This window comes from Pseudomonas sp. GD04015 (assembly GCF_029837675.1).
Taxonomy (GTDB): domain Bacteria; phylum Pseudomonadota; class Gammaproteobacteria; order Pseudomonadales; family Pseudomonadaceae; genus Aquipseudomonas; species Aquipseudomonas paralcaligenes.
Genome location: NZ_JAOEEE010000034.1, coordinates 1 through 53,162, shown reverse-complemented (window position 1 = coordinate 53,162; position 53,162 = coordinate 1). Strand labels below are relative to the sequence as shown.

Here is a 53,162-nt window from a genome sequence, read left to right as displayed (position 1 = left end):
CGGCTCGAAATACGAGCCGGCCTATAGATCACCCCAGGGAGTCAGCGACAGGAACTAGCGCCCCGCCCCCAGCACACCCTTGTCATCGGAAATCAGGATTTCCACCCGGCGATTCTGCGCGCGCCCCTTGGCCGAGGCGTTTTCCGCCAGCGGGTGGGCCTCGCCGTAACCCTTGACCTCCATGCGCGCACTATCGATACCCAGGTCGGCCAGAAGATCCGCCACGGCCTGGGCCCGAGTACGAGACAGCTCCAGGTTCTCCGCCGACTTGCCGCGATTGTCGGTGTAGCCCTCGATGCGGATGGTGCGGCGCGGGTTGATCTGGAGGAACTGCACCAGCTTCAGGATGGTGCGGTTGGCCGAGGCCTTGAGCTCGCTGCGTCCGGCGTCGAACAGCACGTCGCCGAGCGTCATCACCAGTCCGCGATCGGTTTCGCTGGCGGCCAGGCTGACCATCTGCTCCCCCAGGAACTGCCCCTGCTGGACGCTGAGCAACTTGGCCTCGCGCAATGCCAGCTGCAGGCGATCGCGCTCCAGCTCCAGCTTCGCCAGACGCTCCTGGTTGAGGTTGAGATCGGCGTGTTCACGGGCAATCTGGCTGTAGCGCTGACTCAGGTAGGCGTAATGCTCGACGTCATCGCCACTGCCCCAGTAGCTCGCCAGGCGCTCCGCGCGCGCCAGCGACTCGCTGGCGCGGATCACGTCCTTAGGCGCGCTGCGCAACACATCCGGGTCTTCCTTCACTTTCTGGAAGCTGGCCTCGGCCTTGCCGAGCACCTGCTGGCTCTGCTGGCTGGCACAACCGGCGAGCAGCGCCAGCGGCAGCAACAGGCAACTGCCCAGAGCGGTCTTCAAGGTCATGGAAGCTCCCCCAGTTGCTTGCGCAGGCGAGCGATACGCGCATTCAGCTCGTCGAGCTGCTTCTGGCTCTTGTGATTGAGCACCTTGGCTTCGGCGAGCCGGGCATCGAGCTCCGCCTGCTCGGCGAACACCCTGGCACGCTTGTAATCCTCTTCGCCCATATTCTTCTCGGCGCGAGCCAGCTTCTGCTCGGCCAAGCGCATTTCTTCGATTTCCTGATCGGCGCCCACGGCGCGTGCCTGCTCTACCGCCTGGGTAGTCAGGCGCATCTGCTCGTTCGGCGCGGGATCGTTGGCGCAACCGGCCAGCGCCAGCACTGCCAGGGCAAGGGTGAAACGTCGATTCACTGGGATTTTTCCTGCACTTGCGGGGGAACGTCGGCGGCCTGCAGCTGCTGGGTCTTCCAACGCTCGAGATTGCGCTGCAGAAGGGTTTCCGGCAGGCCGGCGGCGGTCAATTCTGTCATTTTTTTCGCCAGCTGTCCGCGCAACCAGGGATCGTTGCAGGCCGAATCATGGGAAAGGGTCAGGTAGAGGCCCTCGCTGGAAATCGGCGGCTCCAGTGTCTCCAGGCTATCCACCATACCCTGGGTGCCGGCGAGCGCCATGCCCGGATAGCGCTCGTTGATGACGTAGTCGGTACGCCCCAGCAGCAGCTTCTGGAAGGCCTGTACCAGGCTCGGCACCTGCTCCAGATCGAGATTGGCCTTGGCGAAGCTGTCGAACTGCTGGCCGAAGCTGTTGTTCACCAGGATGCCGCCAGTGCGCCCGCGCAGGTCCTCCCAGCCACTGTAGGGAAAGCCTTCGCCCTTGCGCACCCAGACCACGCTGGGGGTATTGAAGAAGGCCGGATGCACGTAGTCCATGATCTCCAGGCGCGGCAGCGTGAGGAAGGCGCCCGCCAGCATATCGACGCGACCGGTGCGCACCTCGTCCTGGGCGCGGGACCAGGGGCCGGTATAGATGATGTCGATCTTCACCCCCAGCTGCTCGCCGATCAGCGCCAGCAGGTCGGCGTTGGCGCCGATCAGGTGCTGCGGGCTCTGCGGATCGCGCCACAGGTAGGGTGGATACTCGGGATTGCCGGTGGCCACCAGGCGCTCGCACTTGCCCAGCCCCCAGGTCATTCCCGGCAGGGCGACGAGGGCAAGCGCTCCGATGGCTTTCAATGACAGCATCATTCGCATTGGCAACACCGCTGATATTCGTGGCAACGTCGGGTCTTTACCAGGCCCGCTCTCTTCATGCTAGCGTAGCCGACGTCCTAATAATAATTAGCGATAAGGATTCGCCATGAAAAAACTCATACTGGGTATCGTCCTCGTGCTGGCCTGTGCGGCCGGTGCACTCTACTTCTCCCCCTCCCTGCTGATCGCCAGCGTGCAGTTCGCCGAGCGACAGCTGGCCGGCCTTTCCGCCCGGACGGCGACCGTCGACGGATTGACCCTACATTACTACGAAGGCGGGCCGGCAGACGGCGACACCCTGGTCATGATCCACGGGTTCGGCGCCAACCGCGACAACTGGCTGCGCATGACCCGCCACTTCACCGAGCGCTATCGCGTCATCGCCCTCGACCTGCCCGGTTTCGGAGAAAGCAGCAAACCGGATGCCAGTTACGACGTCGCCAGCCAGACGGAACGGCTGCACGCCTTCATCACTGCGCTGAACATCGAGAAGCCGCACCTGATCGGCAACTCCATGGGCGGGCACATCGCCGCGCTCTATGCGGCACGCTACCCGGACCAGGTCTCGAGCATCGCACTGCTGGACAACGCCGGCATTACCTCTCCCCGCATGAGCGAGATGTTCCAGATGATCGAACGCGGCCAGCCCAACCCGCTTGTGGTGCGCAAGGCAGAGGACTTCGGCACGCTGATGGATTTCGTCTTCGTCAATCCGCCACCGCTGCCCGATTCGCTAAAGCGCCACTTCGCCGCGCAGTCCATGGCAAACCAGGCGCACTACGACATGATATTCACCCAGCTCCGCGAACAGTATGTACCGCTTGAGCCGGAGCTGCCGAAGATCCAGGTGCCCGTCCTGGTGCTATGGGGCGACCGGGACCGGGTGCTGGATGTCTCCAGCATCGAGGTGATGAAGCCACTCCTGCAGAAGCCGACCGTGGTCGTGATGAAGGACTGCGGTCATGCCCCCATGATCGAGCGCCCCGAGGAAACCGCACAGCACTACCAGGCATTCCTCGACAGCTTATAAGCATCCAGAAACAAGAAACCCGCTCGATGAGCGGGTTTCCTGCTGGAACGGGAAGCGGGATCAGACCAGCTTCTCGAGCTCCGGTACAGCTTCGAACAGGTCAGCCACCAGGCCGTAGTCAGCCACCTGGAAGATCGGGGCTTCTTCGTCCTTGTTGATAGCGACGATGACCTTGGAGTCCTTCATACCCGCCAGGTGCTGGATGGCACCGGAGATGCCGACCGCGATGTACAGCTGCGGCGCGACGATCTTGCCGGTCTGGCCAACCTGCATGTCGTTCGGCACGAAGCCGGCGTCGACGGCGGCGCGCGAAGCACCGACGGCGGCGCCCAGCTTGTCGGCCAGGGCATACAGGTGCTTGAAGTTGTCACCGTTCTGCATGCCACGACCGCCGGAAACGACGATCTTGGCAGCGGTCAGCTCCGGACGGTCGGACTTGGCCAGCTCTTCGCCGACGAAGGACGACTTGCCGGCGTCGCCGCCAGCGGCAACGGCCTCGATGGCAGCGGAGCCGCCTTCGGCAGCAGCGGCGTCGAAGCCGGTGCCACGCACGGTGATCACTTTCACGGCAGCCGAGGACTGCACAGTAGCGATGGCGTTACCGGCATAGATCGGACGCTTGAAGGTATCGGCGCTCTCGACGGAGACGATCTCGGAGATCTGGTCGACATCCAGCTGAGCGGCAACGCGCGGCAGGATGTTCTTACCATTGCTGGTGGCGGCAGCCAGGATGTGGCTGTAGCCCTTGCCCAGCTCGGCAACCAGCGGAGCGACGTTTTCCGGCAGCTGATTGGCGAAGGCAGCGTTATCAGCAACCAGTACCTTGCTCACGCCAGCGATTTTGGCAGCGGCTTCGGCAGCGGCACCGGCATTGGAACCGGCGACCAGCACGTGAATGTCGCCACCGATCTTCTGAGCGGCGGCAACGGTGTTCAGAGTGGCAGCGGCCAGAGCGGCGTTAGTGTGTTCAGCAACAACCAAGATAGCCATTTAGATTACCTTCGCCTCGTTCTTCAGTTTCTCTACCAGTTCGGCCACGGACTTGACCTTGATGCCAGCGCTGCGGGCAGCAGGCGCTTCGACTTTCAGGGTCTTGACGGTGGAAGCGGTGGAAACGCCCAGGGCGTCCGGGGTGACCACGTCCAGCGGCTTCTTCTTGGCCTTCATGATGTTCGGCAGCGACGCGTAGCGCGGCTCGTTCAGGCGCAGGTCGGTGGTGACGATCGCCGGCAGGGCCAGGGCGACGGTCTGCAGGCCGCCATCGATTTCACGGGTGACGTTGACCTTGTCGCCAGCCACTTCGACCTTGGAGGCGAAGGTGCCCTGGGCATAGCCGGTCAGGGCGCCCAGCATCTGGCCGGTCTGGTTGTTGTCACTGTCGATGGCCTGCTTGCCGAGGATGACCAGTTGCGGCTGCTCCTTGTCGATCACGGCCTTGAGCAACTTGGCCACGGCCAGGGAGTTCAGTTCTTCGTTGGTCTCGACCAGGATGGAGCGGTCGGCCCCCAGGGCCAGCGCGGTGCGCAGTTGCTCCTGAGCGGCGTTCGGGCCGATGGTGACGACCACGATCTCGCTGGCAACGCCCTTTTCCTTCAGGCGCACGGCTTCTTCCACGGCGATTTCGCAGAAGGGGTTCATCGACATCTTGACGTTGGCGAGGTCGACGCCGGAGTTGTCCGCCTTGACGCGAACCTTGACGTTGTAGTCGACCACTCGTTTGACAGCTACAAGAACCTTCATGGATTCCTCGTTACTCTCCGGTGAATAAGAATGTCGCCAAGGCAAGCCTGGCCAGTGATGCAGGTCGGCCGGAACCGACGGTCAGCCCATACGGCGAGCGCAAAACCGCCCGTATCTTGACTGGAACACCTTTTTCGGTCAACACGAAAAACCGCCCATCCATCCGCCGCCAACCCTTGCGCTATCAGGGTTTGACAAAATTCAAACAAACGTTTGTATTGGACGAGCGAGGGGCTGTATATATAATGCCCAGCGCGCAGGCCAGAGAAAGCCTAGCCAAGCAGATCAAAACAACACCGAAGAAGCCTTGAGTAGGAGATTCTCTGTGGAACGCGAATTTATGGAGTTCGACGTCGTCATCGTCGGCGCCGGCCCCTCCGGCCTTTCCGCCGCCTGCCGATTGAAGCAGAAGGCCGCCGACGCCGGCAAAGAGATCAGCGTCTGCGTGGTCGAGAAGGGTTCCGAAGTCGGCGCCCACATCCTCTCCGGTGCGGTCTTCGAACCCCGTGCCCTGAACGAACTGTTCCCCGACTGGAAGGAACTGGGCGCCCCGCTGAACACCGAAGTGAAGCGTGACGACATCTACCTGCTGCAGAGCGCCGACAAGGCTGCCAAGGTACCGAACTTCTTTGTGCCCAAGACCATGCACAACGAAGGCAACTACATCATCTCCCTGGGCAACCTGTGCCGCTGGCTGGCCCAGCAGGCCGAAGCCCTGGGCGTCGAGATCTACCCGGGCTTCGCCGCCCAAGAAGCGCTGATCGACGAGAACGGCGTGGTACGCGGCATCGTCACCGGCGACCTCGGCGTGGATCGCGAAGGCCATCCGAAAGAGGGTTACTACACCCCGGGCATGGAACTACGCGCCAAATACACCCTGTTCGCCGAAGGCTGCCGTGGCCATATCGGCAAGCAGCTGATCAAGAAGTACGATCTGGCCAGCGAAGCCGACGCCCAGCACTACGGCATCGGCATCAAGGAAATCTGGGACATCGACCCGGCCAAGCACGAGCAGGGCCTGGTGGTGCATACCGCAGGCTGGCCGCTGAACGATGAGAACCCGGGCGGCTCCTTCCTCTATCACCTGGAGAACAACCAGGTGGTGGTCGGCCTGATCATCGACCTGTCCTACTCCAACCCGTTCCTGTCGCCGTTCGACGAGTTCCAGCGCTACAAGCACCATCCGGTGATCGCCCAGTACCTGGAAGGCGGCAAGCGCGTCTCCTACGGCGCCCGCGCCATCTGCAAGGGCGGCCTGAACTCCCTGCCGAAGATGGTCTTCCCGGGCGGCGCGCTGATCGGCTGCGACCTGGGCACCCTGAACTTCGCCAAGATCAAGGGCAGCCACACCGCCATGAAATCCGGCATGCTGGCCGCCGAAGCAGTGGCCGACGCCCTGCTGGCTGACGGCCAGGGCGGCGACCTGCTCAACGGCTACGTGGACGGCTTCAAGGCCAGCTGGCTGTACGATGAGCTGTTCCGCAGCCGCAACTTCGGCGCGGCGATCCACAAGTTCGGCGCACTGGCCGGTGGCGCCTTCAACTTCATCGACCAGAACATCTTCGGCGGCAAGATCCCGGTCACCCTGCACGACAACAAGCCGGACCACGCCTGCCTGAAGACCGCCGCAGAGTCCAAGCGCATCGACTATCCGAAGCCGGACGGCAAGCTGAGCTTCGACAAGCTCTCCTCGGTGTTCCTCTCCAACACCAACCACGAGGAAGAGCAGCCCTGCCACCTGAAGCTGGCCGACGCCAGCATCCCGATCAGCGTCAACCTGCCGAAGTACGACGAACCGGCGCAGCGCTACTGCCCGGCCGGCGTATACGAGGTGGTGACCCAGGAAGACGGCGAGAAGCGCTTCCAGATCAACGCGCAGAACTGCGTGCACTGCAAGACCTGCGACATCAAGGACCCGTCGCAGAACATCACCTGGGTAGCCCCGGAAGGCACCGGCGGCCCGAACTACCCCAACATGTGATGCAGACAGAAAGGCTCCCTCGGGAGTCTTTCTTCTTTGTGCACGTCGGGTGCTCCACGCCAAAGTCGGTATCTACGAAGCAACACGTAGCCAGCACGCGTCCAAAAAGAAGCCCTCTCGCGAGGGCTCCTTCATCCTTCACACCACATCCCCCACCATCAGAAGTTGTACGTCGCCTGCAACCCATAGGTCCGCGGCGCGACGTAGCCGGTCGGGTACACCCCGCGCTGGTTGACGATCTGCGACAGCACCTTGTTCGACTGATCGGTGACGTTCCTCACGAACGCCGTCAGCTGCAGCTTGCTGTCCGGGGTGAAATAGCTCACCCGCGCATTGCCGTTCCAGTACGACGGCGTCTCCTGCACCGGATCACCCTGCACCGTGGCGTTGTGGTAGATGTGGCTGCGGTAGGACCAGTCGGTGCCGACCAGCAGCGAGCCCACGTCGCCCAGGCGGATGCGGTAGTCGGTGTCCAGGCGGAACGAGGTCTCCGGTGTGCGGTAGAACTGGTTGCCGCTGGCGTCCAGGGTGGTCGGCCCGACGGTGTAGACGAAGTCGGTGTACTCGCTCTTGAGCAGGCCGAGGCTCGCCGCCACGCGCCAGTTCTCCAGGGGCAGGGCCTGCACTTCCAGCTCCACGCCCTTGACGTTGCCGTCCGAGGAGCCGGCGGTGCTGGTGATGGTGGTGCCCGGCACCTGCTGCTGGATGTTCAGCTGCAGGTCCTTGATGTCGTAGTAGAAGGCCGACAGGTTGGCGGTCAGGCGACCGTCGAGCCAGCTGGTCTTCAGGCCGACCTCGTAGTCGATCAGCGTCTCCGGGTCGGTCTCGATGATGTCGTTCCGGACGATCGACTGGTTGAAGCCGCCGGAGCGGAAGCCGGTGGCGATGCGCACGTAGCCGAGGATGTCGTCGGTGAAGCGGTATTCCGGGGTGATGTCCCAAGTGGTCTTGGTCCAGCTCGCGTCCTTGCTCAGCTCCAGCGGCGGCACCACGCCCGAACCACTGATCGCGCCGAAGCCGCCCGGGCCGATGATGACGATGTCCTGATTGGCGGCGGTGTCGGTGGCGGTCAAGGTGGTTTCGGTGATGTCCTTCGACTCCCAGGTCTGGCGCAGTCCGAAGGTGACCGAGGCGCGGTCGGTGAAGCGGTATTTCAGGTTGCCGAACAGCGCCCAGCTGGTGGCGTCCTGGTCCCAGGAGGTGATGCCGTACTGCTCCGGCGTGGTGCCGGCGCGGTAGCGCAGGGTGTGGGTCTCCGAGTCGGCCTGCAGGTTGTAGTAGTAGCCGCCGAGGATCCAGCTCAGGGCGCGGTCGGTCGGCGAGGCCAGGCGGATTTCCTGGGTGAACTGGTCGGACGAGGTGGTGCCGCGCGAGGCGGTGCGGTCCAGGGTGGTGCCCGGCAGGATCAGCGGGTTGAGCCAGGTGTCGCCGTCGCCGGTGTTGACCCCGGTGATCGAGGTCAGGGTGTTCTCGCCGAGGTACCAGTTCAGCTTGAGGGTCGCGCCGTACCAGGTGTTCGAGCCGTTGGCCAGGGTGCTGAAGAAGTCGCTCTTGTTGTCCGGGTCGTCGCCGTAGGGCGGGAAGTAGGTGCTGCCACCCTGGTTGATGCCGCCGCCGGGGTTCGGCGTGGTGACGTTGTTGGTGCTGGTGGCGCCGACGATGTAGTTCGGCGAGTTGCCGGTGTTGAGCTTGCGCAGGTTGAGGATGAGCAGCGCGTCGAGGTCGTCGGTGAGGTTGCCGAGCAACTGGAAGCGGCCGTTGAAGTCCTCGAAGCGCGGGCCGTTGTTGCCGGTGACGACGTTCTCCGCCCAGCCCTCGCCCTTCTCGTAGTAGATCGCCGCGCGGCCGGCCAGCTTGTCCGGCAGCAGCTCGCCGCCGATCGCCGCCTCGCTCAGCCGACTGCCGTAGTTGCCGATGCCGGCCTTGGCATAGCCGCTGGTGTCGAAGGTTGGCTTGCGCGAGACGAAGTGGATCGCGCCGCCGGTGTTGTTCTTGCCCCACAGGGTGCCCTGTGGGCCGCGCAGCACCTCGACCCGGTCCAGGTCGAACAGCGGGAAGCTCTGGTCACCCTGCAGGCCGACCACCACCTCGTCGACGTAGATCGCCAGCGGGCCTTCCTGGTTGGCGTTCGGGTCGTTGGTACCGATGCCGCGCAGGAACCAGCGCGGCTTGCCGGAGCGGCCGCCGGTGTTGCCGCTGGACTGGCCGGAGAGGTTCGGCGCCAGGCGCTCGATGTCCGCCGAGGTGGTGATGTTCTTGTCGCGGATGGCATCGCCGGTGACCGCCGTGATCGGGATCGGCACGTCCTGGATCTTCTCCGCGCGCTTGGAGGCGGTGACCACCACGGTCTCCAGCTGGCCCTCCTTCTCGCCTTCGGTGCGCGGGGCGTTGGCGTCCGGCTCGGCGGCCCAGGCCGCGCCCGCCATCAGGCCGGCGGCGAGGCCGCCGAGGCAGACCCGGGAAATCGCCACGGCCAACGGAGTGATCGGTGATACGGAAAAAGAAGCACGCTGCAACATCGTTAGTTCCTTTTATAGGAGGCCAGATCTCTGCGCGAAGTGGTACGCGAAGTTCGGCCAGCGCAGCGCAACAACTATGCCACCCCATTCAAAACATAATTAATTCAAGGAACTAAGGCGCAACTTGCCACTCAACTTATCTGCCTTCAAAACAGCAAGTTGCTGGAACAAGAGCAATCGGTTGCTGGGCGATGGCTTCCCTGGCAACACACGCCCTGCGCGCCGCCCCAGAGCTGGTCAGGCGCGCACTGCTGGATAATCAGCAAGTCGCCAGCAAAGCTGCTTCTCTGCCAGCAGAAAACAACATCCCGGCAACTTCTCAAGTTCATCACGACAACTTGCAAACCGCTGCAATATCAATGACCTCGCCTATTCCAAGGAAACTTTCAAAAACTTTTAAAGTTGCTGGCACGGAAGCTGCTCAAGCCCCCGGACCGAACCGTCCACCCAACCCGAGGGGTCACCTCATGTCCACGCCGGCACAACCCGTTGAGCTCTGGTACACCCGCTGCGGCGCCGCCACCGCCTCCGCCCTGGCGATCCGCAAGCACTGGCTGCAGGAAGAATTCGCCCAGCCCGGCACCGTGCTGCACTCGCTGCGCGATTCCGACAGCCTGGAAGTGCGCAACTCGCACTACCACCACGGCCAGAGCGGCATGTTCCGCGAAGGCGGCAACATCCCGCCGATCTGGGCCAAGGGCTCCGGCCAGGACACCGTGGTGCTCGGCATCACCTGGCTGGACGAGTACCAGGGCATCCTGGTGCGCGCCGACAGCGCCATCCACGACCTCGCCGACCTCAAGGGCAAGCGCCTGGGCATCCCGCGCCACCAGGGCGCGCTGATCGACTTCCAGCGCGGCGCCGCCCAGCACGGCTTCGCCACCGCCCTGTCGCTGGTCGACCTGAGCCCGGCCGACGCCACCCTTGTGGACCTCGACGCGCCTAGCTACGACCGTGTGGACGGCCCCCGTATGGACGGCCCCCGCGAGGTGCCCGCCGAGCGCCCGGACGTGGCCCTGGAAGCGCTGGAGCGCGGCGAGGTGGACGCCATCTTCATCCGCTTCGCCCGTGGCTACCGAGTCGCCCAGCAGCCGCACCTGCGCCAGCTGGTCAACCTCAACGACCTGTCCGACCCACTGCTGCACGTGGGCAACGGCACGCCGCGGCCGATCACCGTCGACCGCGCCTTCCTCGACCGCCACCCGGAAGTGGTGGTGCGCTACCTCGCCGTGCTGCTGCGCACCGCCGAGTGGGCCGCGCGCAACCGCAACGAGGTAGCAGAACTGCTGCTGCCGGAGAGCCGTGGCGGCTCGCGCGCCGACGTGTTCGCCGCCCACGGCGCCGACGTGCACCTGTCGTTCACCCCCAAGCTGACCCCGACCTACATCGAGGGCCTGACCGTGCAGAAGAACTTCCTGCGCGACTGGGGCTACCTCAAGCACGACTTCGACGTGAACGACTGGGTCGTCCACGAACCGCTCGAACAGGCCCGCCGGCTCGTCGAGCAGCAGCGCGCCCAGGCCGCCGCGGCCTGAACACCTTCCCTTTGGCCATGTCCCCGTTACCTGTTGTTGCACCGATCCTGCTTTGCGGGAGCGGCCGGGCGGCATTCCGATTGGCCGCGAATTTCGCGGATGAATCCGCTAGCAACATTGAACGGGGACATGGCCTTCCACTTCCCCAGGAGCATTTCCCATGACCGACCTCACCCTCGACGCCGACCTGGTCGCCTACGTCGACCAGGCCCGTGCCGACGCCGTCCACGCCTTCGAGACGCTGCGCGCCAACGGCACCCTGTCCGCTAGCCTGACCTTCCACATCAGCCATCGCATCCCCGGCACCGACCACCTGCTGGCGATCCGCTTCCCCGGCGGCCTGGCCCGCGACCAGTCGCCGAAGGTCAGCCTGTCCTCGTTCGCCGAGAACAGCGGCTCGATCCTCAACGAGTCGCGCCTGGAGGCGGACACCGCCATCCACGTGCACACCACCTGGCTGTCGGCCTGGTCGCTGGCGCACAAGGACTTCCCGATCCTCTACGTGGCCGCCGCCCGCCACCTGCTGGCGCGCACCATCCCCAACCACCTGGAGCGCACCCGCAGCGTGCTCGAAGTGATCCGCGAGCGCCTCGACACCCGCCCCGAGCTGGCCCCGCCGCCGGCCCTGCTGGAATCCAACGGCGGCGCCAACTTCTGGGGCAAGGGCATCCTCAAGACCGCCGAGACCATCCTCTTCGTCGAGGAAGCGGCGCGCTTCCAGGCCATCGCCGAGCAGATCGGCGGCGCCCAGGTGTACACGCCCGGCGCGCTGGAGCTGCAGTGGAAGCGCACCGGCCTGCTGGAAAAGGCCAAGCACTACGAGGGCTGAAGCCTTCCCCGGGCGGCGGCCGCCGTGGCCGCCGCCGTCACCTGACGAGGACACCCACCCGTGAGCGCACGACAACGCCAGCTGGTGCTGAACATCTTTCTCCACCGCTTCGGCCACCATCCCGAGGCGTGGCGCCATCCCAGCTCCACCGACGACGGCCGGCCGAACCTGCAGTGGTACATCGACGCCGCCAGGCTGGCCGAAGAGGCCAGGTTCCACACCTTCTTCATGGCCGACTTCATCGGCCGCTCCGGCGAGATCAACGCCCAGACCGGCCGCTCGGCGCCGAACTACCAGTTCGAGCCGTTCACCCTGCTCTCGGCGCTGGCCGCCGTCACCCGCCACATCGGCCTGGTGGCGACGGTCAACACCAACTTCGACCACCCCTACCACGTGGCCCGCAAGTTCGCTTCGCTGGACCACCTCTCCGGCGGCCGCGCCGGCTGGAACGTGGTGTCGTCGTTCGGCGCGCACACCGCGAAGAACTTCGGCTACGGCCACGAGCCGAGCCACGAGGAGCGCTATGCGCGCGCCGCCGAGTTCATCGATCTGACCAAACAGCTGTGGGACAGCTGGGACGACGACGCCTTCGACCACCCGCGCCGCGACCAAGGCCTGTTCTACGACCCGGCCGCGTCGCACCCGGTGCATCACCACGGCGAGCACTTCGACTCCGACGGCCTGCTCGACTTCCCGCGCCCCATCCAAGGCTACCCGGTGTTCGTCCAGGCCGGCAATTCCGACACGGGCCGCGAGTTCGCCGCGCGGGTCGCCGAGATGACCTACTGCTCGGCCCAGTCCCTCGACGTAGCCCAGGCCTTCTACCGCGACGTGAAGGGGCGCATGGCCAAGTACGGCCGCGCCGAGGACCAGCTGAAGATCACCCCCGGCCTGTCGGTGGTGGTCGGCGAATCCGACCAGCAGGCCCAGGACCGCTTCGGCGAGCTGCAGGAGCTGGTCGACGTCAGCAACGTGTCGTTCGGCGGCTTCGACCTCTCCGGCTACCCGGTGGACGGCCCGCTGCCCGACCTGCCCTACCAGGAAGACGCCAACGGCAAGGGCCGCTTCCGCCAGCAGCTGGAACTGGCGCGCCGCGAGAACCTGAGCATCCGCGAACTGGTGCTGCGCTTCCGCGTCTCGCGCGGGCACCTGCAGGCCATCGGCTCGGTGAAGACCGTCGCCGACCTGATCGAACAGTGGTTCGTCGAACGCGGCGCGGACGGCTTCAACGTGGTGCCGCCATACCTGCCACAGGGCTTCGAGGACTTCGCCCGCCTGGTGGTGCCCGAACTGCAGCGGCGCGGCATCTTCCGTACCGAGTACAGCCCCGGCACCTATCGCGACAACCTCGGCCTAGACCGCCCGGCCAACCCGCGCGATACTCGCAGCGCCTGAGCCGCCAATAACGGAGCGGCGCTCGCCGCTCCGCCCTCCGCACTGCCGCTCGACGGACTCGCCTGCCAGAACCTTGCGTGCGAACGGCAGGAGTCCTTCAACGCCTCATTGGCCGTACGCCCCGGATACAGGTGCACCTACGCACGCGGCCAACTGAGCAGGTATCCTCGACCAGCGTCCGATCGGTCACGTCAGCGGCCTGTGTACGCGCTACTTCCTGAGCGACTCATTGCATTGAAACTGAGCAAGAGCTGGGTGTTGAGAAGCTTCTGCTTTCGGCCAGAAGCGGACGGTCACCCAGTAAATAAATCTGCCCCCTTTTCCACCTACCTGATTTCGTGATGGGGCTGGGTTCACCCGTCCTGACGAGGAGAGAGCCTGGCTAATAGCCGATGAGACGGAGTACTCGCCATATGGTGAACGCCCGTCTCATGTCGGATTTACTTATTCATCGCCTGGTAGTGCTCTCCATACCCTGACTCCTCGAAAATCAACCTCAAACCGTCCTTGAATACTTGATGGTCAAATTCCTTGATATCAAAAATATTTTGTCCCAACGAATGGGATTCTCGATTCATGTATCTGTAGAACGCCACGAATTTATCACCGGACAGGGCTGGTTTTTGGAAAACATTATTAAAGTCTTTCTTTTGAACAAAATTAAAGAAGTACTCGACTATGTTGCGCATGCAGTTAGCAATTAGCGCAGGCGGTGAGGCTTGGTCATTTATAACTGACCAGTAAGACTGGTAATCATTCTGGATTTCCTCATAGCTCATTGAAATTACAGAGCTTCCATTTGCATTTTTGATAACCCTGAAAAGATGCTGCGTCTCGGCCCGCTTCTCTTTATTAGTGTGCGTTAGCTCATAGAAAAAATACAGACTATGAGTCAGGACAAACACTTGGGCATAGCTTTTATCATTGATGAAATATCTCTTGATCAACTGCCCGATATTGAACACATAAAGGTGGGAAAGGCTTGAGATCGGGTCATCAATCACCACTACTTTCGTCTGCGGAACAGCATTGGCCGTCTTCTGTCCTTTACAAAGCTCAATGAAGTACAGAAAGCTAATGACTGTTTTCTCGCCCTCACTCAGCGAGTGAAATGCATTCCCTTGATCACTGGCCCTTGAAACACGATAAAAATCCTCACCATGTGATATCACAGAAAAGCCATCGATGCCGATCTCTACCAGTCCGCGATTTATATTTTCAATGGATTCTTCGATATTAACAGTTTGCTTTCTAAGATTAGAGATTTTGAGATTAGAGGCCTCGATAGCGTTATTTATTTTGCTGGCGTCTTGACTGATTTGGCTGGCCTCATCTTTAATGCCAGTGGCCGATTGTGAGTAGGCAGAAATGGTTTGGTCGTAGTCCCAACGCATCAAAGCCCAAAAACGAGCCTTTATATCGTCCCGAGTTTTTTTCTTGTTCGTGAGTTTGTCATTATGCGATTCGATCAATGTGTTCAGGTCGTTGACCAAACCGTTAAGCACATCAACAGTTGCCTTGGTGTCGGTAAGACTAACTGCCGCGCTCGGGCTCTTGATCTTGTTGCCAATAAGCAGGACGTTCTCACGTATTGACGCTTTCAAAGCCTCAAATGCGATATTCCATGCTTCTGCTAGTTCTTTACTCGCAAGCGCAGAGTTTGAGATGTCCTGGAGGCTCAGGCTAGAGGTCAGTGTTTCATAGGTACTTTTCATTGACTCCAGCGAGTTAACATCATCCTTGTAAGCCTCATCGAAGACTGAACTTATGGAGTCAATAAAGCTTTTGGTGATCGTTTCTTGCTGGCAAAAGGGGCATTCCTGTTGATCTTTTTCATTTGAAACGAACTGGAGCCCCTCCTTCACCCAATCAAAATTCCCTGCCTTGGCTATGAACTCGGCGACTGAACCCTCTTGGCTGCCAACAATGATCTTCGACCAGAGCGAATTGCCCTCAATACTTAGCCAACCAGCAGAAATGTTTGGAATTTTATTATACGTGACAGCGCCTTCACCTTCGATTGATGAGGCCTCTGTCTTTAAATCATCTGCCGTGTAGTCCGGTGCAGCTTCTGGCAAGGGAAGCCCAAGAACATACTGAAAAAGAAGATCTGTCTTTTTCAAGCCATCCAGGCAGAACTCCAATACACGATCCCCACCAGCATACTTCGTCTTTATTTCCCAAATCTTTGTGCTCGCTTTCGATTTCTCTTGGTCTAATTTGGCAGAGTTTGCTGAAGAAGCTGCGGAGTTTTCCTGTTGCGCAGCACGATGTTTGTCCAACTCTTTCGTTTCTGCTTCAATTTGCTGGAGTGCCACCTTGTTCTCTTTCGAAAGAGTAAAAATTCCTTTTAAATTATCTTCTTCGTAAAAGTAGTCGTTGAGGAAGCTTTGGTTATAGACTAGAAAGTCACACGGCTGACTTAATTTTACACTGCATTTAGCAAACCGCGGTTCACTCTGGTTATATAGAAACTCGGAAATAGTGCTTTTCCCGGCTCCATTAAGCCCATAAATTAGCGATGTCTTTTTGGTTGGGGAGAGAATAGATTTGGACTTGTAGCTAGCGACGCCATTTATGTTCAATTCCGTGATCACAGCCTGACTCCTAGTTGCTAAGTGGCTTTTGGCCATCATTATTGGCAGCAAGGAGCATAGGTGACGACGGAAACACCTTCCACACCTACTTTAGGCGAGGACAAAGAATTTTGGGCGTGTACAAACCTGGTTTGAGGCCGAGGTAGAGCCTCTGCGGGGCGTATCAGCCCCGTTTTTTCTAGTAGATCATATGCCTAGGCGCTGAATGGGTGTCCACTGCTGTCACCAGCCACCCCTGGCTGCCTTCCACCTAGTTGGCTGATCCGTCTAGATCCATCGCTCATTCGCACGGAATAGGGGACAGATTTATTTATTGGGCAACAGTCCGCTTCTGGCCGATAACCGCCGAAGCCTTAGCAAAAAAATCATCCAGCGGACCTCCTGCCCTCTATCTACGAGGTGTGCTCGCTGGAGTCACCACGAGCCGCACCACCCGCTTCACGCCGTCGGTGGCGTCCCCATATCCCCGACCTTGAGACCTAATCGCTCCCCGTCTCCCCTATCGCGCGCATCTAAGGTGAACAAGCTGCCGCACCAGCAAGACTGCTGCCCGGTTGCTGACTGAGCAGCATATCCAACCCGCCGAAAATCCCCTGAGCCGCTGCCAAGCCGCGCCCTTGCTGGCCTGTGGGCCTGTGGCACGATCGGTGCTATTTCCGGACTTCCACGGCCGTCCCGAGAATGTCCGCTCATGTGGTTCTATTGCTGCAAACGCCTCCTGGCGATGATTCCCACCCTGCTCGGCGTGCTGACGCTGACCTTCCTGGTCACCCAGTTCGTCCCCGGCGGGCCGGTGGAAAGCAGCCTCAGCCGGCTCGATCAGGAGAGCGCGCGCACCGGTGCCGACGGTGGCGCCATCGGCGGCGGCTGGAGCTACAGCGGCCGCCAGGGCATCGACGCCCAGCAGGTCGCGCAGATGAGCGAGCAGTTCGGCTTCGACCGCCCGCTGCTCGACCGCTATCTGCACATGCTCGCCAGCTACCTGCGCTTCGACCTGGGCGAGAGCTACGTGCGCAACGAGAGCGTCTGGTCGCTGATCCAGTCCAAGCTCGGCGTCTCGGTGTCGCTCGGGGTGTGGACCTTTCTCCTCACCTACCTGGTCTCGGTGCCGCTCGGGGTGGCCAAGGCGGTGCGCGCCGGCAGCCGCTTCGACCTGATCACCAGCCTGCTGATCCTCACCGGCTACGCGGTGCCCGGCTTCGTCCTCGGCGTCCTGCTGCTGGTGCTGTTCGGCGGCGGCTCGTTCTGGGACCTGTTCCCCCTGCGCGGGCTGACCTCGGACGACTGGGACGAACTGGGCACCTTCGCCAAGATCACCGACTACCTGTGGCACATCACCCTGCCGGTGACCGCCTCGGTGGTCAGCACCTTCGCCCTGAAGACGCTGCTGACCAAGAACACCTTTCTCGAGGAAATCCGCCGCCAGTACGTGCTCACCGCGCGCGCCAAGGGCCTGTCCGAGCGCCGCGTACTGTGGAAGCACGTGCTGCGCAATGCCCTGCTGCCGCTGGTGACTGGCTTCCCCGGCGCTTTCATCGCCGCCTTTTTCACCGGCAGCCTGCTGATCGAGACGCTGTTCTCCCTCGACGGCCTCGGCCTGCTCTCTTACGAGTCGATCAACAGCCGCGACTACCCGGTGGTGCTCGGCAGCCTCTACCTGCTGACCCTGATCGGCCTGATCACCAAGCTGATCGGCGACCTGGCCTACGTGCTGGTCGACCCGCGCATCAAGTTCGACGCAAGGACCGCCTGATGAACCTGCCCGCCACTCCCCTGCCGGCCGCCAGCCCCTGGAGCCGCCTCCTGGCCTGGCGCGCAGGGCGCCGCGCGGCGCCGGCCGGCGAGTCGCTGTCCCCCGGCCGGCGCCTGTGGCTGCGCTTTCGGCGCAACCGCCTGGGCTACTGCAGCCTGGTCGTGTTCCTCGGCCTCTACGCCGCCAGCCTGGCCGGCGAGTTGATCAGCAACGACCGTCCGCTGCTGGTGCGCTACGAAGGCCAGTGGCACTTCCCGCTGCTGCGCGACTACCCCGAGTCGGTGTTCGGCGGCGAGCTGCCGATCGCGGTCGACTACAACGACCCGTTCATCCGCGCCCAGCTGGCGCGGCCGGGCAACTTCGTCCTGTACACCCTCAACCCCTACTACTACGACACCCTCGCCTACCACACTGACGCCGCCCACCACCCCGGCCCGCCCGGCGCGGACAACCTGCTCGGCACCGACATCGCCGGCTACGACATCGCCGCCCGGCTGATCTACGGCTTCCGCACCTCGGTGACCTTCGGCCTGGCGCTGACCGTGGTCGGCACCCTGCTCGGCGTCGCCATCGGCGCGCTGCAGGGCTACTTCGCCGGCAAGGTCGATCTGATCGGCCAGCGCCTGATCGAGATCTGGGGCTCGATGCCCGAGCTGTACCTGCTGATCATCTTCGCCTCGATGTTCGAGCCGAGCCTGCTCCTGCTGTTCGTGCTGCTCTCGCTGTTCGGCTGGATCTACCTGTCCGACTACGTGCGCGCCGAGTTCCTGCGCAACCGCCAGCTGGAATACATCAAGGCGGCGCGGGCCATGGGCCTGTCCCACGGGCAGATAATCTGGCGCCACATCCTGCCCAACAGCCTGACCCCGGTGATCACTTTCCTGCCGTTCCGCATGAGCGCGGCGATCATGGCCCTGGCCAGCCTGGACTTCCTCGGCCTGGGCGTCGAGGCGCCGGCGCCGAGCCTCGGCCAGCTGCTGCTGCAGGGCAAGGAGAACCTCGACGCCTGGTGGATCGCGGTGTCCGCCTTCGGCGTGCTGGTGCTCACCCTGCTGCTGCTCACCTTCATGGGCGAGGCGCTGCGCAACGCCCTCGATACCCGCCTGGCCGACCCCGAGGAAACCGCCCGATGAGCGACGACGTGCTGCGCCTGGACAACTTGTGCATCGACCTCGGCCGGCGCCGGGTGGTCGACGGCCTCGACCTGCGCGTGCGCCCCGGCGAGCGGCTGGCCCTGGTCGGCGAATCCGGCTCGGGCAAGACCGTCAGCGCCCTCTCCATCCTCGGCCTGCTGCCGCCCCAGGCGCGGGTCTCCGGCAGCATCCGCCTGGCCGGCGAGGAACTGCTCGGCGCCGGCGAGGCGCGCCTGCGCGAAGTTCGCGGCGGCGAGGTGGCGATGGTGTTCCAGGAGCCGATGTCGGCGCTCAACCCGCTGTTCACTATCGGCGACCAGATCATCGAGACCCTGCGCCAGCACGAGGGCCTCGGCGCCCGCGAGGCCCGCGCGCGGACCATCGCCCTGCTCGAACGCACCGGCCTGCGCGAGCCGGAGCGGCGCGTCGACAGCTACCCGCACCAGCTCTCCGGCGGCCAGCTGCAACGCGCGGTGATCGCCATGGCGCTGGCCTGCCGGCCGCGCCTGCTGATCGCCGACGAGCCGACCACCGCGCTGGACATGACCATCCGCGCGCGCATCGTCCAGCTGCTACTCGACCTGCAGCAGGAGTTCGGCATGGCCATCCTGCTGATCACCCACGACCTCAACCTGGTGCGCCGCTTCGCCCAGCGCGTGGCGGTGATGGAACAGGGCCAGCTGGTGGAAACCGCCGAGACCGAGCGCCTGTTCGCCGCCCCGCGCCACCCCTACACCCGGCGCCTGCTCGACAGCCTGCCCAGGCGCGAGATCACCACCGTCGACCCGGCCGCACCGATCCTGCTGGAGACCCGCCGGCTGCGCGTCGAATACCCGAAGAAGCGCCCCGGCTGGCGCGGCTGGTTCGGCCACGAGCGCTTCGTCGCCCTGGCCGGCGCCGACGTGCGGCTGCGCGCCGGGGAGACGGTCGGCATCGTCGGCGAATCCGGCTCGGGCAAGTCGACCCTGGCCCAGGCCATCCTCGGCCTGATCGCCACCCAGGGCGGCGAGCTGGACTACGCCGGCGCCCCGTCGCGCCAGCCCAGGGCGCTGCGCGCCTGGCTGCAGGTGGTGTTCCAGGACCCGTTCGGCTCGCTGTCGCCGCGCCAGACCATCGAGCAGATCGTCGGCGAGGGCCTGGCCCTGCACTACCCGCAGCTCGACCGCGACGAGCGCCGGCGGCGCATCCACGCGGTGCTGGAGGAAGTCGGCCTGCCGCCCGCCGCGCTGTCGCGCTACCCCCACGAATTCTCCGGCGGCCAGCGCCAGCGCATCGCCATCGCCCGTGCCCTGGTGCTGCGTCCGCAGGTGGTGGTGCTCGACGAGCCGACCTCGGCGCTCGACGTGTCGATCCAGCAGCAGGTGCTGCAACTGCTGGTCGGCCTGCAGCGCAAGTACGGCCTGAGCTACGTGCTGATCAGCCACGACCTGGCGGTGGTCAACGCCCTCGCCCACCGCCTGTACGTGCTCAAGGACGGCGAGATCGTCGAGACCGGCGACACCGGGCAGGTGATCCGCGCGCCGCAGCACCCCTACACCCAGCGCCTGGTCCAGGCCTCCCTGTGAGAAGCGTCCGCATGCCCGTGTTCCGCTCCCTGCTGCTCGCCGCCGCCCTGGTCGCGCCCGCCGCCCATGGCGCCCACGCCGTGGCCCTGTTCGGCCAGCCCAAGTACCCGGCCGACTTCCAGCACTTCGCCTACGTCAACCCGGACGCGCCCAAGGGCGGCAGCCTGAGCATGTCGCTGGTCAGCAAGAACAGCAGCTTCGACAAGTACAACCCCTACAGCCTGCGCGGCACGCCGGCGCCGGGGCTGCTCGAACTGGTGTTCGAGACCCTGACCATCAACGGCCTGGACGAGATCAACACCCAGTACGGCCTGCTCGCCGAGGACATCGCCGTGGCGCCGGACTTCGGCTCGGTGGTGTTCCGCCTGCGTCCCCAGGCGCGCTTCTCCAATGGCGACCCGGTGACCGCCGCGGACGTCGCCTACTCCTTCGAGACCCTCACCGGCGGCCAGGCCAGCCCGCGCTTCAAGGCCTACTTCGCCGAGATCGAGCGGGTCGTCGCGCTCGACGAACGCCGCGTGCGCTTCGACTTCCGCCGCACCGGCCGCGACCTGTCGTTCATCGCCGGCAGCCTGCCGGTGTTCTCCGCCAAGTGGGGGCTGAAGGACGACGGCAGCCGGGTGCAGTTCGACCAGCTGCGCTTCGAGGCGCCCATCGCCAGCGGCCCCTACCGCATCGAGCGGGCGGTCAGCGGTCGCGGCATCGTCTACCGCCGCGACCCGGCCTACTGGGCGGCCGACGTCCCGGTGCGGCGCGGCAGCTTCAACTTCGAGCGCATCGAATACAAGCTCTACAAGGATCGCGACACCCAGGTCGCCGCGCTGCGCTCCGGCGACTACGACTTCATCGCCGAGAACCAGATGCGCTACTGGTGCTGCCAGTACATCGGAAAACGCTTCGACGACGGCGAACTGGTCAAGCGCACCTTCCCCCACCGCAACCCGCCGGCCATGAACGGTTGGGTGGTCAACCTGCGCAAGCCGCGCTTCCAGGACCCGCGGGTGCGCGAGGCGCTGAATTACGCGCTGGACTTCGAGTGGATCAACGACAAGATCTTCGACGGCGAATTCGAGCGGGTCGACAGCTACTTCGCCAACAGCCCGCTGGCCGCCCGCGGCCTGCCCAGCGCGGCGGAGCTGGAGTTGCTGGAGCCGTTCCGCGACCAGCTGCCGCCGGCGGTGTTCGGGCCGATGTACCAGCAGCCCAGCACCCGCGCGCCGTCCAGCCTGCGGGCCAATCTGACCCGGGCGCTGGAGCTGTTCGCCGAGGCCGGCTGGCACCACCGCGACGGCGTGCTGCGCAACGCCGCGGGCGAACCCTTCGTGCTGGAAGTGGCCGGCACCCGCGCGCAGAGCCCGTACCTGGACCCGGTGTACCTCAACCTGTCGCGGATCGGCGTGGTGGTGAAGAAGCGCCTCACCGACGCCGCCACCGCCTACAAGCAGATGAGCGGCTTCGACTTCGACTACTCCACCCTCGCCCTGCGCGAGGCACGCATGCCCGGCGACGAACTGTGGCGCAGCTTCAACAGCGCCGCCGCCGACCGCCCTGGCTCGGAAAACCTCGCCGGGGTGAAGTCGCCGGCGGTCGACACGCTGATCAAGCGCCTGCTCGACGCGCAGAGCCAGGACGAACTGGAAACCGCCGCCCACGCCCTCGACCGGGTGCTGATCCACAACCACTACGTGATCCCCTGGCGCTACCTGACCAGGCACTACTTCATCTACAACCAGCGCCTGCGCGCGCCGCAGACCGTGCCGCTGTACTACGGCGCCTACGAGTGGACCATCAGCAGCTGGTGGGACAGCGACGCCCGGCCGGCGACGGTGGCGAGCGCGCCGTAGCCGTTCCCGAGCCCGGCCCGGTGCGCGCGGCGCACCCTACGGTGTCTGTGCTTGCACTGTGGGAGCGGCTTCAGCCGCGAAAACGTCCTCCACCCTGGCGACCCTGGGCCGGTGGATGGCCTCGGCGATCCTCTCTACAACCCGAACGCCTACCCATGGCAGCGGCCTCGTGGGCGGCTTTGGCCACGATGGCGATGGATCGCCGCGGGCCCTTCGCGGCTGAAGCCGCTCCCACAAAGGCAACTTCGCTTGAGCCCGGTGCGCACGGCGCACCCTACGGCGCCTGCTTGCCCTGTGGGAGCGGCTTCAGCCGCGAAAACGTCCTCCACCCTGGCGACCCAGGGCCTGTGGATGGCTTCGGCGATCCACTCTACGACCCGAACGCCTACCCATGGCAGCGGCCTCATAGACTGCTTTGACTGCAATGGCGATGGATCGCCGCGGGCCCTTCGCGGCTGAAGCCGCTCCCACAAAGGCAACGTCGCTTGAGCCCGGTGCGCACGGCGCACCCTACGGCGCCTGCTTGCCCTGTGGGAGCGGCTTCAGCCGCGAAAACGTCCTCCACCCTGGCGACCCTGTGCCGATGGATGGCTTCGGCGATCCACGCTACGACCCGAACGCCAACCCATGGCAGCGGCCTCGTGGGCGGCTTTGGCCGCGATGGCGATGGATCGCCGCGGGCCCTTCGCGGCTGAAGCCGCTCCCACAAAAGCAACGTCGCTTGAGTTCGTCCGCGCCCAAGGGGCGACATTGGATGCCTGTCGCGACACGAGGCCGAATCAGCATTCGTTGTCTTGCGCACGCCCGGTAGGGTGCGCCGTGCGCACCGCCTCGACATTCACGTTATCCGCCGCTCCCTCACCCCCCGCCCTCTCCCAGAGGGAGAGGGAGTTGGTCGGAGGTGTCGATTAGGCACGTCGTCCCAGCCCCGCTCCGCACAGCCCCCTCTCCCTCTGGGAGAGGGCTGGGGTGAGGGTCTTCTGCCCCCTTCGCATCCCACCCTCTGCTGTCCCACCAGCACCCTACCAACACCCCCTTGCTGCGCCACCAGCAACCCGGCCGCCCCAGCCCCTGCCAAGCCCCATCCAAACCACCACGCAACCCCACCCATCCCTTGACCCAGATCAACCCCGCCCTCCATTCCCGCCCCATCACAGCCCATCCCCAACCGCCTGGCACGCTCCCTGCTCCTGCCCCCTCAACGCGGGCCTTTCGCGGCCCGTGGCGATTCCCTTCAACAGGACCTTTCCCATGAGCGTCGAATTCATCTGGCACCTCCCCAACCACCGCGACGCGCGCTACGCCGACGCCACCGAACGCAAGCGCGGCGAGCGCCTGGCGGGCGACCCGGCGCCGTTCACCGCCGGCGTCAGCGACCCGCGCGGCACGCGCTTCAACTACCTCGACTACCTGCACCAGATCGCCCGCGCCGCCGACCTCTCCGGCTTCGACGGCATCCGCATCGGCAACCACCCGGACGGCGACGAGCCGTGGATCGTCGCCGGCTACCTCGCCCCGGCCACCCGCCGCGTCAGGCTGATCGCCGAGTTCGACGCGGCGCGCGGCTCGGCGGTATACGCGGCGAAGAACGCCATCAGCTTCCAGCGCTTCTCCGGCAACCGCTTCGCCTGGCAGATCGGCAGCACCGCCGACGCCGGGCAGCGCCGCCGCCAGGGCGACCCGACGGGCGACACCGACCTGCTGCCGCGCATCGACGAATTCCTCACCGTCGCCCGCGGCGTCATCGGCCAGCCCGGCGGCTTCGACTTCAAGGGGCGCTTCTTCGAGGTCCGCGGCGGCGGCTTCAGCGGCCCGCTCGGTGGCCACCCGGTGCCCCGGGTCTACCTCTCCGGCGCCAGCGCCGAAGCCCTGCAGCTCTCGGCGGCGCAGGCCGATGTCCACCTGTTCGACGCCCAGCCTCTGGCCGACCTGCTGCCGCTGCTCGACGAACTGCGCGGCATCGCCCGCGCTCGCCAGCGCGAACTGCAGTTCGGCCTGCGCCTCGACGTGCTGGCCCGTGAGAGCCGCGAGGAAGCCGAGCGCGACGCCCGCCGCCTGGCCGAGCAGACCGGCTGGCAAGGCAGCTTCGCCGAAGACGGCCTGTGGCTCGGCCTCGGCAACGGCGACGCCAAGGCCACCCTGGTCGGCAGCTACGACGAGGTCGTCGAGCACCTGGCCGCCTATGCCGACGCCGGCATCCACAGCTTCCTGCTCGGCGCCGCGCCGCACCTGGAGGAAGCCTACCGGGTCGGCGAGAACCTGCTGCCGAAACTGCGCGCCCGTACCCGCCGCGCCGCCTGACCCGCCCCCCATTCCCGGAGACAACCGCATGACCATCGACTTCCACTGGCGCCTGCCCACCCACGGCGAACCCAGCACCCACCGCAACCGCGAACCCTTCCGCGGCGACTGGTACTTCGGCGAGGGCCGCCCGAGCGGCGCCGGCCTGAGCGGCCGCGACGACGGCTACAGCTACATCGACTACCTCGCCGAGATCGCCCGCGCGGCGGAAACCGCCGGCTTCCAGGGCGGCCTGATCCCCTCCTTCCCGTCCACCGACGAGCCGTGGACGGTGTCCTCCTTCCTGGCCCGGCAGACCCGCACCTTCCGCTTCATGATCGCCTTCCAGCCAGGCTTCCTGAACCCGGTCACCGCCGCGCGCCAGGCCGCCACCCTGCAGCGCGCCACCGGCGGCCGCGCCTTGTTCAACGTGATCACCGGCGGCGGCGGTCCCTCGCAACTGTGGTGGGGCGACTCGGTGGCCCACGACGAGCGCTACACCCGCACCAGCGAATTCCTCGACGTGCTGCGCGGCGTCTGGCAGGGCGGGCCGTTCGACTACGACGGCAAGTTCTACCAAGTCAAGGGCGCCGGCCTGGCCGAACCGCTGTCGCGCGAGGAATTCCCGGAAATCTACTTCTCCGGCTCCTCCGACGCGGCCCTGGCCTCGGCCTCTAAGCACGCCGACTACTACCTGTCCTGGCTGGAGCCGTTCGACCAGCTCAAGGAAAAGTTCGACCGGGTGAAGGAGCGCACCGACGCCCTCGGCCGCAAGATCAAGTGCGCGGTGCGAGTCGACGTGATCGCCCGCGCCACCGAGGAAGAAGCCTGGGACGAAGTGCGTAAGGGCTTCGAGCGGCTGTCGCCGGAAGCCGTCGCCCGCCTGCGCGAGCGCGGCGCCGGCGACTCGGTGGGCGCCAGCCGCCAGGGCGCCAACCGGCCGCAGACCATCAACGGCTACCGCGACCTGATCATCGAGCCCAACGTCTGGTCCGGCTTCAGCCTGCTGCGCGGCGGCCAGACCAACGGCATCGTCGGCAGCTACCAGCAGGTCGCCGAACGCCTGGACCAGTTGGTCGAACTGGGCGCCGACGCCTTCATCCTCGCCAGCACCCCGCACCTGGAAGAAGCCTACCGGGTCGGCGAGGAAGTGCTGCCACTGGTGCGCGGCCAGCGCTGACTGCTGGTGGCGCAGCAGCCCGCTGCCGGCGGGCTGCTGCCCTGGCAACAGCCGCCGGGCAACGCGCCGCGCCTGCTCGCCGATGCGCTATCAAGCCATTGATTAATCAGCAAAAACCGACAATTTGCGGAAGTGGAACGGTTCGTGCTCCAGGGGTCAGGCTTTCCCCTGCCACAAGGACCTGACCATGAGCCAACGCCAACCCGAACACCCGATCAACCCGCTGTTCGTCGACCGCTGGTCGCCGCGCGCCTTCGACGCCTTGCCGATCAGCCAAGAGCAGCTGCACGCCCTGCTGGAGGCGGCCCGCTGGGCGCCCTCGGCGCACAACGCGCAGCCCTGGCGCTTCGTCTACGCCGAGCGCGACAGCGCCGAGTGGCCGGCCTTCCTCGACCTGCTGATCGCCAACAACCAGCGCTGGGCGGCCAACGCCTCGGTGCTGCTCGTCGTGCTCTCCAAGCGCAGCTTCCAGGCGCCCGGCAAGGACGCTCCAGCGCCGCTCGGCAGCCACGCCTTCGACGCCGGCGCCGCCTGGGCCAGCCTGGCCCTGCAGGCCGCCCACGACGGCCTGGCCACCCACGCCATGGGCGGCTTCGACCGCGAACGCGCGCGCGCCCTGCTCGGCGTGCCGGAGGACTACGACATCCACGTCGCCGTGGCCATCGGCCGCCGCGCCGAACGCGACAGCCTGCCGGACGACCTGCGCGCCCGCGAACAGCCGAACCAGCGCGAACCGCTGCAGCGCCTGGCCGCCGCGGGCCGCTTCGACCCGGCCCTGCTCTGAACCATGAACAACATCTGGCGCATCATCCAGTTCATCCCGGAGTACCGCGGCCGCGTGCTCGGCGTGATCGCCGTGGGCACCGCCCTCGGCTTCATCGGCACCGCCACCCCGTACCTGTACAAGTTCATCGTCGACGCCATCGCGCAGATGCTGTCCGGCGCCATCAGCCGCGAGCAGGCGACCTGGAGCGTGACCCTGCTGCTGGCCACCTTCTTCGTCCTGCGCCTGGGCGTGGTGCTGTTCGGCGCCCTGCAGAACCGCCAGGCCGACAACCTCTGGCTGGACACCGTCAGCACCCTGCGCCAGCGGGTGTTCGACAACATGACGCGCAAGTCCATCGACTACTTCGAGAAGACCCGCGCCGGCGAGATCATGGACCGCTTCGGCAACATCACCACCATCACCATGTGGCTGTCGTCGCTCACCGACGGCACCCTGGCGAGTCTGCTGCAGCTGGCCTTCATCCTCGTCGTGCTGCTGCTCAAGGCGCCGCTGGTGGGGGTGATCGCCGCGGCGGTGGTGCTGCTCAACCTGTGGATATCCTGGCGCACCGTCGGCTGGACCCGCCCCTACCGGCGCGGCTGGCAGGTGCTGGCCGGGCGCATGACCGGGCTGCTCGCCGAGATGATCGGCAACATCTCCACGGTGCGCAGCTTCGGCGGCGAGCCGGCGGTCAAGCAGCGCTACGACGACACCCAGGCCGAGTGGATGGTGGTGCGCGGCAACCTGCACAAGACCGAATGGCGCTCGGAACAGGCGCTCAACGTGATCAACACCTTCGGCGTGTTCGCCGCCGTCGCCCTCACCGTGCATGGCGCGCTGCAGGGCCGTTTCACCGTCGGCGACATCCTGCTGGTGCTGACCCTGACCCAGAACCTGGTCAACACCGTCGGCCCGGTGGCGCGGCAAATCAACCAGGCCGGCGAGATCGAGAGCACCGCCGAGCGCCTGGTCGAACTGCTCGACGTCGAGGCCGAACACGCCGACCGGTCCGACGCGGTGGCCCTGGAGCACCTGGAAAGCATCGTCTTCGAGGACGTCAGCTTCCGCTACCCGGGCAAGGACCACTACGCGCTGCGCCACGTCTCGTTCCGCCTCGACGCCGGCCGCACCCTGGCCCTGGTGGGCAGCAGCGGCAGCGGCAAGAGCACCATCGTCAAGCTGCTGATGCGCTTCTACGACCCCAGCGAGGGACGCATCCTGATCAACGGCCGCGACCTGCGCGACTACCGCCAGCGCAGCGTGCGCGCGCTGATGGGCGTGGTGCTGCAGGACGTAGCGCTGTTCAACGACAGCATCGGCGAGAACATCGCCTTCGCCCGCCCCGGCGCCAACCACGACGAAGTCCGCGCCGCCGCCCGCGCAGCCCATGCGGAGGGCTTCATCCTGCGCATGGAGAACGGCTACGACACGCTGGTCGGCGAGCGCGGGGTGAAGCTCTCCGGCGGCGAGAAGCAACGGGTGGCGATCGCCCGGGCGATCCTCAAGGACCCGGGCCTGATCATCCTCGACGAGGCCACCAGCGCGCTGGACTCGGAGTCCGAGCACCTGGTGCAGAAGGGCCTGGAGCGGCTGGTCAGCGGGCGTACCTCGGTGATCATCGCCCACCGCCTGAGCACGGTGATGAGCGCGGGCCTGATACTCGTGCTGAACCAGGGCGAGGTGCTCGAACAGGGGCGCCATGCCGAACTGGTGGAACGGCCGGGCGGGTTCTATGCGCATCTGTTCTCGTTGCAGACGCGGGGGCATCTGGTGGCGGAGGGGGTGCCGGAACGGTGAGCCCCAACACACCCTACGCTCCTGTCGCCCACAAAAAAGCCCACCGTGCTGGCGGGCTTCGAGGCAGGACACAGCGGCTGCGCTGCGCCTGAAGATATGGTGGGTCGTGTAGGATTCGAACCTACGACCAATTGGTTAAAAGCCAACTGCTCTACCGACTGAGCTAACGACCCAATGCGGAGCGCATGATACTGATTTGATTCAGAAAATCAACACACTCCAGGAAAAATCTAGCGATAGCGAGTTGGATCGGCCACTTCCGCAGCACGGAAGCCGGCCGCGCGCAGGCGGCAGCTGTCGCATCGGCCACAGGCTCGACCATCGTCGTCGGCCTGGTAGCACGAGACGGTCAGGCCGTAATCCACGCCCAGCCTCATCCCAGCCTCGATGATCTGCGCCTTGGTCAGGTTCTGCAGCGGCGCGCGGATACGGAAGCCCCTGCCCTCCACGCCCTCACGGGTCGCCAGGTTGGCCGTGCGCTCGAAGGACTCGATGAACTCCGGTCGGCAATCGGGATAGCCGGAGTAGTCGACCGCGTTGACGCCGGTGAAGATGTCATGAGCCCCGAGCACTTCGGCCCAGCCCAGCGCCAGTGACAGGAACACCGTGTTGCGCGCCGGCACGTAGGTCACCGGGATGCCCTCGGTGGGTGCCTCCGGCACGGCGATGGCACTGTCGGTCAGGGCCGAGCCGCCGATGCCGTTGAGATTCAGGCCGATCACCTTGTGCTCGACCACACCCAGTTGGCGCGCTACCCACTCGGCCGCCTGCAGCTCGGCCCTGTGCCGCTGGCCGTAGTCGAAGCTCATGCTGTAGCAGGCGAAGCCTTCGGCCCTGGCCTGGGCGAGGATAGTGGCGGAGTCGAGGCCGCCGGAGAGCAGCACCACGGCTTTCTTGTCGATCATCTCGTTCACTCCTCAGTGTCCTGGTTCGTCGCACCACAGCAGCTTGTGCAGCTGCAGCTGGTAACGCACCGGAAGGTTGTCGGCAACGATCCAGTCGGCCAGGTCGCGCGCGTTCACCTGCCCATGGCTGGGCGAGAACAGCACTTCGCCTGCCCGCTGCTCCAGGCGGTATTCGATCAGTTTGCTCACCGCCCAGTCGTAGTCATCCCGGGAGCAGATCACGAACTTGACCTGGTCGTTGCGGGTGAGCCGCTCCATGTTGGCGTAGAGGTTGCGCCCCAACTCGGCCGAACCGGGCGTCTTCAGGTCGACCACCCGACTCACGCGGGTGTCGGTGGCCGAGATGTCCAGCGCGCCGCTGGTTTCCAGGGAAACCTCATAGCCGGCGTCGCACAACTGGCGCAGCAACGGGATGCAGTTGGGCTGCGCCAGCGGCTCGCCGCCGGTGACACAGACGTAGCGGGGCCGGTAGGCGGCCACCCGCTCGAGGATGGTGGGCAGGCTCATGATCTCGCCACCGCTGAAGGCGTAGGCGGTGTCGCAGTACTGGCAGCGCAGCGGGCAGCCGGTCAGGCGCACGAACACCGTGGGCAGGCCACTGGTGCGCGTCTCGCCCTGCAACGAGTGGAAAATCTCGGTAATGCGCAGGGTATCTTGCATATCAGCACCGGGCGTGACGGCGAAACAGGCCATCCGCCTCCGTTGCGGGTGAATCGGGGCGCCGATTCTAAACAAAAACGCCCCGGGAGACATGGCCAACATCGTTCATCCGATGGCCGACGCGTGACCGCCAAAAGGCCGGGCATGACCCCGTTAGTTGCTGCACACCTCGTGGGAGCGGATTTATCCGCGAATTTCGCGGCCAATCGGAATGCCGCCCAGCCGCTCCCACAAAAGCAGGATTGCGCCACCAACACATAACGGGGACATAGCCATGAAAAAGCCCGCGACAGGCGCGGGCTTTCGGGCACGAGACGAGCGATCAGAGTCGCTGCAGGTCGCGCTGCGCCAACTGCGCCGCCGAAGAACCGGGATACTGGGCGATCAGCTGCTTGAGGATGTCTCGCGCCTTGTCGGTGTTACCCAGGCGTCGCTCCACGTCGGCCAGCTTGAACAGCGAATCCGGCACCTTGGCGTGGTTCGGGTAGTTGGCCGCGACCCGGGCGAAGGCCTTGCCGGCGCCCTGCAGGTCGTTCTGGGCCAGGTTCACCTCACCCAACCAGTACTGGGCGTTGCCGGCGTACTGGCTCTGCGGGAACTTGCGCAGGAAGCCCTCGAAGGCCTGGCTGGCCTTGGGGAAGTCCTTGGCCTTGATCAGGTCGAAGGCGGCGTCGTAGTAGAGCTTTTCGTTCGCCGGGTCGGCCGGTTCGTTGCTGGCCGCTGGAGCCTGCTGGGCCGGCGCGGCGGGAGTGCCGGCGGCGTTGATCGCGCCATCGGCCGGGGAATTCTGTGCGGGTGCCTGGGCACCGGCGGCACCGCCCTGCAGGCGGCTGTCGAGATCCTGGTAGCGCGCCAGGCTTTCCTGCTTCAAGCGCTGGATCTCGTTCTGCTGCTCTTCGACCAGACCGCGCAACTGGGCGATCTCGTCCTGCATCTGCTGCAGTTGCATGAACAGCTGGCCCTGCGCCGAGGTCGGGGCTTGCGCCCCGCCCCCGGCGTAGGCGCCGCTCGTACCATAGCCGGCGGGCGGATAGCTGCTACCGGAGCCGCCATCCACCACAGGGACCTCGGCCACCGCCGCGAGCGGCAGGGCCAGAAGCAGAGAGGTCAGGATACGAGGGCACTTACGCATGGCGAATTACTTGCGCAGTTCGACGCGGCGGTTCTGAGCCCAGGAGGACTCGTCGCTGCCGGTGGCAACCGGACGCTCTTCACCGTAGGACACCAGCTCCAGCTGGGCCGGGGAAACGCCCTGCAGCACCAGGTAGCGCTGAACAGCCTTGGAGCGACGCTCGCCCAGAGCCATGTTGTACTCACGGGTACCGCGCTCGTCGGTGTGGCCTTCCAGAACGACGCGAGCGCCGTTGCCTTTCAGGTCCTTGGCGTGTACGTCCAGAGCGCGCATGGCTTCCGGCTTCAGGTCGGAGCTGTCGTACTCGAAGTAGAAGGTGGTGATGGCGCGCAGAGCGGCTTCTTCGCTCAGAGCACCGTTGTCGATGCCACTGTTACCGGCGTTGTAGCCAGCATTCGGATCGACAGCGCCTTCGCCGGAGGCGTCGCCGCCCTTGGAAGAACAACCGACAGCCACGGCCAGAGCCAGGCTCAGAGCAGCAAATTTGCCGAATTTCAGCATTTCCATGGTGTAACTCCTAATGAACCCCAGGTGTGTTTAAGCAGAAAAAACGTTTACCGCATCAGTTCAGGAAGGGGGACCAGGACGGTTCCCGTACGTCACCTTGAGCGGTGGGAATCGGGAGCCTGACACGCCCGTTGGTGGACACGAGCATCAGCACTCCCCGGCCCTGCTGGCGGGTGGCGTAGATTAGCATGGTGCCATTAGGCGCAACAGTGGGAGAGTCGTCCAGACTGGTCTCCGAAAGAATGCGCAGGCGGCTGGTCACGAGATCCTGAGCGGCCACCTTGAAGTTGGTGAAGCCATCCTGGCGATGGATCATCACCAGGGTCTTCTCGTCGGCGGAAAGTTTCGGGTTGGCGTTGTAGTTGCCAGTGAAGGTCACCCGCTCGGCATTGCCGCCGTGGATGCTCTGCTTGTAGATCTGCGGCTTGCCGGCGCGGTCGCTGGTGAAGTACAGGGTCTGCCCGTCCTTGCCCCAGAACGGCTCGGTCTCGATCGAGCCCGAATTGGTCACGCGCTGGATCTGGCGCGAGCCGAGATCCATCACGTAGATCTCCGGGTTGCCGTCCTTGGACAGCACGAAGGCCAGGCGATTGCCGTCCGGCGAGAAGGCCGGGGCGCCGTTGAGGCCCTCAAAGTTGGTCAGCTGCTCGCGGCGGCCGGTATCGATGTGTTGCAGGAAGATACGCGGGCGGCGCTGCTCGAACGACACGTAGGCGATACGACGCCCGTCCGGCGCATAGCGCGGCGACAGGATCGGCTCCCGGGACTGCAGCAGGGTCACGCCCCGCGCACCATCGTAGTCGGAGCGCTGCAGGGTGTAGCGGGTGTTGTTCACGCCGAAACGCTCGGCGGTGACATAGAGCATCTTGGTGGAGAAGGCGCCCTTGATGCCGGTGAGCTTCTCGAATGCCTGGTCGGCGATGTGGTGGGCCATGTCGCGCAACTGGTCAGGCGTACCGCCCACGGTGCCGGCGACCACCTGTTGCTGGGTGGTCACGTTGAACAGGGCGAACTGCACCTGCAGGCGACCGCCGTTGGGCACGATGCTACCCACCATCACGTACTGGGCGCCCAGCGCCTGCCAGTCGCGATAGATGATCTCGGCCGCCGAGGTCGGCAGGCTGATCATGTTCTGCCGCGGGATCGGCGCGTACATGCCGCTGTTGCGCAGGTCATTGCCGATGACGGTGGAAAGGTCCTCCGGCAGGACGGTGCCGCCCTGCCAGCCGAACGGCACCACGGCGATCGGGATGGCCCGGTCGGAACCGCCGGTGACCAGGATGTTCTTCTCGTCCGCGACCGCCAGACCGGCAGCGCAGCAGAGCATGATTAGGAACCCTCGAAACAGATTGATCACAGGTCCAGGTCCTCTGGTGTAAAGGTCATCTTGAATGAGCGATAGGGATTGAATTCACTGGGACTCAAGCCCTGCATTTCCGTCACCCTGCCCACGTTGCGCACGGCGGTCACCGCCGAGCTGTCGAAGGCGGAGTCGCCACTGGAACGCACCACGGTGGCATTGGTGATGGAGCCATCGGGCAGCATGTTGATCTGCACCACCACCGTCATGCCGTTGCGCGCCGAAGGCGGACGACTCCAGCCTTGCGACACGTAGCGCCGGATCAGGTCGTCGAAATCGCCGGCGACCTGATCGCCCTGAGTCTCCGCCAACGCCTGCTGCCGCTCGGTGGTATCGGAAAGCAGCTCGGCCAGGGCCTGGGCCTTCTTCTCATCGGCGGACTTGCGTGCGGCCTCCTGGGCCTTTTTCTTCGCGGCTTCGGCGGCGGCCTTCTTCTTGGCCTCTTCCGCAGCCTTTTTCTTGGCGGCCTCGGCAGCCTTCTTCCTGGCTTCCTCGGCGGCTTTCTTCTTGGCCTCTTCGGCCGCCTTCTTCTTATCGTCCTCGGCCTTCTTCTTGGCGATCTCGGCCTGTTTCTTCTGCTCGGCAGCCTTCGCTTCCTCGGCCTTCTTGGCCTCGGCCTGCTTCTTCGCCACCTCAGCCTGTTTGGCTGCCTCGGCTTTCTTTTGTTCCGCCGCCGCTTCCTGCTTCTGCTGCTCCTCCTTGCGGGCCTCCATCTGTTCCACCTCGTACTGGCGGGCCTTGGTCTTCTCGGCCTCGCCGGCGATCTTCTGGGTGGTCTGGGTGGTCGCCTTGCTCTGGGATTTCAGCTGGTACAGCGTAGCCTGCACGATCGGCTTGGCCGGCGGCAGCTCGGGGGCGAAGTGGAAGCTGACGAACAACATGGCGAACATCAGGACGTGCATCGCCACGGCCCAGATGGTCGGCCAGAAATAGCTTTCCGACGAGGAGCGAACGCTCTTCTGCTGCATCAGGGCGCCTCGGTGATCAGCCCGACGTTGCCGACACCGGCCTGCTGCAGGCCGCCCATCACGGCCATGACCGAGCCATAGTCGACGGCCTTGTCGCCACGCACGAAGACCTGCACTTTCTTACCCTGGCCGGCGTTCTGGTTCATGATCGCGCTGACCGTCTGCACCAGAGCGGGCAGCTCGGTGGCGGTCTCGCTGGCCTTGCTCTGGTCCGGGTCGACTTCCTCGCCCATGTTCCAGTAGTAGGTCTTGTCGGCCTTGATCGAGATGGTCAGCACACGGGCGTCGTTGTCCTGCGGCAGCGCCTCGCTGGAAACCTTGGGCAGGTCGACCTTGACGCCCTGGTTGAGCATCGGCGCGGTCACCATGAAGATCACCAGCAGCACGAGCATGACGTCGATGTAGGGCACGACGTTCATCTCGGCGACCGGCTTGCGTCTGTTGCGGATTCTGGCCATGGGCTGAGACTCACTCGTCCGAGGTGTGGACCTTGCGGTGCAGGATGGCCTGGAACTCGTCGGCAAAGGTGTAGTAGCGGCCGATCAGCATCTCGCCGCGAGCGGCGAAGCGGTTGTAGGCGATCACCGCCGGGATGGCGGCGAACAGGCCGATGGCGGTGGCGATCAGCGCCTCGGCGATGCCCGGGGCCACGGTGGCCAGGGTCGCCTGCTGCACCTGGGCCAGGCCGCGGAAGGAGTTCATGATGCCCCACACGGTGCCGAACAGGCCGATGTAGGGACTGGTGGAGCCGACGGTGGCGAGGAACGGCAGGCTCTGCTCGAGCTTCTCTTCCTCGCGGGAGATGGCGACGCGCATGGCGCGGGCCACGCCGTCCATCACTGCATCCGGGTCGACGCCCGGCTGCTGGCGCAGGCGGGAGAATTCCTTGAAGCCGGCGCGGAAGATCTGCTCCACACCGCAGTCCGGGTCCGGATTGCTTCCGGCCTGGCGGTACAGCTTGGACAGGTCGATGCCGGACCAGAAGCGCTCCTCGAACACTTCGAGGGACTTCTTCGCCGCGCGCAGCATGGTGCTGCGCTGGAAGATCATGATCCAGGAGGTGACCGAGGCGGCCACCAGGGTCAGCATGACCAGTTGCACCACCAGGCTGGCGTTGCTGATCAGGCTCCACATCGACATATGGTCGACGGCGTTGGCTGTTGCTTCCACGCTACTCTCCTACCGATCCTGCTGTGACTGTACCCATGCCGGCTGCGAAGGCTGCGCGCAGCGCTTCGGGGATGGCACGGGGTTTCAAATTGTCGGCCCGCACGCAGGCCACCACGAACTGCCCCTCGCAGAGCAGCGCCTCATCCGTTGCCCGCCGTACCTGTTGACGGAAGCGCAGGCTGGCACGGTTCAACTCCATTACCTCGGCAGTGACGAGAATCTCGTCGTCCAGCCTCGCCGGCGAGCGATAGCGCGCCTCGGCGGAATGCACGACGAACAACAGGTTCTCGCCGGCCAGCTGCGACTGGGCAAAGCCCAGGCTGCGCAGGCACTCGGTGCGAGCCCGCTCCATGAACTTGAGGTAATTGACGTAATAGACGATGCCGCCGGCGTCGGTGTCCTCGTAGTACACCCGACACCTGAAGATGAAAGGCTGGGCCTCGTTTTGCGCGCGCATACTCTAGTGTTTACTCCTGGCCTTGCCAATCCGGGCAAGCCTTTGTTTTGCAACTATTCGTCGCCGCCGAAAAGATCCGTGACCGGAACATCGCTCAGGCGCTTCGGCAGGTTGAGACCGAAGTGCAGGTAGGCGTGCCGGGTCACCACCCTGCCCCGCGGGGTGCGCATGATGTAGCCCTGCTGAATCAGGTAAGGCTCGAGCACGTCCTCGATGGTTCCACGTTCTTCGCCGATGGCCGCCGCGAGGTTGTCGACACCCACGGGCCCGCCGTCGAACTTGTCGATCATGGCCAGCAGCAGACGCCGGTCCTGATGGTCGAAACCACGCTCGTCGACATCCAGCATGTTCAGCGCCTGGTCGGCGATGGCGCGGCTGATCTGCCCGCCGGCACGCACTTCGGCGAAGTCGCGCACCCGGCGCAGCAGACGGTTGGCGATCCGCGGAGTGCCCCGGGCGCGGCGGGCGATCTCGAAGGAGCCCTCCGGGTCGATGGCCAGGCCGAGAATGCCGGCCGAGCGGCCGACGATGGTGGCCAGGTCCTCGCTGGAGTAGAACTCCAGGCGCTGGACGATACCAAAGCGGTCGCGCAGCGGGTTGGTCAGCATGCCGGCGCGGGTAGTGGCACCGACCAGGGTGAAGGGCGGCAGGTCGAGCTTGATCGAACGGGCCGCCGGGCCTTCGCCGATCATGATGTCGAGCTGGAAGTCTTCCATGGCCGGGTACAACACTTCCTCGACCACGGGCGAGAGGCGGTGGATCTCGTCGACGAACAGGACGTCGCCGGCTTCCAGGTTGGTCAGCAGCGCGGCCAGGTCGCCCGGGCGCTCCAGCACGGGGCCCGAGGTACTCTTGATCGACACGCCCATTTCCTGGGCAATGATGTTGGCCAGGGTGGTCTTGCCGAGCCCCGGCGGACCGAAGATCAGCGTGTGGTCCAGTGCCTCCTGGCGGTTCCTGGCGGCCTGAATGAACAGCTCCATCTGCTCACGCACCACCGGCTGGCCGATGTATTCGGCCAGCTTGAGCGGCCGGATGGCGCGGTCCAGCTGCTCGTCGCGGTCGCGGCTGCTGGCGGTTATCAGGCGGTCGGCGTCTATCACTTCTTACACCATTCCTTTCAGGGCACGGCGGATCAGCTCTTCGCTGGACAGCCCTTCTTCCTGTACGGCCGCCACGGCCTTGCTGGCCTCCTGCGGCTTGAAGCCGAGCGAGATCAGCGCGCTCACGGCGTCGCTCTCGGCGCTTGAGACTGCCACGCCGGCACGAGGTTCCACCACCAGCGGGGCGATGGACGGCATCGCCTCCCAGGCCTTGAAGCGGTCTTTCAGCTCCACCAGCAGGCGCTCGGCGGTCTTCTTGCCGACGCCTGGGATCTTCACCAGGGTCGAGGTGTCCTGGGCCTGCACGCAGCGCACCAGCTCGTCCACCTCCAGCCCCGACATCAGCGCCAGGGCCAGCTTGGGCCCCACGCCGTTGAGTCGGATCAGCTCGCGGAACAGCTCACGCTCGCGCTTTTCGGCGAAGCCGTAGAGCAGGTGGGCATCCTCGCGCACCACCAGATGGGTGTGCAGGGTCACCGGCTGCCCCACGGCTGGCAGGCGATAGAGCGTGGTCATCGGCACCTCCAGCTCGTAGCCGATGCCACCCACGTCGAGGATCAAATGCGGCGGCTGTTTTTCCGCCAGGGTGCCCTTGAGGCGTCCGATCACGAATGTGTTTCCTTCTGTTTACAGGCGCAGCCGGCCGCCGCGGCGCTTGGCGCCGAGCAGGCCGTGGGGAATCAGGCTCTGCCGGTGGTGGGCATGGCAGAGGGCGATGGCGAGTGCGTCGGAGGCATCGATCTGCGGCTTCTGCACCAGCTTGAGCAGGTGCATGACCATCATCTGCACCTGCTGCTTGTCCGCGCCGCCGGTGCCGGCGATGGCCTGCTTGACCTGGCTGGCCGTGTATTCGCTGACTTCCAGCCCGGCCTCGATGCCCGCGACGATGGCCGCACCACGCGCCTGCCCGAGCTTGAGCGCCGAGTCGGCGTTCCTGGCCATGAACACCTGCTCGATGCCCATGGTCACCGGGCCGTGCTGGCGGATGACCTCGCTGACGCCGCGGAACACCATCTGCAGCCGGCTGGCCAGATCCCCCTCGCCCGTGCGGATGCAGCCCGAGGCGATGTACTCGCAACCGCGCCCAGTGTCGCGCACCACGCCGTAGCCGGTGATGCGCGAGCCGGGGTCGATGCCAAGGATCAGGGTCATGCAGCGCTTCGCTCCGCGGGCCGGCCGAACCGACACACTGTCTATTTATCCAGCCACGAGTATACGGACCGGCGTCTTCATAAAAAAGGCTCACGAATGCAATCCGGGGAGGCGGATTCCCGGATTGCATCCGGGCTACTGCGTTCACCCCAGATACGACGAGGCCCGGCGGAAGCGCTGTGCTCCCGCCGGGCCTCGTCGGCGCCGCTGGTCGAGATCAGACCAGCTGCTTCAGGGCCTCGCGGCTGAATGGCAGGATGTCGCTCTCGCGGCCATCGCGTACCTTCACCGCCCAGTCCGGGTCGACCAGCAGCGCACGGCCCACGGCCACCAGGTCGAACTCCTGCTTGTTCAGGCGCTCCAGCAGCTTCTCCAGGCTGGCCGGCTCGGCCACCTTGTCGGTGTTAACCATGAACTGCAGGAACTCGCCGTCCAGGCCGACACTGCCGACGGTGATGGTCGGCTTGCCGGTGAGCTGGCGGGTCCAGCCCGCCAGGTTGAGGTCGGAACCCTCGAACTCCGGTTCCCAGAAGCGACGGGTCGAGCAGTGGAAGATGTCCACGCCGGCGTCGGCCAGCGGCCTGAGGAAGGCGCCCAGCTCCTCGGCGCTCTGTACCAGGCGCGCGGTGTAGTCCTGCTGCTTCCACTGGGAGAAGCGGAAGATGATCGGGAAGTCCGGACCGACGGCGGCGCGCACGGCCTGGACCAGTTCGATGGCGAAGCGCGAACGCTGGGCCAGGTCGCCGCCGTATTCGTCGGTGCGCTTGTTGCTGCCTTCCCAGAAGAACTGGTCGATCAGGTAGCCGTGAGCACCGTGGATCTCCACGCCGTCCATGCCGATGGCCTTGGCGTCGCGGGCGGCCTGGGCGAAGGCGGCGATCACTTCGTCGATGTCCTGCTTGGTCATGCCATGGACCACGACATTGCCGTCCTTGACCTTCTCGCTCGGACCATAGCCCGGCACGCTGGCATCGGGCTCGGTGCCGAGCTTGCGCACATTGCCCACGTGCCACAGCTGCGGAACGATCCTGCCGCCTTCGGCGTGTACCGCGTCAACCACCTGCTTCCAGCCGGCCAAGGCATCCTCGCCATAGAAACGCGGCACGTTCGGGTAACCGTTGGCGGCCTTGTGGCCAACCGTGGTGCCTTCGGTGACGATCAGCCCGACGCCGGCGGCGGCGCGACGACGGTAGTACTCCACCACCAGGGCATTGGGCACGCCGCCGGGGGAGAAGGAACGGGTCATAGGCGCCATCACCACGCGGGTGGGCAGTTCCAGGTTGCCCAGGCGGAAGGGCTCGAACAGGGCTTGAACGGTCATGGATTCTCCTTGGGGCCGGCCAGCTGACCGGTCGTCTCGTCGATGGGCAAAAAAACGGTCAGGGCCGCAACAGCAGCTCCAAACGTTGAATGAAGGCCTCCAGCGGCTGCAGGCTGCGGCCGACCTTGAGGCGGGCCAGCACGCCTTGCCAGGCGTTGGAAATAAAGATCGCCAGGTTCTCGCAATCCTCGTCGGCCGCCAGTTCGCCGGCGGCCCGGGCCTGCTCCAGGCAGTCGCGCAGGATGTCCACCGAGGCCTGCTGGATGCGCTCGACCTCGGCACCGATAGCCGGCAGCACCTCGCTCATCTCGAAGCTCAGGCTGCCGATGAAGCAGTGGTACTCGGGCTGTTCCTGGCGCGCGAAGTGGGCCTGCAGTTCCCGGTAGTAGCCGAGGATGCGCGCGCTGGGGCTGAGCACCGGGTTGCCCAGGGCCTCGGTATAGCGGGCCAGGCGTGGCTGATAGACGAACTCGAGCGCCTGCAGGGCGAAGTCTTCCTTGCTGGCGAAGTAGTGGTAGAAGCTGCCCTTGGGGATGCCGGCGGCCTGCACGATCTCCATCACGCCGGTGCCGTGGTAGCCACGGCGCGTCATCACCTGCGAGCCCTTGGCCAGGATCAGGTCGCGCTTGTCGAGTCGGATGCTGTTGTTCATGGGGCGAGCATATGACCGGTCGTCTCGCCCCGCACAGCACTATTGATATCGGTGATCGAGGTGCAGAACCGAGAAGACCGTAGGGTGCGCCACGCGCACCTCAACGCAGTGACGGGGCGGGGTGCGTCAGCCCAGCGCCTTCTCGATCGCCTGGATCAGCGCGGGATCGTCCGGCGTGGTGCGCGGCGAGAAGCGCGCCAGCACGCGACCGTCGCGGCCGACCAGGAATTTCTCGAAGTTCCAGGTGATGTCGCCGGGGAACTCGGCGCCCTCGCCCGCCAGCAGGCGATATAGCGGATGACGGCCGGGGCCGTTGACCTCCAGCTTGCTGCCCAGGGGGAAAGTCACCCCGTAGGTAAGGCTGCAGAACTCGCGGATCTCCTCCTCGCTGCCAGGCTCCTGGCCGGCGAACTGGTTGCACGGCAGCCCGAGCACGGTGAAGCCGCGGTCGCGATATTCCTGGTGCAAATTTTCCAGCCCGGCGTACTGGGGGGTCAGGCCGCACTTGGAGGCCACGTTGACCACCAGCACTATCTGGCCCTTGTAGGGCGCAAGCGGCAGTTCCTGGCCGTCCAGCGCGCGCAGATTGAGATCGTGAAAGGCACTCATGACGGACTCCTTGAGCATGATGAGATTCTGTGCCAGACAGAAAAGGCGCCCGCGGGCGCCTTTTTCGGTCAACTGATCTTAGCAGCCGGGGGCGGGCCTGAGACGACCATAAGTCGCATCGCCCGCCATCGGCGACCGACGATCAGTGGTGGTGACCGCCTTCGCCATGGATGTGGCCGTGGGCGACTTCCTCGGCGCTGGCGTCGCGCACGTTGACCACCTTGACCTTGAAGTTCAGGCGCTGGCCGGCCAGCGGGTGGTTGCCGTCGACGATCACGTCGTCGCCGTCGATATCGCGGATGGTGACGATCTGCATGCCGCCGTCCGGGCCGGAGGCGTGGAACTGCATGCCGACGGCCAGCTCGTCTACGCCCTCGAACATGCTGCGGTTGAGGGTGGCGACCAGCTCGGCGCTGTACTCGCCGTAGGCTTCGGACGGCTCGATGGCCACGCTCAGCTCGTCACCGGCCTGCTTGCCTTCGAGGGCCTTTTCCAGGCCGACGATGATGTTGCCCGCACCCTGCAGATACACCAGCGGGGCGCCGCCGGCGGAGCTGTCGATCACCTCACCGGCATCGTTGGTCAGGGTATAGTCGATGGACACGGCCTTGTTGGCGGCGATCTGCATGGAGGAAAAACCTTTGCAAGAGAGTGGAAAGGGGGCAAGTCTACCCGCCGCGCCGCCCGAAAGCGACCGCGGGACTGACGGGCGGACCCCGTGGGTGCTCGGCTTCCACCGGGACGAGGACGGCCACTGGGTGGCCGACCTGTCCTGCGGCCACACCCAGCACCTGCGCCACCTGCCGCCATGGCAGAATCGCGCCTGGGTCACGGACCCGCGCGAGCGCGAGCGCCATCTCGGCCAGCCCTTTCCCTGCGGCTGGTGCGCGGCCGAACGTGCGAACAACAGATAAGGAACAGTCATGGCGGCACGCAATATCCTGGTCATCAACTGCGGCAGCTCGTCGATCAAGTTCGCCCTGGTCAACGAAGCCCACTCCCACTTCACCCTGAGCGGCCTGGCCGAGCGCCTGGGCAGCCCGGAGGCGGTGCTGCACTGGCAGCGCGGCAGCGGCGAGAAGGACAGCCTGATGCTGCCCGGCGGCGATCACCGCGCCGCCCTGCATCAGTTGCTGCCGCTGGTCCAGGGCGCCGCCGGCGGCCAGCTCCACGGCATCGGCCACCGCGTGGTGCACGGCGGCGAGCAGTTCACCTCCGCCTGCCGCATCGACGTCCACAGCCTGCAGGCGATCCGCGCCACCGCGCCGCTGGCGCCACTGCACAACCCGGCCAACCTGCTGGGCATCGAGGCGGCGCTGAAGCTGTTCCCCAATCTCACACAAGTAGCAGTGTTCGACACCGCCTTCCACCAGAGCCTGCCCGAGCACGCCTACCGCTACGCAGTGCCGGAGGCGCTGTACCGCGAGCACGGTGTGCGCCGCTACGGCTTCCATGGCACCAGCCACCGCTTCGTCAGCCACCGCGCGGCGGAGATGGCCGGGCTGGCCTATGGCGACAGCAGCTGGCTGTCCGCTCACCTGGGCAACGGCTGCTCCACCTGCGCCATCGTCGACGGCCAGAGCCTCGACACCAGCATGGGCCTGACCCCGCTGGAGGGCCTGGTGATGGGCACCCGCAGCGGCGACGTCGACCCCAACCTGCACGGCCACCTGGCCCGCACCCTGGGCTGGAGCCTGGAGAAGATCGACGCCATGCTCAACAAGGACAGCGGCCTGCTCGGCCTGTCCGGCCTGTCCAACGACATGCGCAGCCTGGAACAGGCCCGCGAGCAGGGCCACCCGGGCGCGACCCTGGCCATCGAGGTGTTCTGCTATCGGCTGGCCAAGTCGCTGGCCGCCATGGGCTGCGCCCTGGCGCAGCTGGACGGGCTGATCTTCACCGGCGGCATCGGCGAGAACTCACCCCTGGTCCGCAGCAAGACGGTGGCCCACCTGCGCCTGCTCGGCCTGGCGCTGGACAAGGAGGCCAACGCCCGCTGCATCCGTGGCGTCGCCGGCGCCATCCACGCCCAGGGACACCCACGGGTGCTGGTGGTGCCGACCAACGAGGAACGGCAGATCGCCCTCGACACCCTGGCCCTGCTCGATACCTGAACCGGCGGAGGCGCCGCCTCCCCTCTCTGACTACCCCCCTGCAGACCGCTCCTGCGACCCACGGAGATTCCATGCATACCTTCTTCATCGCCCCCACCGGTTTCGGCGTCGGCCTCACCTCCATCAGCCTCGGCCTGGTCCGCGCGCTGCAACGCGCAGGGCTGAAGGTCGGCTTCTTCAAGCCGATCGCCCAGCCCCACCCGGGCGACGCCGGGCCCGAGCGTTCCAGCGAGCTGATCGCCCGCACCCACGGCCTGCTGCCGCCCAGGTCGCTGCCGCTGGCCCAGGTCGAGCGCATGCTCGGCGACGGCCACCTGGACGAACTGCTGGAAGAGATCGTCAGCCTGCACCAGCAGGCCGCCGAGGGCATGGACGTGCTGATCGTCGAGGGCATGGTGCCGACCCGCCACGCCAGCTACGCCGCGCGGGTCAACGTGCACCTGGCCAAGAGCCTGGACGCCGAGATCATCCTGGTCTCGGCGCCGGAGGGCGAGGAGCCGGAGAGCCTGACCGAGCTGTCCGACCGCATCGAGATCCAGGCCCAGCTGTTCGGCGGCCCGCAGGACCCGAAGGTGATCGGCGTGATCCTCAACAAGGTGCGCCACCCGGAGGGCGTGGAGGCCTTCACCGAGCAGCTCGGCCAGCTCTCGCCGCTGCTGCGCGCCGGCAACTTCCACCTGCTCGGCTGCATCCCCTGGCAGGACGAGCTGAACGCGCCGCGCACCCGCGACGTGGCCGACCTGCTCGGCGCGCAGATCCTCAACGCCGGCGACTACGAACAGCGCCGGGTGCAGAAGATCGTGCTGTGCGCCCGCGCCGTGCCCAACACGGTGCAGTTGCTCAAGCCCGGCGTGCTGGTGGTCACCCCTGGCGACCGTGACGACATCATCCTCGCCGCCAGCCTGGCCTCGATGAACGGCGTGCCGCTGGCCGGCCTGCTGCTGTGCAGCGACTTCCCGCCGGACGCGCGCATCCTCGAACTGTGTCAGGGCGCGCTGATGGGCGGCCTGCCGGTGCTGACGGTGAGCACCGGCTCCTACGACACGGCGACCAACCTCAACCGGATGAACAAGGAAATCCCGGTGGACGACCGCGAGCGCGCGGAGAAGGTCACCGAGTTCGTCGCCGGCCACATCGACCACGACTGGCTCAAGCAGCGCTGCGGCGCGCCGCGCGAGCTGCGCCTGTCACCACCGGCGTTCCGCTACCAGCTGGTGCGCCGCGCCCAGGCGGCGAACAAGCGCGTCGTCCTGCCCGAGGGCAGCGAGCCGCGCACCGTGCAGGCGGCCGCCATCTGCCAGGCGCGCGGCATCGCCCGCTGCGTGCTGCTGGCCAAGCCGGAGGACGTGCACAACGTGGCCAGGGCACAGGGCATCACACTTCCGGACGGTCTGGAGATTCTCGACCCGGAGCTGATTCGCGAGCGCTACGTCGAGCCGATGGTCGAGCTGCGCAAGGGCAAGGGCCTCAACGCGCCCATGGCCCTGGCCCAGCTGGAGGACAGCGTGGTGCTGGGCACCATGATGCTGGCCCTGGACGAGGTCGACGGCCTGGTCTCCGGGGCCATCCACACCACCGCCAACACCATCCGTCCCGCCCTGCAGCTGATCAAGACCGCACCCGGCTACAAGCTGGTGTCCTCGGTGTTCTTCATGCTTCTGCCGGACCAGGTGCTGGTGTATGGCGACTGTGCAGTGAATCCCGACCCCAACGCCACCGAGCTGGCCGATATCGCCCTGCAGAGCGCCGCCTCCGCCGAGGCCTTCGGCGTGCCGGCGCGGGTGGCGATGATCAGCTACTCCACCGGCGACTCCGGCAGCGGCGCCGAGGTGGAAAAGGTGCGCGAGGCCACCCGCCTGGCGCGCGAGGCCAACCCGGCGCTGCTGATCGACGGCCCGCTGCAGTACGACGCCGCGGCCATCGCCAGCGTCGGCCGGCAGAAGGCGCCGAACAGCCCGGTGGCGGGCCGCGCCACGGTGTTCGTGTTCCCCGACCTGAACACCGGCAACACCACCTACAAGGCGGTGCAGCGCAGCGCCGACTGCGTCAGCGTCGGTCCCATGCTGCAGGGCCTGCGCAAGCCGGTGAACGACCTGTCGCGCGGCGCGCTGGTGGACGACATCGTCTATACCATCGCCCTGACGGCGATCCAGGCGGCGTCCATGCGCTGAGCGCTCTCGTAGCCCGGATGAAATCCGGGGTCGCCTGGCGCCCGACCTCGGGCTCCACGCAGGGTGGTGCGGGGCCGCCCAGGCCATGGGCACCGTCTCCGCGCCATCGTTGCGCGCGACCTAGGCGGCCCCGCGCCCCCCGGCATCGCTCCCGGATTTCATCCGGGCTACGAAGTCGTGCGAAATGCGCGGAATGAACGTTAAAATCCGCGCCATCCACCGCGCGGTGCGGCACGGACAGGAAGGATGACTCCTGGGTCCATCCCAGCACTTGCCGTTCAGTGCACAAGCGTTAACCTTGGCGCCGGACCGACTTGCCGCAGGGAGTGCTGCAGGTATCTCGACCGCACAGGGGCGCACAGAAAGCCCCATGACCAGGAGCCCTCCGAGACCATGCTGCAATTCCTGCCCGCTCCGCTTCGCGGCGTCATCAGCGCCCTGCTGCTGGCCCTCAATACCCTGATCTGCTGCTGGCCGCTGTTCGCCGTGGCGCTGCTCAAGCTGCTGCTGCCCTTCCCCGCCGCCCAGCGCGTGCTGCGCGCGGTGATGCACGGCATCGCCGAGTTCTGGATCGGCGTCAACAAGTTCTGGATGGACCTGGTTCGCGACACCCGCTGGGACGTCGAGGGGCTGGAAGGCCTGGACATGCGCCACTCCTACCTGGTCACCAGCAACCACCAGAGCTGGGTGGACATCCTGGTGCTGCAGTACCTGCTCAACCGACGCATGCCGCTGCTGAAGTTCTTCCTCAAGCAGGAGCTGATCTGGGTGCCGGTGATCGGCCTGTGCTGGTGGGCGCTCGAGTTCCCCTTCATGAAGCGCTACACCAAGGAGTACCTGGCCAGGCACCCGGAGAAGCGCGGCCAGGACCTGGCCACCACGCGCAAGGCCTGCGCGCGCTACAAGAGCAACCCGGTGTCGGTGTTCAACTTCCTCGAAGGCACCCGCCTGACCCCGCAGAAGCACGCCCAGCAGAATTCGCCCTTCAAGTACCTGCTCAAGCCCAAGGCAGGCGGTATCGCCTTCGTGCTGGATGCCATGGGTGAACAGCTGGATACCATCGTCAACGTCACCATCCACTATCCCGGCGGCAACCCCGGTTTCTGGGACCTGCTCGCCGGCAATATCGGCGAGGTGGTGGTGCGTTTCGACAAGCTTGCGGTTCCCGCCGAGTTCATCGGCCGCAACTACGACCAGAACGAGCAGTACCGCCTGCAGTTCCAGCAGTGGGTCAACCAGCTGTGGGAGGCCAAGGACGCCCAGCTCGGCCGCCTGCACGAGCAGTACCCGGGCCGCGGCTGACTCAGCCGGGCGGCTCGCCCGGGCGCCACTCGCTCCAGTCCAGGCGCGGCGGGAAGGCGCCGGCGCGCGCCGCCGGCAGCCCCGGCGCGACGAGGAAGCCCTGCATGGTGGTGCAGCGATGAGCGATCAGCCAGTCGCGCTGCTCCACGGTCTCCACCCCTTCGGCGACCACTTCCAGGCCCAGGTGGTGGCCCAGATCGATGATGGTGCTGACGATCGCCGCGTCCCGGGGCGAGTCGAGCATGTTGGCGATGAACAGGCGGTCGATCTTCAGCGTGTCCAGTTCGAAGTGGCGCAGGTAGGCCAGCGACGAGTAGCCGGTGCCGAAGTCGTCGATGGCGATGCGTACCCCGAGCGCACGCAGCTGGCGCAGTTGCTCGCGGGTGGTGTCCAGGTCCTGCATCAGCGCGCCCTCGGTCACTTCCACTTCCAGTTGCGCCGGATCGAGGCCGTGCCGTTCGAGGGTCCGGCGCAGGTCGTCGACCAGTTGCGGCATGCCGAACTGCACGGGGCTGACGTTGAGGCTGAGCAGCAGCCGTTCGCCGAACTGCGGCTGCCAGGCGCGGCACTGGCGGATGCCCTGGTTGAAGATCCAGTCGCCCAGACGGTTGATCAGCCGGGTTTCCTCCAGCAGCGGGATGAACACCCCCGGCGAGATGGTGCCGGCCACCCGGTGCTCCCAGCGCAGCAGCGCCTCGAAGCCGCGCAGGCGGCCGCTGGCCAGGTCGATCTGCGGCTGGTAGACCAGCACGAAGTCGTCCTGCTCGATGGCGTTGCGCAGGCTCTCTTCGAGCATCAGCCGGGAGCGCGCGCGGCCGTTCATCTCCGGCGAGAAGAAGCGGTACTGCTGGCGCCCGGCGCGCTTGGCCTCGTACATCGCCATGTCGGCCGAACGCAGCAGGCCGTCCACCGTCTGCCCGCACTCGGGGTAGCAGGCGATGCCGATGCTGGCGCCGAGGGTGAAGTCGACGCCATCCAGCGAGTGGCGCACCGAGACCAGTTCGATCAGTTTCTCCGCCACCCGCGCCGCATCCTCGGGGTGGTCGAGGCTGTCGAGTAGCGCGGTGAACTCGTCGCCGCCCATGCGCGCGACGATGTCGTAGGGGCGCAGGCAGGCCTTCAATTGCTCACCGACCCTGCGCAGCACCTGGTCGCCGGCCTCGTGGCCGAGGGAATCGTTGATCCGCTTGAAGCCGTCCAGGTCCAGGTAGAGTACGGCCATGCGCTTGCCGCTGCGGTCGATGCGCGACAGCGCCGTGTCCAGCGCCTTGTGGAAGCCGCGGCGGTTGTACAGGCCGGTCAGCGCGTCGGTGACCGCCTGGGATTCCAGCTGGGCGTGCAGGTTGCTGACCACCGACATGTCCAGGGCGATCAGCACCATGGAGTTCTGGTACTGCGGCAACGGCGAGCAGGACAGCGCCACCGGCAGGTAGTCGCCGTTCAGGGTACCCAGCACCGCGTCGTGCACGCGGTAGGTCTGGCCCGCCCGCCAGTGCCGGTAGAACTCGCTCTCGTCCCATTTGCCAGGCATCTCCGGCGCCTTGAGGTAGGACAGCAGCGCGCTGCCCTGCAGGTCCGCCACTTCGCCGCCGAGCATCTGCGCCATGGCCGGGTTGGCGAAGCGGATGATGCCATCGCGGTCGATCACCAGGATGCCTTCCGAGGCGTTGTCCAGCACCGAGGCGTTGAAGGCGCGCTCGCGGTCCAGCTGCTGGCTGAGCTGGAGCAGTTCGCGGCGGTAGCGCTCCTGCTCCAGCAGCGCGTTGATCTTGTGCCTGAGCACCTTGGGGTCGAAGGGCTTGAGGATGAAATCCACCGCACCGCTCGCGTAGCCCTTGAGCACCGATTCCTCGGTGTGGGCAATCGCGGAGAGGAAGATGATCGGCGTGTAGCGGGTGCGCGGGCTGCCGCGCATCAGGCGCGCCACCTCGAAGCCATCCATCTTCGGCATCTGCACGTCGAGCAGGACCAGGCCGACGTCCTCGTCCATCATGCAGCGCAGGGCCGACTCGCCGGAGTCCACGGTGCGCACGTTCCACTGCCCGTCGTCTAGCAGCGCCTCCATGGCCACCAGGTTCTCCTCGCGGTCGTCCACCACCAGGAGTATCTGCCGGTCGTCATCGGCCTCCCGTTGCACCTGCCCCATCCCACCTCCTTCTATCTGCATCGCTCGCCCCTCCTCAGCCCCGCGGCCCCGGCGCCAGCCAGCGGTGCAGCATCTCCAGCAGCTCCTGGCGCCCGACCGGCTTGGCCAGGTAGTCGTCGCAACCGGCGGTGATGCATTTCTCCCGGTCGCCCTTCATGGCGTGGGCCGTGAGGGCGATCACCGGGACGTTGCAGCCGCGTTCGTCCTTCAGGATGCGGGTGGCGGTGTAGCCGTCCATGTTGGGCATCGCCATGTCCATCAGCACCAGGTCGAAGGGTTCGCGGGCGAACGCCGCCAGCGCCTCCTCGCCGTCCCTGGCCGGCACCACCGCCAGGCCCAGTTCATCCAGCAGCGCGGTCATCGCGTAGATGTTGCGGATGTCGTCGTCGACCAGCAGCACGCGCCTGCCGGCCAGCTCGGAATCGTCGGCCGAGGGCTCGCGCACGGTCGCCAGGAACCCCTGCAGCGCCGCGCTCAGGGGGCCGAGGTCGTCGCCGTTCTTGCGCACCACCACCGCCGAGTAGCGGCGCAGGCGCTGCAGGTCCTGGCGGGTGACGTCCACGCCGGTGTTGATCACCACCAGGGTGTTCTGCAGCGGGCGCTCGCGCTGCAGCGCCTCGAGCAGGTCGAAGCCGTGCTGGTCGGGCAGGTCGAGGTCGATCACCAGCGCATCGAAATTCTGCCCGACGTAGGCCTGCAGGGCCTGTTCGGCGCTGCCCAGGGCGACCACGTGGAAGCCGATCTGTACCAGGTGCTCGCGGTAGTGCTCGCGCTCCGCCTCCACGTCCTCGACCAGCAGCAGCCGGCGCGGCGGGGTGTCGGACAGGGCGATGTCCTCGAACACCCGCTCCAGGTCCTGCCGCGCCACCGGCTTGACCAGGTAGCGGGTGCCGTCGCCGCTCCAGCCCTGCGGCTGCGGCACGCAGGAGACGATGTGCACCGGCACGTCGCGGTACTGCAGCATGCCGCGCAGGCGGCGGTAGATCTGCCAGCCGCTGATGTCGGGCAACAGGATGTCGAGGATCACCGCGACGAAGCGTTCGCCCTGCATCAGGGCGGTGGCCTGCTTGCCATTGCGACAGTGGACGCTGGTGAAGCCGTGGGCCTGGGCTTCCTCGGCGATCACCGCGGCGAAATTGGGATCGTCCTCGACGATCAGCACCGCCGGACCGCTGCCGCTGCGCTGGGGCACCGCGCCGAGCGGGTCGTCGTCCTTGTCCACCGGGCTCAGGGCCAGCACCGGCAGCCGCACGATGAAGCGCGAGCCCTGCCCCGGCGTGCTCTCCAGGCTGATCCGGCCACCCAGCACCTCCACCAACTGGCGGGTGATGGCCAACCCCAGGCCGGTGCCGCCGAAGCGCCGGCTGGTGGAGCCGTCGATCTGCTGGAAGGCCTGGAAGATGCGCTCGTGCTGATCCGGATCGATGCCGATGCCGCTGTCACGGACGACGAACTGCAGGGTCTCGCGCTCGTCGTCCAGGGACACCGGCGAGTGACCGATGGACAGCTCCACATCGCCGTGCTCGGTGAACTTGAGGGCGTTGGACAGCAGGTTGCGCAAGATCTGCTGCAGGCGCCCGCGGTCGCTGTGGATCACCCGCGCCACGCCAGGATCGAGGTGGGTGATCAGGCGCAGGCCCTTGATCTCGGCCATCGGCCGCAGGCTGGAGTCCAGTTCCACCAGCAGGTCGTGGACGTTCACCGGCTCCAGCTTGAGCTGCACCCGGCCGGCCTCGATCTTGGACAGGTCGAGCACGTCGTTGATCAGCTGCAGCAGGTCGTTGCCGGCCTTGTAGACGATGTCCGCGTGCCTGACCTGCTTCTCGGTCAGGTTGCCGGCGACGTTGTGCCTGAGCTGTTCGCTGAGGATCAGGATGCTGTTGAGCGGCGTGCGCAGCTCGTGGGACATGTTGGCCAGGAATTCCGACTTGTAGCGGTTGGCCATGGCCAGTTGCTCAGCCTGTTCGCGCAGGCGCTGCTCGGCGGCCCGGCGCTCACTGATGTCGATAATCACCGCCTGCACCAAGCTGTCGTCGCCGCTGCGCAGGGGCGACAGACCCACCTCCAGGGGGATCAGCCGGCCGTCGCGGTGCTGGCCGAACAGTTCGCGGTTGCCGCCCATGCGTCTTGGCGAAGGGTCGCGGAAGAAGCCGTCGCGCAGGGACGGGTGGTGTTTGCGCGAGGACTCCGGCAACAGCATCTCCACCGGCTGGCCGATCATCTCGTCGCGGGCGTAGCCGAACATCTGCTCGGCCTGCCGGTTGACCATGCTCAGGCGCCCCTGGCCGTCTACCAGCACGATGGCGTTGGGCGAGGCTTCCACCACCAGGCGGAAGCGCTCCTCGGCGGCCTTGCGTTCGCTGATGTCGATGATCACTGCCTGTACCAGCACTTCCTGGCCGACGCGGATCGGCGCCAGGCCCACCTCCAGCGGAATCAGCCGGCCGTCGCGGTGCTGGCCGAACAGCTCGCGGTTGCCGCCCATGCGCCGCTGCTCGGGAGCCTTCTGGAACTCGCGGCGCATGGCGACGTGGCCGTGGCGCAATGGCTCCGGCAGCAGGCGCTCCACCGGCTGGTCGAGCAGTTCGTCGCGCCCGTAGCCGAACAGCAGTTCCACCTGGCGGTTGACCATGACCACCCTGCCCCGACTATCGACCAGCACGATGGCGTTGGGCGAGGCCTCCACCACCAGGCGGAAGCGCCCCTCGCTCTCGCGCAGCCGCGCGCTCTCGGCCATCGCCCGCTCGCGTAGCAGCAGGAAGCCGCCCACCAGCAGCGACAACAGCACCGAGGCCAGCAGGCCGGCGCCGAGGCTGATCGGCAGGCCGCTGTTGCCCACGGTGGCCTCGTACAGGGGTGTGCTGCTCACCCGCAGCTGCCATTCGCGGCCGTAGATGTCGAGCTGGCGCTGGGTCTCGAAGCGCGGCCGGTGGGGATGCTCGCCGCTGTGCGCCAGCAGGGGCCTGGCGGGGTCGGCCGAGTCGGTCAGCTCGACCTCGAACTGGCTGGAGAGGCTGCCGAGGATGCCGTGCATCAGATCGTTCATGCGGAACGAGCCGCAGACCATGCCCAGTAGCGCCGCGCGACGCTCCTCGGTGGTGCTCAGCGGGGCGTTCTGGCGGAACACCGGCAGGTACAGGAGCATGCCGGTCTGGGCATCCTCGTCGGTCTCCTGCTTGAGCCGCAGCGGGCCGGTGAGCACCGCGTCGCCGCTGCCGCGGGCACGCTCGATGGCGGCGCGGCGGGTGGCCTCGCTGTACATGTCGAAGCCGAGCACGCGGCGGTTGCGCCAGTCCAGCGGGTTGATGAATTCGATCACCATGTAGGCGTCGCGCTCACCCAGCGGGTAGACGGCGAAGTCGCCACGGCCTTCCGTGCGGGTCCGCGCGACGAAGGCCTCCAGCTCGCCGGCTTCCAGGTAGCGCCCCCAGGCCAGCGCCTGGATGCCGGGGTAGTGCTCCTGGAGCTGCAGCTGCTCGGTGGCGCGCTGCCATTCCCGGTCCGCCACCTCGTCGCTGCCCGCCATCAGGCCGGCCATGCCGCGCAGCACCATCTCGTAGGCGCGCATGCGCTCGCGCACGCTCATCTCGACGCCGTCGACGGCCAGGGCGAAGCGCTGTTCCTGGGCCTCGCGGTTGCCCTGCGCCAGCGTCCACCATTGCCACAGCACCAGTGAGGAGAGCGCGGCCAGCAGGAGCAGGCTGACGATGAGCGGAACGATGGGTTTGCGAGTGGGGAAGATGGGAGCGGCGTCGTCCATGGTTTCTCCTGTTCCTGCGGCCACGCCTCGCTCGCCTGGGCGCGCCCGCTCGCGCGCGGCCGAGCGCGTCGTCTGCTGAGAGTGTAGTCAGGAATCTCCACCAGCATGGCGGAATGACAGACGGCATTTCGCCATCATCCAAAAAGCAGAAGGCCCCGAACGGGGCCTTCTGGGTGAAGCGGTGTTTTCTACTGCGCGCCTTGCGCGCCAGGCAGGGGCCGCAGGGTCACTTCCACCCGGCGGTTCTGCGCGCGGCCATCGGCCGTAGCGTTGCTGGCGATCGGCTGGTCCGGGCCGGCGCCACGGGTGCTCAGGCGGGAGGCATCGACGCCCTGGGCCGCCAGGTAGTTGGCTACGCTCTGTGCGCGGCGCTGAGACAGGCCGACGTTGTGGGTGTGGCTGCCGGTGCTGTCGGTGTGGCCGACGATCTCGATGCTGTTCTGGTTGTACTGGCGGAAGGACGAGGCCAGGTTGTTCAGCGGGGCGTAGAAGCTGCTGGCGATGTCCGCCGAATCGGTGGCGAAGGTGATGTTGCCGGGCATGATCAGCTGGATGGTGTCGCCCTGGCGCTGCACTTCCACGCCGGTGCCTTCCATGCTGCGGCGCAGCTCTTCTTCCTGCTTGTCCGCGTAGTAGCCGTAGCCCGCAGCGGCGGCGCCCGCCACGGCCGCGCCGATCAGCGCGCCCTTGCCGCGATCCTTCTTGCTGGAGGTGGCCGCACCGACCGCCGCGCCGGCCACGGCGCCCAGGCCTCCGTACTTGACGGTCTTGCTGACGCCGGAGTTCTGCTGCGGGGTCTCATAGGGATTCTGCGAGGCACAGCCCGCGACCAGGGCCACGGCGAGGGCGGCGAAGACGGGGCGGGCGAGGTAAGCGTTGATCATTCGATACTCCTGAGCGAAAAGCGGACAGACCGCAGCGATTAGAGCACGGGCGCAGGCGAAGATTCCCCCGGCTGCCGTTTCGCTTCGCTCTTCCGGCGCGCGGCCGCTTGGGTTAGCTTCGGAGCCTTTACCCGGCTCCGGTGACTTCCATGGCCCTGCACACCTGGCTCATCTACTTCACCGCCGTCTTCGGCCTGGCGCTGACGCCCGGCCCCAACGGCCTGCTCGCGCTCACCCACGGCGCGCTGTACGGCCACCGCCGCACCCTGTGGACGGTGAGCGGCGGGGTGATCGGCTTCGTGCTGCTGATGGCGCTGTCGATGTTCGGCCTCGCAGCCCTGCTCAAGGCCTCGGCCCACGCGCTGCTGGTGCTCAAGTGGCTGGGCGGCGCCTACCTGGTCTGGCTCGGCATCCAGCTGTGGCGCTCGCCGCCGCTGCAACTCACGCCACTGGAAGGCGCCGGCGCCCGCTCGGGCGCGCAGCTGTTCCGCCAGGGCCTGCTGTCGGCCATCTCCAATCCCAAGGTGATCCTGTTCTACGGCGCCTTCCTGCCCCAGTTCCTCGACCCGGCGCGCAGCCTGTGGCTGCAGTTCGTGGTGATGGCGGCGACCTTCGCCCTGGTCGAGGGGCTGGTGGAGTATCTGCTGGCCCGCACCGCCCAGCGCACCCGCCCCTGGCTGGAACGCGCCGGACGCGGCTTCAACCGCTGCTGCGGCGGGCTGTTCGCCGCCATGGGTGTGGCACTGCCGCTGACGCGCTGACAAGGGAGTCGCGCGCTCACGCTGCCTGACTGTGGTC

Annotated in this window: 45 protein-coding genes and 1 tRNA gene; 19 read left to right on the top strand and 27 right to left on the bottom strand. The window is 66.0% G+C overall.

The window, feature by feature from the left end; all coding sequences use genetic code 11:
• Nucleotides 1-54: 54 nt before the first annotated feature.
• From N7640_RS21385 to N7640_RS21375, 3 genes are read right to left on the bottom strand one after another with little or no spacing between them, the layout of a single operon-like run.
• The gene (locus N7640_RS21385; protein WP_220815584.1) at nucleotides 55-861 is read right to left on the bottom strand and encodes an OmpA family protein; all 807 of its coding nucleotides are present in this window, start codon (nucleotides 859-861) and stop codon (nucleotides 55-57) included.
• Entirely contained in the window at nucleotides 858-1,184 is a 327-nt protein-coding gene (locus N7640_RS21380; protein ID WP_262880391.1) for a DUF4398 domain-containing protein, read from the bottom strand. Before N7640_RS21380 ends, N7640_RS21385 begins: the two co-directional genes overlap by 4 nt.
• 20 nt (nucleotides 1,185-1,204) lie before the next feature.
• Nucleotides 1,205-2,053, bottom strand: coding sequence for a transporter substrate-binding domain-containing protein (locus tag N7640_RS21375; RefSeq protein WP_279905565.1), 849 nt, complete (start codon nucleotides 2,051-2,053; stop codon nucleotides 1,205-1,207).
• 100 nt (nucleotides 2,054-2,153) lie between these two features.
• Here N7640_RS21375 and N7640_RS21370 point away from each other — a divergent pair, with 100 nt between their 5' ends.
• Nucleotides 2,154-3,077 (top strand): alpha/beta hydrolase, encoded by a 924-nt coding sequence (locus N7640_RS21370; RefSeq protein WP_279905559.1) that lies wholly within the window; start codon nucleotides 2,154-2,156, stop codon nucleotides 3,075-3,077.
• Nucleotides 3,078-3,137: 60 nt separating this feature from the next.
• Here N7640_RS21370 and N7640_RS21365 read toward each other — a convergent pair whose 3' ends face one another.
• Entirely contained in the window at nucleotides 3,138-4,067 is a 930-nt protein-coding gene (locus N7640_RS21365) for an FAD-binding protein (protein ID WP_220815582.1), read from the bottom strand.
• Nucleotides 4,068-4,817, bottom strand: a complete 750-nt coding sequence (locus N7640_RS21360) for an electron transfer flavoprotein subunit beta/FixA family protein (RefSeq protein ID WP_220815581.1) — start codon at nucleotides 4,815-4,817, stop codon at nucleotides 4,068-4,070.
• A 20-nt stretch (nucleotides 4,818-4,837) separates the two neighbouring features.
• Here N7640_RS21360 and N7640_RS21355 point away from each other — a divergent pair, with 20 nt between their 5' ends.
• Complete coding sequence (locus N7640_RS21355; RefSeq protein ID WP_279905558.1) at nucleotides 4,838-5,128, top strand: hypothetical protein; 291 nt, start codon at nucleotides 4,838-4,840, stop codon at nucleotides 5,126-5,128.
• Nucleotides 5,129-5,142: 14 nt separating this feature from the next.
• Nucleotides 5,143-6,798 carry an electron transfer flavoprotein-ubiquinone oxidoreductase gene (locus N7640_RS21350; RefSeq protein ID WP_279905557.1) on the top strand — a complete coding sequence of 552 codons (1,656 nt, stop codon included), beginning with the start codon at nucleotides 5,143-5,145 and terminating at the stop codon, nucleotides 6,796-6,798.
• 158 nt (nucleotides 6,799-6,956) lie between these two features.
• Here N7640_RS21350 and N7640_RS21345 read toward each other — a convergent pair whose 3' ends face one another.
• Nucleotides 6,957-9,317 carry a TonB-dependent receptor gene (locus tag N7640_RS21345; RefSeq protein WP_279905555.1) on the bottom strand — a complete coding sequence of 787 codons (2,361 nt, stop codon included), beginning with the start codon at nucleotides 9,315-9,317 and terminating at the stop codon, nucleotides 6,957-6,959.
• A 467-nt stretch (nucleotides 9,318-9,784) separates the two neighbouring features.
• Between N7640_RS21345 and N7640_RS21340 the strand changes: the two genes are divergently transcribed.
• From N7640_RS21340 to N7640_RS21330, 3 genes are all read left to right on the top strand, one after another.
• Nucleotides 9,785-10,852, top strand: coding sequence for an ABC transporter substrate-binding protein (locus N7640_RS21340; protein WP_279905553.1), 1,068 nt, complete (start codon nucleotides 9,785-9,787; stop codon nucleotides 10,850-10,852).
• Nucleotides 10,853-11,012: 160 nt separating this feature from the next.
• Nucleotides 11,013-11,681: a class II aldolase/adducin family protein gene (locus tag N7640_RS21335; RefSeq protein ID WP_279905551.1), complete on the top strand. Its 669-nt coding sequence runs from the start codon at nucleotides 11,013-11,015 to the stop codon at nucleotides 11,679-11,681.
• Between the two features lie 60 nt (nucleotides 11,682-11,741).
• On the top strand, nucleotides 11,742-13,076 hold the full coding sequence (locus tag N7640_RS21330) for an LLM class flavin-dependent oxidoreductase (protein WP_279905549.1): 1,335 nt from the start codon (nucleotides 11,742-11,744) through the stop codon (nucleotides 13,074-13,076).
• 440 nt (nucleotides 13,077-13,516) lie between these two features.
• Here N7640_RS21330 and N7640_RS21325 read toward each other — a convergent pair whose 3' ends face one another.
• On the bottom strand, nucleotides 13,517-15,673 hold the full coding sequence (locus tag N7640_RS21325) for an AAA family ATPase (protein WP_279905547.1): 2,157 nt from the start codon (nucleotides 15,671-15,673) through the stop codon (nucleotides 13,517-13,519).
• Nucleotides 15,674-16,364: 691 nt separating this feature from the next.
• Here N7640_RS21325 and N7640_RS21320 point away from each other — a divergent pair.
• The 8 genes from N7640_RS21320 to N7640_RS21285 all read left to right on the top strand — a co-directional run bounded on the left by N7640_RS21320 (nucleotide 16,365) and on the right by N7640_RS21285 (nucleotide 27,991).
• Nucleotides 16,365-17,426 carry an ABC transporter permease subunit gene (locus N7640_RS21320; RefSeq protein ID WP_279905546.1) on the top strand — a complete coding sequence of 354 codons (1,062 nt, stop codon included), beginning with the start codon at nucleotides 16,365-16,367 and terminating at the stop codon, nucleotides 17,424-17,426.
• Entirely contained in the window at nucleotides 17,426-18,559 is a 1,134-nt protein-coding gene (locus tag N7640_RS21315) for an ABC transporter permease (protein ID WP_279905545.1), read from the top strand. The genes N7640_RS21320 and N7640_RS21315 overlap by 1 nt, the downstream gene beginning before the upstream one ends.
• Nucleotides 18,556-20,124, top strand: a complete 1,569-nt coding sequence (locus N7640_RS21310; protein ID WP_279905544.1) for a dipeptide ABC transporter ATP-binding protein — start codon at nucleotides 18,556-18,558, stop codon at nucleotides 20,122-20,124. The genes N7640_RS21315 and N7640_RS21310 overlap by 4 nt, the downstream gene beginning before the upstream one ends.
• An 11-nt stretch (nucleotides 20,125-20,135) precedes the next feature.
• Nucleotides 20,136-21,968, top strand: a complete 1,833-nt coding sequence (locus N7640_RS21305) for an extracellular solute-binding protein (RefSeq protein WP_279905542.1) — start codon at nucleotides 20,136-20,138, stop codon at nucleotides 21,966-21,968.
• Between the two features lie 1,251 nt (nucleotides 21,969-23,219).
• Nucleotides 23,220-24,269: an LLM class flavin-dependent oxidoreductase gene (locus N7640_RS21300; RefSeq protein ID WP_279905541.1), complete on the top strand. Its 1,050-nt coding sequence runs from the start codon at nucleotides 23,220-23,222 to the stop codon at nucleotides 24,267-24,269.
• Nucleotides 24,270-24,297: 28 nt separating this feature from the next.
• Nucleotides 24,298-25,428 carry an LLM class flavin-dependent oxidoreductase gene (locus N7640_RS21295; protein WP_279905540.1) on the top strand — a complete coding sequence of 377 codons (1,131 nt, stop codon included), beginning with the start codon at nucleotides 24,298-24,300 and terminating at the stop codon, nucleotides 25,426-25,428.
• Between the two features lie 181 nt (nucleotides 25,429-25,609).
• Entirely contained in the window at nucleotides 25,610-26,212 is a 603-nt protein-coding gene (locus N7640_RS21290) for a nitroreductase family protein (protein ID WP_279905563.1), read from the top strand.
• Between the two features lie 3 nt (nucleotides 26,213-26,215).
• Complete coding sequence (locus N7640_RS21285) at nucleotides 26,216-27,991, top strand: ABC transporter ATP-binding protein (RefSeq protein WP_279905539.1); 1,776 nt, start codon at nucleotides 26,216-26,218, stop codon at nucleotides 27,989-27,991.
• Between the two features lie 97 nt (nucleotides 27,992-28,088).
• Here N7640_RS21285 and N7640_RS21280 read toward each other — a convergent pair.
• From N7640_RS21280 to N7640_RS21200, 17 genes are all read right to left on the bottom strand, one after another.
• A tRNA-Lys gene (locus tag N7640_RS21280) sits at nucleotides 28,089-28,164 on the bottom strand.
• 57 nt (nucleotides 28,165-28,221) lie between these two features.
• Nucleotides 28,222-28,896 carry a 7-cyano-7-deazaguanine synthase QueC gene (queC, locus tag N7640_RS21275; RefSeq protein WP_279905538.1) on the bottom strand — a complete coding sequence of 225 codons (675 nt, stop codon included), beginning with the start codon at nucleotides 28,894-28,896 and terminating at the stop codon, nucleotides 28,222-28,224.
• Between the two features lie 12 nt (nucleotides 28,897-28,908).
• The gene (gene queE, locus N7640_RS21270) at nucleotides 28,909-29,556 is read right to left on the bottom strand and encodes a 7-carboxy-7-deazaguanine synthase QueE (protein WP_279905537.1); all 648 of its coding nucleotides are present in this window, start codon (nucleotides 29,554-29,556) and stop codon (nucleotides 28,909-28,911) included.
• Between the two features lie 322 nt (nucleotides 29,557-29,878).
• A complete protein-coding gene (ybgF, locus tag N7640_RS21265) occupies nucleotides 29,879-30,688 on the bottom strand; it encodes a tol-pal system protein YbgF (protein WP_279905536.1) in 810 nt (269 codons plus the stop codon).
• A gap of 6 nt (nucleotides 30,689-30,694) precedes the next feature.
• Nucleotides 30,695-31,195, bottom strand: coding sequence for a peptidoglycan-associated lipoprotein Pal (pal, locus tag N7640_RS21260; RefSeq protein WP_220813848.1), 501 nt, complete (start codon nucleotides 31,193-31,195; stop codon nucleotides 30,695-30,697).
• A gap of 55 nt (nucleotides 31,196-31,250) precedes the next feature.
• Nucleotides 31,251-32,522 carry a Tol-Pal system beta propeller repeat protein TolB gene (tolB, locus tag N7640_RS21255; RefSeq protein ID WP_220813849.1) on the bottom strand — a complete coding sequence of 424 codons (1,272 nt, stop codon included), beginning with the start codon at nucleotides 32,520-32,522 and terminating at the stop codon, nucleotides 31,251-31,253.
• Between the two features lie 26 nt (nucleotides 32,523-32,548).
• A complete protein-coding gene (gene tolA / locus N7640_RS21250) occupies nucleotides 32,549-33,523 on the bottom strand; it encodes a cell envelope integrity protein TolA (RefSeq protein ID WP_279905535.1) in 975 nt (324 codons plus the stop codon).
• Nucleotides 33,523-33,981 carry a protein TolR gene (gene tolR, locus N7640_RS21245; RefSeq protein ID WP_279905534.1) on the bottom strand — a complete coding sequence of 153 codons (459 nt, stop codon included), beginning with the start codon at nucleotides 33,979-33,981 and terminating at the stop codon, nucleotides 33,523-33,525. Before tolR ends, tolA begins: the two co-directional genes overlap by 1 nt.
• Before the next feature lie 10 nt (nucleotides 33,982-33,991).
• Nucleotides 33,992-34,663 carry a protein TolQ gene (gene tolQ, locus N7640_RS21240; protein ID WP_220813868.1) on the bottom strand — a complete coding sequence of 224 codons (672 nt, stop codon included), beginning with the start codon at nucleotides 34,661-34,663 and terminating at the stop codon, nucleotides 33,992-33,994.
• Between the two features lie 31 nt (nucleotides 34,664-34,694).
• Nucleotides 34,695-35,150 (bottom strand): tol-pal system-associated acyl-CoA thioesterase, encoded by a 456-nt coding sequence (ybgC, locus tag N7640_RS21235; RefSeq protein ID WP_220813852.1) that lies wholly within the window; start codon nucleotides 35,148-35,150, stop codon nucleotides 34,695-34,697.
• Nucleotides 35,151-35,203: 53 nt separating this feature from the next.
• Nucleotides 35,204-36,253, bottom strand: coding sequence for a Holliday junction branch migration DNA helicase RuvB (gene ruvB, locus N7640_RS21230; RefSeq protein WP_220813853.1), 1,050 nt, complete (start codon nucleotides 36,251-36,253; stop codon nucleotides 35,204-35,206).
• A gap of 3 nt (nucleotides 36,254-36,256) precedes the next feature.
• Complete coding sequence (gene ruvA / locus N7640_RS21225; RefSeq protein WP_220813854.1) at nucleotides 36,257-36,862, bottom strand: Holliday junction branch migration protein RuvA; 606 nt, start codon at nucleotides 36,860-36,862, stop codon at nucleotides 36,257-36,259.
• Nucleotides 36,863-36,880: 18 nt separating this feature from the next.
• Nucleotides 36,881-37,405 (bottom strand): crossover junction endodeoxyribonuclease RuvC, encoded by a 525-nt coding sequence (gene ruvC, locus N7640_RS21220; protein WP_279905533.1) that lies wholly within the window; start codon nucleotides 37,403-37,405, stop codon nucleotides 36,881-36,883.
• A gap of 217 nt (nucleotides 37,406-37,622) precedes the next feature.
• The gene (locus N7640_RS21215) at nucleotides 37,623-38,726 is read right to left on the bottom strand and encodes an NADH:flavin oxidoreductase (protein WP_279905532.1); all 1,104 of its coding nucleotides are present in this window, start codon (nucleotides 38,724-38,726) and stop codon (nucleotides 37,623-37,625) included.
• A 58-nt stretch (nucleotides 38,727-38,784) separates the two neighbouring features.
• A complete protein-coding gene (locus N7640_RS21210; protein ID WP_279905531.1) occupies nucleotides 38,785-39,378 on the bottom strand; it encodes a TetR/AcrR family transcriptional regulator in 594 nt (197 codons plus the stop codon).
• A 126-nt stretch (nucleotides 39,379-39,504) separates the two neighbouring features.
• The gene (locus N7640_RS21205; protein WP_279905530.1) at nucleotides 39,505-39,987 is read right to left on the bottom strand and encodes a glutathione peroxidase; all 483 of its coding nucleotides are present in this window, start codon (nucleotides 39,985-39,987) and stop codon (nucleotides 39,505-39,507) included.
• Nucleotides 39,988-40,129: 142 nt separating this feature from the next.
• Nucleotides 40,130-40,615 (bottom strand): peptidylprolyl isomerase, encoded by a 486-nt coding sequence (locus N7640_RS21200; RefSeq protein WP_220813859.1) that lies wholly within the window; start codon nucleotides 40,613-40,615, stop codon nucleotides 40,130-40,132.
• Here N7640_RS21200 and N7640_RS21195 point away from each other — a divergent pair.
• The 4 genes from N7640_RS21195 to N7640_RS21180 all read left to right on the top strand — a co-directional run bounded on the left by N7640_RS21195 (nucleotide 40,584) and on the right by N7640_RS21180 (nucleotide 45,574).
• Nucleotides 40,584-40,901: a DUF3565 domain-containing protein gene (locus N7640_RS21195; protein ID WP_279905529.1), complete on the top strand. Its 318-nt coding sequence runs from the start codon at nucleotides 40,584-40,586 to the stop codon at nucleotides 40,899-40,901. The two genes, N7640_RS21200 and N7640_RS21195, sit on opposite strands and share 32 nt — an antisense overlap.
• 9 nt (nucleotides 40,902-40,910) lie before the next feature.
• Nucleotides 40,911-42,101, top strand: a complete 1,191-nt coding sequence (locus N7640_RS21190; RefSeq protein WP_279905528.1) for an acetate kinase — start codon at nucleotides 40,911-40,913, stop codon at nucleotides 42,099-42,101.
• A 71-nt stretch (nucleotides 42,102-42,172) separates the two neighbouring features.
• Nucleotides 42,173-44,272 (top strand): phosphate acetyltransferase, encoded by a 2,100-nt coding sequence (gene pta / locus N7640_RS21185; RefSeq protein ID WP_220813862.1) that lies wholly within the window; start codon nucleotides 42,173-42,175, stop codon nucleotides 44,270-44,272.
• Between the two features lie 393 nt (nucleotides 44,273-44,665).
• Nucleotides 44,666-45,574, top strand: a complete 909-nt coding sequence (locus tag N7640_RS21180) for an acyltransferase (protein WP_279905526.1) — start codon at nucleotides 44,666-44,668, stop codon at nucleotides 45,572-45,574.
• Between the two features lies 1 nt (nucleotide 45,575).
• Here the strand turns inward: N7640_RS21180 and N7640_RS21175 are convergent, their stop codons facing one another.
• From N7640_RS21175 to N7640_RS21165, 3 genes are all read right to left on the bottom strand, one after another.
• Complete coding sequence (locus N7640_RS21175; RefSeq protein WP_279905525.1) at nucleotides 45,576-47,720, bottom strand: EAL domain-containing protein; 2,145 nt, start codon at nucleotides 47,718-47,720, stop codon at nucleotides 45,576-45,578.
• 34 nt (nucleotides 47,721-47,754) lie between these two features.
• Nucleotides 47,755-51,480 (bottom strand): CHASE domain-containing protein, encoded by a 3,726-nt coding sequence (locus N7640_RS21170; RefSeq protein ID WP_279905522.1) that lies wholly within the window; start codon nucleotides 51,478-51,480, stop codon nucleotides 47,755-47,757.
• 188 nt (nucleotides 51,481-51,668) lie between these two features.
• Entirely contained in the window at nucleotides 51,669-52,364 is a 696-nt protein-coding gene (locus tag N7640_RS21165; protein WP_279905521.1) for an OmpA family protein, read from the bottom strand.
• Nucleotides 52,365-52,513: 149 nt separating this feature from the next.
• Here N7640_RS21165 and N7640_RS21160 point away from each other — a divergent pair, with 149 nt between their 5' ends.
• On the top strand, nucleotides 52,514-53,125 hold the full coding sequence (locus N7640_RS21160; RefSeq protein WP_279905520.1) for a LysE family translocator: 612 nt from the start codon (nucleotides 52,514-52,516) through the stop codon (nucleotides 53,123-53,125).
• Nucleotides 53,126-53,162: the final 37 nt, after the last annotated feature.

Excerpts from the sequence above, each read along its gene's own strand:
- N7640_RS21190 (WP_279905528.1), top strand. The coding sequence starts at position 40,911 with ATGGCGGCACGCAATATCCTGGTCATCAACTGCGGCAGCTCGTCGATC.
- N7640_RS21175 (WP_279905525.1), bottom strand. The coding sequence starts at position 47,720 with ATGGGGCAGGTGCAACGGGAGGCCGATGACGACCGGCAGATACTCCTG.
- N7640_RS21305 (WP_279905542.1), top strand. The coding sequence starts at position 20,136 with ATGCCCGTGTTCCGCTCCCTGCTGCTCGCCGCCGCCCTGGTCGCGCCC.
- N7640_RS21370 (WP_279905559.1), top strand. The coding sequence starts at position 2,154 with ATGAAAAAACTCATACTGGGTATCGTCCTCGTGCTGGCCTGTGCGGCC.
- ruvC (WP_279905533.1), bottom strand. The coding sequence starts at position 37,405 with ATGACCCTGATCCTTGGCATCGACCCCGGCTCGCGCATCACCGGCTAC.
- pal (WP_220813848.1), bottom strand. The coding sequence starts at position 31,195 with ATGGAAATGCTGAAATTCGGCAAATTTGCTGCTCTGAGCCTGGCTCTG.
- N7640_RS21210 (WP_279905531.1), bottom strand. The coding sequence starts at position 39,378 with ATGAACAACAGCATCCGACTCGACAAGCGCGACCTGATCCTGGCCAAG.
- N7640_RS21345 (WP_279905555.1), bottom strand. The coding sequence starts at position 9,317 with ATGTTGCAGCGTGCTTCTTTTTCCGTATCACCGATCACTCCGTTGGCC.
- queE (WP_279905537.1), bottom strand. The coding sequence starts at position 29,556 with ATGCAAGATACCCTGCGCATTACCGAGATTTTCCACTCGTTGCAGGGC.
- N7640_RS21335 (WP_279905551.1), top strand. The coding sequence starts at position 11,013 with ATGACCGACCTCACCCTCGACGCCGACCTGGTCGCCTACGTCGACCAG.
- N7640_RS21365 (WP_220815582.1), bottom strand. The coding sequence starts at position 4,067 with ATGGCTATCTTGGTTGTTGCTGAACACACTAACGCCGCTCTGGCCGCT.
- N7640_RS21295 (WP_279905540.1), top strand. The coding sequence starts at position 24,298 with ATGACCATCGACTTCCACTGGCGCCTGCCCACCCACGGCGAACCCAGC.
- N7640_RS21160 (WP_279905520.1), top strand. The coding sequence starts at position 52,514 with ATGGCCCTGCACACCTGGCTCATCTACTTCACCGCCGTCTTCGGCCTG.
- tolB (WP_220813849.1), bottom strand. The coding sequence starts at position 32,522 with ATGCTCTGCTGCGCTGCCGGTCTGGCGGTCGCGGACGAGAAGAACATC.
- ybgC (WP_220813852.1), bottom strand. The coding sequence starts at position 35,150 with ATGCGCGCGCAAAACGAGGCCCAGCCTTTCATCTTCAGGTGTCGGGTG.
- N7640_RS21285 (WP_279905539.1), top strand. The coding sequence starts at position 26,216 with ATGAACAACATCTGGCGCATCATCCAGTTCATCCCGGAGTACCGCGGC.
- ybgF (WP_279905536.1), bottom strand. The coding sequence starts at position 30,688 with ATGCGTAAGTGCCCTCGTATCCTGACCTCTCTGCTTCTGGCCCTGCCG.
- tolR (WP_279905534.1), bottom strand. The coding sequence starts at position 33,981 with ATGGCCAGAATCCGCAACAGACGCAAGCCGGTCGCCGAGATGAACGTC.
- N7640_RS21205 (WP_279905530.1), bottom strand. The coding sequence starts at position 39,987 with ATGAGTGCCTTTCACGATCTCAATCTGCGCGCGCTGGACGGCCAGGAA.
- queC (WP_279905538.1), bottom strand. The coding sequence starts at position 28,896 with ATGATCGACAAGAAAGCCGTGGTGCTGCTCTCCGGCGGCCTCGACTCC.
- N7640_RS21200 (WP_220813859.1), bottom strand. The coding sequence starts at position 40,615 with ATGCAGATCGCCGCCAACAAGGCCGTGTCCATCGACTATACCCTGACC.
- N7640_RS21195 (WP_279905529.1), top strand. The coding sequence starts at position 40,584 with ATGGACACGGCCTTGTTGGCGGCGATCTGCATGGAGGAAAAACCTTTG.
- N7640_RS21385 (WP_220815584.1), bottom strand. The coding sequence starts at position 861 with ATGACCTTGAAGACCGCTCTGGGCAGTTGCCTGTTGCTGCCGCTGGCG.
- N7640_RS21165 (WP_279905521.1), bottom strand. The coding sequence starts at position 52,364 with ATGATCAACGCTTACCTCGCCCGCCCCGTCTTCGCCGCCCTCGCCGTG.
- N7640_RS21300 (WP_279905541.1), top strand. The coding sequence starts at position 23,220 with ATGAGCGTCGAATTCATCTGGCACCTCCCCAACCACCGCGACGCGCGC.
- N7640_RS21170 (WP_279905522.1), bottom strand. The coding sequence starts at position 51,480 with ATGGACGACGCCGCTCCCATCTTCCCCACTCGCAAACCCATCGTTCCG.
- N7640_RS21320 (WP_279905546.1), top strand. The coding sequence starts at position 16,365 with ATGTGGTTCTATTGCTGCAAACGCCTCCTGGCGATGATTCCCACCCTG.
- N7640_RS21310 (WP_279905544.1), top strand. The coding sequence starts at position 18,556 with ATGAGCGACGACGTGCTGCGCCTGGACAACTTGTGCATCGACCTCGGC.
- N7640_RS21315 (WP_279905545.1), top strand. The coding sequence starts at position 17,426 with ATGAACCTGCCCGCCACTCCCCTGCCGGCCGCCAGCCCCTGGAGCCGC.
- pta (WP_220813862.1), top strand. The coding sequence starts at position 42,173 with ATGCATACCTTCTTCATCGCCCCCACCGGTTTCGGCGTCGGCCTCACC.
- tolQ (WP_220813868.1), bottom strand. The coding sequence starts at position 34,663 with ATGTCGATGTGGAGCCTGATCAGCAACGCCAGCCTGGTGGTGCAACTG.
- N7640_RS21340 (WP_279905553.1), top strand. The coding sequence starts at position 9,785 with ATGTCCACGCCGGCACAACCCGTTGAGCTCTGGTACACCCGCTGCGGC.
- N7640_RS21215 (WP_279905532.1), bottom strand. The coding sequence starts at position 38,726 with ATGACCGTTCAAGCCCTGTTCGAGCCCTTCCGCCTGGGCAACCTGGAA.
- N7640_RS21180 (WP_279905526.1), top strand. The coding sequence starts at position 44,666 with ATGCTGCAATTCCTGCCCGCTCCGCTTCGCGGCGTCATCAGCGCCCTG.
- tolA (WP_279905535.1), bottom strand. The coding sequence starts at position 33,523 with ATGCAGCAGAAGAGCGTTCGCTCCTCGTCGGAAAGCTATTTCTGGCCG.
- N7640_RS21360 (WP_220815581.1), bottom strand. The coding sequence starts at position 4,817 with ATGAAGGTTCTTGTAGCTGTCAAACGAGTGGTCGACTACAACGTCAAG.